We start from the raw sequence: 57671 nt of genomic DNA on the forward strand, positions 1-57671 counted from the left end.
CACACGCCGGTCATCACTTCTACAACTTGAATACCTGATGGCAGCGGGTGAACATCTGCCGCGCCCGTTCCACCCAATCACTGGCCAAAGCATCGAAATCCGTTTGGGTCATCCGGCAGGTCAGCGGCAGGTCGCAGACTCCGGCGAGGCAGGGGCGCGGTCCTCGTACGTCCCACACGGACAACATGGGATTCAGTTGTTCGGTATTCCATGCGTTCGATGCCGCGGCGGCGACCGCGAGTTGGTCCTGGCGCAGATAATGACCGTCCGTCGCGAAGGCGACCAGAAGTCTTTTGGTGGTCATGAAACGCACCGTTATCATCCGTCCCGTTTCCTTGAGATCGAATTGCAGGGACACGGAAACGGTGTCGGTCTCGGTGTGGTAATTGCGTCGGGCGACCCAGTTCTGCACCAACCGGCGCCAGTGCGCGCCGACTTCGAGAATGTCGTGGTCCCTGGCGGGAACAGACTCCCGGCCGGGAAAGGGATCAGACGCCGCCACGGCCCACCGCCTCGGCGACCATCGCGTCGGTCAGCCCGGCGTCCAGCAGCGCCTGGGCGTGCAGCAGCAGACACGAGGGCACGGACACGCTCGTACCGGCCCCGCGGCGGACCGCCAGCTCACGGGTGCGCGCCTTGATACTGCGGGCCACGGTGGGCGGCGGCCAGGAGGCCGACCTGGCCGGAAGCTCCAGCAACTCGGTGAGGAGGTCCGCAAGTCGAGGCCGGCCCTCGGGCCGCTTGGCCAGGCAGTGTCCGATGAGTTCCCGCATTCCCGCCGGTACGCCGTCGAGTTCGGGCTCGGCGAGCACGACCCGGTAGCGCACCGCCTCCCCGCTGCCGTGCGGCGGGCGGCCCGTGAGCGCGTACACCAGCACTCCGCCGAGGGAGAAGACGTCGCTCGGCGGCCCCACCCGCTCCCCCTTGATCTGCTCGGGCGACATGAACGGCGGAGTGCCGACCACGACGCCGACCTGGGTGAGCCCGGGGGCGCCGTCGACCCGGGAGATCCCGAAGTCGATGACGCGGGGCCCGTCGGAGGCGAGGAGCACGTTCGCCGGTTTCAGGTCCCGGTGCACCACGCGGGCCGCGTGGATGGCCTGCAGTGCCTCGACCAGGCCCGCGCCGAGCCGTCGTACCTGCGGCTCGGGCAGCGGGCCGTCGGTGCGGACCGCCTCGGCGAGCGAGGGTCCGGGGACGTACATCGTGGCGAGCCAGGGGAGTTCGGCCTCGGTGTCGGCGTCGACCACGGCGGCGGTGTACGCGCCGCTCACGACCCGGGCGGCGGCGACCTCGCGGGCGAAGCGTTCCCTGAACTCGCCCTCCGCCGCGAGTTCGGGGCGGACCACCTTCACCGCGACCTCGCGCCCGGCGGGCGAGCGGCCGAGGTACACCCACCCCATACCGCCGGAGCCCAGCCGCCCCACGATGCGGTACGGGCCGATCTTCATGGGGTCACTGACGGGTGTGCGCACCCCGCTCACCTCGTTTCGGGGTTCCTTGCAGGATGTCCCGAGTGTCCCGCGAAACGCCCGTCCGGGCGGAGGTGATACGAGAAATGACACCGAGAGGTTTTCGCCCCCTCCGGCGTTCGCATACGGCGAGAGACCCCCCGGCCTCGCCTCGGTCACCGCGGCCGGTCTTGACGACGTCGCAGGTCAGGGCAAGTCGGACCGGCCGCGGAGTTCAGGGGTGGACGGCGGCCGCGAGGCCGCCGTCCACTCGGAACTCAGCCCAGGCGCCGCACCAGCGCGCGGTACTCGTCCCACAGTTCCTTCGGGGTGTGCTCGCCGAAGGTGTTGAGGTGCTCGGGCACGAGCGCCGCCTCCTCGCGCCACACGTCCTTGTCGACGGTGAGCAGGAAGTCGAGGTCGGCCTCGGAGAGGTCGAGCCCCTTGGTGTCCAGGGCGCCCTTGGCCGGCAGGATGCCGATGGGGGTCTCGACACCCTCGGCGCGGCCGTCGAGGCGGTCCACGATCCACTTCAGGACACGGCTGTTCTCGCCGAAGCCCGGCCACACGAACTTGCCCGCGTCGTTCTTGCGGAACCAGTTCACGTAGTAGATCTTCGGGAGCTTCGCCTGGTCCTTGTCCTTGGCGACGTCGACCCAGTGCCCCATGTAGTCGCCCATGTTGTAGCCGCAGAACGGCAGCATGGCGAAGGGGTCGCGGCGCAGCTCGCCGACCTTGCCCTCGGCGGCGGCGGTCTTCTCGGAGGCCACGTTGGCGCCGAGGAAGACGCCGTGGTTCCAGTCGAAGGACTCCGTCACCAGCGGTACGGCGGTGGCGCGGCGGCCGCCGAAGAGGATCGCCGAGATCGGCACGCCCTTGGGGTCCTCCCACTCGGGCGCGATGATCGGGCACTGCGAGGCGGGGACGGTGAAGCGGGCGTTGGGGTGGGCGGCGGGCGTACCGGACTCCGGCGTCCAGTCGTTGCCCTTCCAGTCGGTCAGGTGGGCCGGAGTCTCCTCCGTCATGCCCTCCCACCAGATGTCGTTGTCGTCGGTGAGCGCGACGTTGGTGAAGACGGAGTTGCCCCACAGCGTCTTCATCGCGTTGGCGTTGGTGTGCTCACCGGTGCCGGGCGCGACGCCGAAGAAACCGGCCTCGGGGTTGATCGCGTACAGCCGGCCGTCCTCGCCGAACCGCATCCACGCGATGTCGTCGCCGATCGTCTCGACCGTCCAGCCGGAGACGGTGGGCTCCAGCATGGCGAGGTTGGTCTTGCCGCAGGCGCTCGGGAAGGCGGCGGCGACGTACTTGGACTCGCCCTGCGGCGGGGTCAGCTTCAGGATGAGCATGTGCTCGGCGAGCCAGCCCTCGTCCCGCGCCATGACGGACGCGATACGCAGGGCGTAGCACTTCTTGCCGAGCAGCGCGTTGCCGCCGTAGCCGGAGCCGTACGACCAGATCTCTCGGGTCTCGGGGAAGTGCGAGATGTACTTGGTGGAGTTGCACGGCCACGGCACGTCCGCCTCGCCCTCGGCCAGCGGCGCTCCGAGCGTGTGCACAGCACGCACGAAGAAGCCGTCGGTGCCGAGCTCGTCGAGGACGGGCTGTCCCATGCGGGTCATGGTGCGCATGGACACGGCGACGTAGGCGGAGTCGGTTATCTCGACGCCGATCGCGGAGAGGTCGGAGCCGAGCGGGCCCATGCAGAACGGGACGACGTACATCGTCCGGCCCTTCATCGAGCCACGGAAGACGCCCTTCTCCCCCGCGGCGCCTTCTCCTTCTCCGGTAAAGATGGCCCGCATCTCGGCGGGCGCCTTCCAGTGGTTGGTCGGGCCCGCGTCCTCCTCCTTCTCGGAGCAGATGAACGTCCGGTCCTCGACCCGCGCGACATCGGTCGGGTCGGAAGCGGCGTAGTAGGAATGCGGGCGCTTGATCGGATCAAGCTTCTTGAAGGTGCCCTTGTGAACGAGCTCCTCGCACAGGCGCTCGTACTCGGCCTCGGATCCGTCACACCAGACCACGTTGTCCGGCTGGGTCAGTGCTGCGATCTCGTTGACCCACGAGATCAGTTCCTTGTGCTGGGTGGGGACGGTGGAGGGAGCCGCGATGTCGCGCGCCACGATTGCTCCTAGATGAGGGGTTTTTTGTTGAGGCCCCGTGGGGGCTGCGACCCGGACGCTTCGGGGGTGTGGATACCCATGGCGCTCATCCGGTGCCGACTGCACTCATTTGATCATCCGACGGGTTCGCCCATATGTCCAGAGGGCCGCACACGTGAGCGGAGTGACCATCGCCACGTGTATCCGTGATTCTTTGCGTACACGTTGGGTTCAGCTGAAGGTTCTTTTGCGTGGACGCCGCCTCGCGCCGCACTCGTGAGAACATGGCCACTCTTGGCTGTTCAGTGCGCCGTACTGACACGTAACTTACGGTTCCGTAGGTAGGATTCCGCCTATGACTGCGCCCGTCCCCGACGCGCCCACGGACTCGCCGGCCGCAGGCCGCAGTCCCGCAGCGCTCTCCCCGTCGCATCCGGTCAAACCCAAGCTCCGCGGCTGGCTGCACCTCGGCATGTTCCCGGCCGTGCTGATCTCCGGTCTGGTCCTCACCGCTCTGGCCAGTTCCACGCGGGCCCGCATCGCCTGCGGGATCTTCGTGCTGACGGCCTGCCTCCTGTTCGGAGTGAGCGCGCTCTACCACCGCGGCAACTGGAGCCCGCGGATGGACGGCGTGCTGCGCAGACTCGACCACGCCAACATCTTCCTGATCATCGCCGGCACGTACACACCGCTCACGATGCTGCTGCTCCCCGGCGCCAAGGGACAGTGGCTCCTGTGGAGCATCTGGGCCGCCGCGGCGGCGGGGATCATCTTCCGGGTGTTCTGGGTCGGCGCGCCGCGCTGGCTCTACACCCCCTGCTACATAGCGATGGGCTGGGCGGCCGTCTTCTTCCTCCCGGACTTCATGCGCACGGGCGGCATCGCCGTGCTGGTCCTGGTGATCGTCGGCGGACTGCTCTACAGCGCGGGCGGTGTGATCTACGGAATCAAGCGCCCCAACCCCTCACCCCGCTGGTTCGGCTTCCACGAGGTCTTCCACTCGCTCACCCTCGCGGCGTTCGTCGTGCACTACGTGGGCATCTCACTGGTGGCTTATCAGCACGGGTGACACACCCCCTCCCCCTCTTCATGGCCACGGCTTTCGAGCCGTGGCCATTTTCGTATGCCCTGACAGCGCATCCCCATTGACACCCACCATCTTTTGACAGTTACTCTCATTTCATGGTTACTGTCACTCAAGACGACGGTGTGCGGCGCGACCCGCGCCGCTGGTGGGCCCTCGGGGCCCTGGTCGCGAGCATGCTCACGCTCGGTTTCGACACGACGATCCTCAACGTGGCCCTGCCGACGATGGCGGGCGAACTCGGCGCCACCACCGGCCAGCAGCAGTGGATGGCGGACGCGTACGTGATCGTCTTCGCCGCGCTGATGCTCCCGGCGGGACTGCTCGGCGACCGCTTCGGACGGCGCCGGATGCTGGTCGTGGGGCTCGGGATCTTCCTCGCCGGTTCCCTGGCCGGCTCCCTGGCGGACGACGTGAACTGGGTCGTCGCGGCCCGCACGGTGATGGGCGTCGGCGCGGCCCTGATCACCCCGCTCGCCCTGTCCGTACTGCCCTCGCTCTTCGGCCCCGACGAGCGCACCAAGGCCGTCGGCATCATCTCGGCCGCCTCGTCACTCGGCCTGCCGCTGGGCCCGATCATCGGCGGCTGGCTGCTCAACCACTTCTGGTGGGGCTCGGTCTTCCTGGTCAACATCCCGATGGCCGCGATCGGCATCGCCGCCTGCGTCTTCCTGCTCCCCGAGACCAGCGACCCCGCCTCCCCCAAGGTCGACGCCCTCTCCACCGCGTTCACGGCGGCCGGCCTCGGCTCACTCATCTACGCGATCATCGAGGCACCCAGCCGCGGCTGGGGCGACCCGCTGATCGTGGGCATGCTCGCCGGAGCCGCGGTCCTGATCGCCGCCCTCGTGCTGCGCGAGCGGCGCATGGAGCGCCCCATGCTCGACATGTCACTGCTCAGCCACCGCGGGTTCCTGTTCAACACGCTCGCGGCGACCCTGGTGATGTTCGTCCTGTCCGGCCTCCTGTTCGTGCTGCCGCAGTACCTCCAGGCGGTGCTCGGCAACGACGCCCTCGCCACCGGCGTCAGGCTGCTGCCCATGATGGGCGGCCTGATCGTCGCGGCCCGCGCCGCCCAGCCGGTCGTCGCCCGGTTCGGCTCCCGGTCGGTGGTCTGCGCGGGCCTGGTGGTGCTGGCCTTCGCCGCGCTCCTCGGCAGCCGTACGACCGTCGACTCGGGCTACGGCTTCACCGCGCTGTGGCTGTCCATCACCGGCTTCGGCTTCGGTTTCTCGGTCGTCCCCGCGATGGACGGCGCCCTCGGTGCCCTGCCCCGCGACCGGGCCGGCAGCGGCGCCGGGCTCCTCATGACGACGCGCCAGGTCGGCGCCGCGATCGGCATCGCCCTCCTCGGCAGCCTGCTGGCGAGCACCTTCCGGGACCGCCTCGACGTCACCGGTCTGCCCGCGAAGGCCGCCGACACCGCCGGGGAGTCCGTGGTCGCCGCCCATATCGTCGCCCAGAAGGCAGGCTCGGCCGACCTCGCGGCCTCCGCGAACAGCGCGTACGTCCACGGCATGGGCCTGGTCCTGCTGGTGTGCGGCATCGCGGCCCTCGTCACCGCCCTGCTGGCCGCGGCGCTCCTGCCGAACACCCCGGTCACGCATGCCACGAAGGAGGACGAGGGCCCGGCCATGGCCACCGTTCCGGCGGATGCCGGACAATGAACAGCATGACGGCCGCACCCTCCCCCTTCAGCCCCGCCGACCGCCCTCAGCTGGGCCTGCGCGAGCGGAAGAAGATCAAGACCCGCGAGGCGATCCGCACCGCGACGTACGCACTCGTCAGGGAACAGGGGTACGACGCGACGACGATCGAGCAGATCGCCGAGAGCGCCGAGGTGTCGCCGTCGACCGTCTTCCGCTACTTCCCCACCAAGGAGGACATCGTCCTCACGGACGAGTTCGACCCGCTCATCCTGGAGGAGCTGCGGGCCCGGCCCAAGGACGAGCCGTGGATGGACACCCTCCGGTACGTGATGCAGAAGGCCATCCGGCTCGGCCTCAAGGACGACCCCGAGATGTCCCGGCTGCGGACCCACCTGATGGTCCAGGTCCCGGCGGTGCGCTCGCGGATGATGGAGAGCATGTCGGTCACCGGCACCATGCTCTGCCAGGCCATCGGCGAGCGCACCGGCCGGGACCCGAACAGCCTGGAGGTGCGGGTCTACGCGATGGCGATCATCGGCGGCCTGATGGAGACGTCCCTGTACTGGGCGGAGAACGACCACCGGGACGACTTCAAGGACCTGGTGGACCGCACGATGGACGTCCTGGAACACGGCCTCTCCGCCGAAAACCCCTGAGGCCAGGGCTCTTGGGCGTGACATCCTGACCGGGTGAACGGACCGGAGATCCATGTCGCCTTCGCCCCCGAGCTGGGGATGTTCGTACCGCACGGGCGTCGTTCGGGAGCCACGGCGGTCGCCACCGACGGCTCCTCCACCCTCGGGCATGTCGTGGAGTCGCTCGGCGTCCCGCTGACCGAGGTCGGCGCCCTCGTCGTGGACGGCCGCGAGGTGCCCGTCTCGCACCTCCCGAGGGCCGGCGAGCGCGTCGACGTACGGGCGGTCGAGCGCCCGCAGCGCGTTCCCGGCGCCCCGCTCCGCTTCCTCCTCGACGTCCACCTCGGCACCCTCGCGCGCCGGCTGCGCCTCCTCGGGGTCGACGCGGCGTACGAGTCGACGGACATCGGCGACCCGGCCCTCGCCGCGCGCTCCGCCGCCGAGCGGCGCGTGATGCTCAGCCGCGACCGGGGGCTGCTGCGCCGCCGCGAGCTGTGGGCGGGCGCGTTCATCTACAGCACCCGGCCCGACGACCAACTCCGTGACGTGCTGGGCCGGTTCGCGCCCGAGCTGAGGCCCTGGACGCGCTGCACCGCCTGCAACGGCCTGCTCGAGGAGGCCACCAAGGAGCAGGTCGTGGACCAGCTGGAGGGCGGCACCGAGCGGTCCTACGACGTGTTCGCGCAGTGCCAGGAGTGCGGGCGCGCCTACTGGAAGGGCGCGCACCACGACAGCCTGGAGACCATCGTGGAGCGCGCCCTCACCGAGTTCGGAAGCCAGGACCTGCCCGGCGGACAGGCCCTGGACGCCTAGGGCCGCCTCAGATCCTTGGCTCCGCAGGCCAGCCCGTCCTTGTTCGGGTCGAGACCCAGCGGGTCGTCCTTGCCGTTGACCTTCAGACGGCCGTAGCCGTTCGTCTTCAGCCACCCGCAGCGCGAGGCCGTCGTCTTCTTGACGCCGTCCGGGAAGACGGTCGGCACACAGACGTTGATCGTGCCGTAGTGCCGGTCGCAGCCGGAGATCGTCGTGCTGACCTTCTGCGAGGTCCGCTTCTTGCCGCCCTTGGTGACCGTGCCCTCAAGGGAGTCGGCGAAGGAGTGGACGTGCGCCGAGGCGGTGTCCGTGGCCAGGGCGGCGGGGCCCTGGAGGTGCACCCACTTGGCGACCGAGGGCACCCCGTTGGCGTCGACCGCGAAGAGCATGTACCAACCGGGCGGGGCCATATTGGGGTTGCTCGTCACGTTCAGGTCGACGTTGTTGCCGTCCACCGACAGGGGCAGGTCCACGAAACGCTGGTTCGGGTCCGAGGAGTGCGTCACCGCGGCCGGGCGGATCAGCTCGGCCTTCACGATGGGCCGGTCGACCGTGATGCGCTGCGTGTCCCCGTACACCCACTCGTTGTCGATCACCGAGGTGATCGTCGGACGGGTGCCCTTGAGGAGGTAGGGCGGGGTGTAGATGGACACGTTGTGGTTCCAGGTGCCGTTGCCCGGGTTGTCACCGGTGGCCATCACCCGGCCGTCGGGCAGCAGGAACGCGGAGGAGTGGTAGCCACGCGCCTCGGGGTCGGCGGCCACCGGATCGAAGGTGGAGGTCGCCGGGTCGAACATCGACGCCTCGAACACCGGGTTGGCGCGGTTGTGCAGGCCACCGCCCGTCTCCAGCACCTTGCCGTCGGGCAGCAGCACCGCGGAGACGTACATCTTGCCCTGGTTGCCGGTCTCGGCGACCTTGCCGTTGCCGAGGTCGACCGTGCCCTGCGGGATCTGCGGGCCGACCGTGTACGCCGGGTTCGCGGCCTTCAGGTCGATGATGTCGGTGAGCCGGTTCGCCTCCGGGTTGGAGTCGATGTTGCCGCCGCCGACCGTCAGCACCTTCTGGTCCTGGGCCGGGGGCAGCAGCACGCTCGCGGACTGGTCGCGCTCGTCCTTGCTCCGGAGCCCGGGGACCGCCGTGACGGTGTTCGCGTCGTAGTCGTAGATCGCCGAACCCGTGCCGGGCGTGCCGTTGCCGAAGACGTGACTGCCCGAGTAGAAGAGCCGCCCGTCCTGCATCAGGATCATCGACGGGTACAGACCCCAGTACGACCAGGTCTGGTTGACCTGCGTGAACGGCAGCCACTGCTGCTGTGCCGCCGACCAGCGCTCGGCCGTCACCGACCCGGTGGAGTCCTCGCGCAGCCCGCCGAACGAGATCACGTCACCGTTGCCGAGCTCGGTGGCCGACGGGTACCAGTGGCCGTCGTTCAGGTCGTTCGTCTTGCTGTACGTCTCGGTGACCGGGTCGAAGATGTACGAGTCCTTGTACCCCTCGTAGCCGTGCCCGCCCGCGACCGGGAACGCCTTGTTGCCGCTCATCACCAGCACCCGCCCGTCGGCGAGCTGGACGTGACCCGAGCAGAACATGTCCTTCGGCGTGGGGATCACCTTGTACGTGCCCTTCACCGGGTCGTAGACCGCGCTGGTGAACGTGCCCGCGTCGAAGTTCTCCTCGCTGTTGCCGGACCCGGCGATCAGCAGCACCTTGCCGTTGTTGAGGACGACGGAGTGCATGGAGCGCACCGGGTTCTGCGTGGGCAGCACGTCCCAGCGGCCGTTCGCGCACTCGTCGGCGCCGGCGGTGCAGGTGGCCGGCGGGATCGGGTCGGAGACCTGTTCCATCGTGTAGTCGTCGGTGGTCGCCGAGCCGGTGCCGTATACCGAGACGCCCCAGGTGATGCGGTCGGTACCGGCCGGGACGGCGGGCGTACGGACGCTCGCCTGCGTCCAGCCCGCCGCCATGTCCAGCGTCTTCAGGTCGGTCCAGTACTGCCAGCCCGCCGTGGTGTCGTGCCTGAAGAGCGTGATCGCGGCGTCGGGCGTCGTCGTCCTGTACCAGAGGCCGAGGTCGTACTGCTTGCCCGCGGTGACCACCGGCGCGCAGCTCGCGGACTCCGTGATGAGGGCCTTGCGATCCCCGTCGACGCGCCGGGTCAGTGTGACCTTCATGGCCTTGGAGCCGGAGTGGGAATCGGCGACGGTGGAGAAGGTGAAGTCGTTGTCGCCCCAGCCGGACTTCTCCCAGCAGTACGGCATGCCGTCCGTGCCGTCGGTCTCGAAACCAGGGTTGGTGACGAGGTTGGCGGCGGAGGCGGGCTGGGGCGAGACGAGCAGCAGCCCGGCGGCCAGGCCCGCCACCGCCAGCAGTGAGGTTCTCCGTCTGGGTCGTGCGAGATGTTTCACGCGGCTCTCCTGGTTGTGTGACTCCCGCCCGCGGCCCCACTGCTGCGGCGCGGCAGATAGACGAGCGCCTCGGTGCCCACGAAGCGCAGGACGAAGGTCATCACCAGAGCCAGCGCGGTGGCGGACAGGGCACCCATCCCGAAGTGGCCGACGAACAGGGCGATCAGCGGAATGCGCAGCACCAGGTCGGCGTTGGCGAGCAGCGCGAACCGGCCCACCCGGTCCCACCAGCTGCGGTGCTTTCGGCGCGCGCGGAACAGCAGATGCTCGATGAGCAGGAAGTTCCAGGCGACGCCGAACTGGTTGGCGAGGATCTCGGCCGGTACGTAGTGCATGCCGGCGGCGGTGAGCGCGTACAGGCCGATCAGGTTCGGCAGGAAGCCGGTGGCGCCGATCAGACCGAAGACGACCATCCGGGCGACCGGCGAGGCGGTGCGCAGCCCGGCGAGGTGACGCAGGAACCGGAAGCCCTCCTGCGCGGTCGACTTGGACTCGCCCGCGAACCGGTCCTGGAAGACGAAGGGCACCTCGGTGACCTCGCGGGGGCGGCAGCGGACGGCGAGTTCGAGGAGGATCTTGTAGCCGAGCGGCTGCAGGACCTCGGCGGTGACCGCGCTGCGGCGGATCGCGAAGAAGCCGCTCATCGGATCGCTGATACCGCGCAGCCGGCGCGGGAAGAGCGTCTTGGCCAGCCAGGTCGCGCCGCGCGAGACGGCGATGCGGTAACCGCCCGCGAGGCCCTCACGGCTGCCGCCCTTGATGTACCGGCTGGCGACGACGAGCCCGGCGTTCGCCCGCTCACCGGTGGCGACCAACTCCGGTACCAGCGAGGGGGGATGCTGGCAGTCGCCGTCCATGACGACGATCCAGTCGGACCCGGCCGCCTTCATCCCCTCGACGACCGCGCCGCCGAGTCCGCCGACCGGCTCCTCCCGGTGCAGGACGGTCACCGGGAACGGGCAGTCCTTCGCCGCTTCGCGGATGACCTCGGGCGTGTCGTCCGTGGAGTCGTCGACGAAGACGACCTCGCAGGGCAGTCGCGCGGGCACCGACTCGGTGATCTGCTGGAGCAACTCCCGTACGTTCGCGGACTCGTTGAACGTCGGTACGACGATGGTGACGGCGCCCGGCTCGGGAACTTCGGCGGCGCGTACGGCGGGATCGCCGAGCTCCTCGGGGACGGTGCTCTCGAAGCTGCTCATCGACTGCCCCCGGACGTCGTCGTGGTCATGGTGTTTCCCGTGCTCTCGTCGATCTGCCGGATCTCGATCCGGTCGGCGCCCTCGCCGAAGGTGGCGACCGGCGTCGAATGCTCGATGGCCGCCTTGACGTTGGGCAGGTCGACCGCGTCACGCCGCACCGTCGGGGAGGCGACGACGTAGTCGATGTCCTTCCAGCCGCGCGGCATCGTCCTGGTCACCGCGGGGTCGAGGTCCGCCTTGTAGAACCAGATGACGCCGAGCCCGGGCCGGTAGCCGTCGTGGACCAGGTCGAGCCAGAGCGCGTCGTCGACCAGGACCCGGGTGTCCGCCGGGTCCTGGACCTCGGTCTTCAGCCAGGTGGCCGCCGCCCGGTAGGGGGCGTTGGCGTCGGCGGTCACGGCGGTGCGGTCGCCGTCGTACCAGTGCGGCAGCACATAGAGCGCGGCGACCGCCACGAGCGCGGCCGCCAACGCCCGCCGTCCCCAGGTGACGTACGGCTTCTCCTCGTCGCTCCGCCACCTGCGCAGCACCAGATGGGCGAGGCTGGCGGCGCCTCCGGCGAGGACCAGCGCGAGGAACGGCAGCGCCTGGATGATGTACATCGCGGGCAGATAGCCGCTCGGGCGCAGCGCCACCCCGGCGAGGATCGCCACCGTGAGGGCGGGTCCCGCGAGGGCGCGGGCGGTGACGGACCAGCGCCAGGTGGCCAGGAGCAGCAGCGCTCCGGCGAGGCCTCCGATGATCAGCACCCGGTCGTAGTAGAGCCAGGAGTGCAGCACGCCGTACGAGCCGGAGCCGGGGTCGAGGATGAAGCCGGAGCCGGGGCGGCTCATCTGGTACGTGATGCCGTCCCAGAGCGAGACATGGCCCGCGCCCGGGAACAGCTCGCCCTTGAGCAGGGCGAACAGCGGGTACGCGAGGCCGATCAGGACGCAGGCGGTGATGCCGCCGGTGAGCGCGAACTTGCGGGTGTCGCGGTGGCCGTGGCGCCACATGGTGACCAGGAGCGCGGGCAGGACGACGAGCATCGTCTCCTTGGTGAGCACGGCGGCCGCGGCCGCGATGCCCGCCCCGAAGTGGTGCCAGAGGTGCCGGCTCGGGGACGCGGCGAGGCAGAACGCGAGCAGCGTCCACATCACCGCGATGTTGTCGAGGAAGATCTCGCGCTGGAGCACCACCGACAGCGGGGAGAGCCCGAAGAGCACCATCGCGAGGCCCGCGGCCCAGCGCGGCAGCGAGAGACGGCGCGCGAGGACGTACAGCAGGACCGCGCTGGCGGCACTGACCACGAGCATCGCGACGCGCATCGAGCCGACCGTCATCAGCGAGGGGCTGATGTGGGCGGGGATCCAGGTCAGGGCGGCTATCTGGATCCAGCCCAGGGGCGGGTGGTCGTACCAGTACGTGTAGTGCGCGAGGCCCTTGCCCTGCTGCACGGCCCAGGCCTGGGCGAGATAGGTGCCCTCGTCGTCGCTGAGGGTCGGGTAGTCGGTGATGTTCCAGCCCTGCACGACGATGATCGCCAGCAGCAGGGCGCCGCACAGCAGCAGGTCGGCGCGCGAGGTGCGCAGCCGCCGGAGCGGCGGGTGGTCGTGGGCGATGTCGGGCGCGGCGGGTCGCGTCGCGGGGACCGTGGACGTGGTCACCGCGGGAAGTGTCGAGGTCACGCGGGAAGGTCCTCTCGGGACTTTCGGTGGTTCGGGATGTTCGGGCCCAGGGACTGCGGCACCACGGACTGCGGCACCAGGGCCTGTGTCACCACGGCCTGTGTCACCGGGGCATGCGGAACCAAGGCGTACGGAACTGGGGCCTGCCCGCCGGCAGGGGTGCCCGGCGGGTGGCTTCAGGTCCTATCGGGTTGCTTCGGCCTCGGTGAGGTGCGCGCCGACATGACTGGTCAACTCCCAGTCGTTGCGGCCCCTTTGCTCACGCCATACGGCACGGGCGGCCGCACCGGCGAGGAGCACCTGATAGAAGGGGCCACCGACCACGAGCTTCAGGTAGTGGACGAACCGGACGCGCAGCCCGTACTGCTTGCCGAAGTCGTGCAGTCCGACGAGCTCGAAGACGAAGGTGACCAGGGCGGTCACGGCCGGCAGGAAGGTGATGAAGGCGATCCCGACGGGCACGTCGAGGAAGAGCGCGATGGCCACGTTGAGCGGGATGACCACCCCGGAGACGGCCTGCAGATACGGCGTCATCAGCGTGTAGCGGGCGAGCAACCGCTGTCCGAAGCCGGGCAGTTGCTTCCAGTCCTTCTTGCGGTAGACCTGTAGGAAGCCCTGGTTCCACCGGGTGCGCTGTTTCATCAGCGACACCAGGCTGCCCGGGGTCTCCTCCCGGGTCACCATGTCGGAGTCGTAGGCGACGACGACCTTCTTGCCGACGCTGGAGAGCCGTACCCCCAGGTCGCAGTCCTCGGCAAGGCACTCGGGGTCCCAGCCGTCCGCTTCCCGCAGTACGTCCGTCCGTACGAAGACGGTGTTGCCGCCGAGCGGGATGAAACCTTTCTGCGCATGCAGGTGCAGCCGCGAGCGGAACCAGAAGAAGTACTCCAGGCAGTTGCGCAGGCTGTACCAGTTGGAGTGGAAGTTGATGAGCTGGACCCCGCCCTGGACGACGTCCGCACCCGTCGTGCGGAACGCGTGGTCGACATGGGCGAGCAGCTCCGGATGGACCTGGTCCTCGGCGTCGAAGACCCCGACGACGTCGCCGCGGCAGTGCGGCAGCGCCGTGTTCATGGCCTTCGGCTTGTTCTTCTTCTCGTGGTGGTCGACGACGACCCGCACCCGCCCGTCGCGGGCCGCGGCCTGCCGGGCGACCTCGGTGGTCTCCGGATCGTCGTGTCCGACGATGACGATGATCTCGAAGTCGGTGTGGCTCGATTCCAGCAGTCGCTGGATGGTGTGGTCGAGCACGGCCTGTTCGTGGCGGGCCGGCAGCAGCAGCGAGAACGCCAGCCGGTCATCGCCGTCCGGTCTGCTGAACCGGGTGGACGCCAGCACCTCGGGCGTGCGCCACGCGTGCATCTGCCACCAGAGCGTGAACGCCGCCATCCAGAACAGGGCCAGTGAAACGGCAGCAATAAAGACAGACGTGAGCAACAGATCCCCCCAGATCCCCAAACCCCCAGTCGCGACGATGTGTCACATCCGCCGCGTCACGATCCAGAGGCTATGGGCGATCTGTGAAGCGCACGGGCTGTTCTGGTGAAGAGCGTGTTTCATCACAGTCGGATCATTTGCTGAACGATTCGGACACCGGTCGCGTTTCAGCCAGTTGACGAGCAGTCCGATGATGCGTGTTTCAGCTGTTCAGAGCCGTTCGGAGCCGGTCGGGATCGGTCGTCGGAGCGTCACAAGTGAAGTTGCGGCAGACATACGCGGCGGGTTCGCCCCGCACGAGGGGGCGGTCGGCGAGGAGCGGCAGCTCGTCACTCTCCGGAGTCCCCACGGCGACCACGGCGCCCGGCGCGGTACCGAGCAGGGCCGTCCGGTGCAGGGCTTTTGTCTGGGGATGCCCCTCCGGTCCCACGACCGCGACCTCACGCGGACCGTCGAGCAGCGCCTCCGCCACCGCGAGCCCCCAGCCGATGAAACGGGGAGCGCGCGGCCCGAGCGCCTTCACCACGCCCAACGCCCTCTCGGCGGCGGTCCGATGGGGCTCGGCGCCGGTCTGGGCGGCATAGCTGAGCAGGGCACCGGCCGCCGCGCTCCAGCCGGAGGGCGTGGCGTTGTCGGTGGGGTCCTGGGGCCGGCGGATGAGCCGCTCGGCGTCGGCCGCGGTGTCGTACAGCGCACCGGACTCGGGATCGGTGAACTGCGTGATCACCTGGTCCAGCAGGAACCCGGCGAATTCCAGCCACACCCCTTCCCCGGTGACGGAGGCCAGCGCGAGGAACCCCTCGGCGACGTCCGCGTAGTCCTCCAGCACACCCGCGTTGGCCCCGGCCTGCCCGTCCTTGCTGGTACGGGACAGTCGCGCCCGGTCGTCCAGGTGCACCCGTACGAGGAGATCCGCGGCGGCGATCGCGGCGTCCACGAGGTCGGGGCGGTCGAAGTAGGCGCCGGTCTCCGCGAGGGCGGCGACGGCGAGCCCGTTCCAGGCGGCGACGATCTTGTCGTCGCGCCCGGGAGCGGGCCGCTCGGCGCGCGCGGCGAGCAGCCGGCGGCGCATGCCGGCCACCTTCTCCGCGTCGGACAACTCGTCCCGCTGCGGCAGTTGCAGCACGGAGGAACCCTCCTCGAAGGTCCCCTCCTCCGTCACCCCGAAGTACCGTGCCGCGAGTTCGCCGTCCTCCGCGCCGAGAACCTCACGGAGCTGCCGCGGGGTCCACACGTAGTACGCACCCTCGACGTGCTTCCCCGTGCCGTCGTCACTGTCGGCGTCGAGCGCGGAGGCGAACCCGCCTTCGTTCGTGCGGAGTTCGCCCACCATGAAGTCGGCGGTCTCCAGGGCGACGCGACGGGCGAGCTCCGAGCCGGTGGTGCGCCAGAGATGCGCATAGACCCTGCACAAAAGCGCATTGTCGTACAACATCTTCTCGAAGTGGGGCACAACCCACTCGCGATCCACGGAGTACCGCGCGAACCCCCCACCCAACTGGTCGTAGATCCCGCCCCGCGCCATCCGCTCACAGGTGTCCTGCGCCATCTGGAGAGCACCCTCGGATCCGGTCCGCGCGTGGTGCCGCAGCAGGAACTCGATCACCATGGACGGCGGGAACTTGGGCGCGCCACCGAAGCCGCCGCGCGAGGCGTCGTACTCCCGGGTGAGCCCGAGCAGCGCCCCGGCCAGATCCTCCTCGCCGGGCACCTCGCCGCCCCCGAAGCTCATCTCCCGCTCACCGAGATCCCGCACGATCTTCCCCGCGACCTCGGCGACCTCGCCCCGGCGATCGGCCCAGGCCCCGCGCACCCCCTCCAGCACCTGCCGGAACGACGGCATCCCGTGCCGGGGCGCGGGCGGAAAATACGTCCCGAAATAGAAGGGCTCCGCATCCTGCGTGAGGAACACGGTCATGGGCCACCCACCCTGCCCCGTGGCCGCCTGCACCGCCTCCATGTAGACGGCGTCGACGTCGGGCCGCTCCTCGCGGTCGACCTTGACGCTGACGAAGTGCTCGTTGAGGTAGTCGGCGGTCGCCTCGTCCTCGAATGACTCGTTTGCCATGACATGACACCAGTGACAGCTGCTGTACCCGACGCTGAGCAGCACGGGCACACCCCGCTTGCGCGCCTCCTCGAAGGCCTCGGCCGACCAGGGCCACCAGTCGACGGGGTTGTCGGCGTGCTGGAGCAGATACGGGGACGTCTCATGGGCCAGTCGGTTCGGCATGGGTCCATCCTGCCGCAGTCCCCGGCCGCTGACGCGTCGGGCGCAGCCGCCCATTGATCGCGTCGCCCCCTCGCGCTCACGCCCCCCACCAAGGACACTTGAACGCAAGCGAGTTGCCGCCGGAGGGGGACGTGACATGCGGGAAGGCCATCGGGCGGAGGCCGAGCGGCTGTTGACCCGGGCCGTGGAGGAAGAGGTACGGCGCTCGGGCGGGCGCGGCGACGGGGCCGTGCTGCTGTCGCGGGCCCGGCCCGCGCTCGACACCATGGCGCAGGCCGCCGCCGAGGAGTACGGGGCGTACACCCGGGCGCTGGACGAGGCGGAGGCCGGCCGGCTGACGTTCGGACAGCGGTACGCCCGGGAGGGCGCCGGAACTCCCCTGCTGGTGGCGGCGGTTGCCGCCGTCGCGGCCTGCGCGGCGGACCTGGCGCTGGGCACGGGCGCCGGAACGGCCGTCGGCGCGGGGGCGACCGTCGCCGTGGTGGGCGCGGCGGCCACCGTGCTCAAGGTGACCGCCTCGCACGTACCGGCCGCGAGCCGCCGGGCGGGAGCCCTGGGCCAGCCGGGCGGCCCCGAGCAGTTGCGGCTCCAGTGGCTGACCGCGCTGGAGGTACGGGGCATCCGGCCGTTCCTCGATCAGCAGCGGGTGCTCAGCGCCTCCGCGGGAGCCAAGCAGGGTGCGCCCCAGCTGCGGCGCACCGACAAGAGTGCCGCCGCGCGCAGACGCAACGTACTGGAGCAGTCGTTCGGGCAGCTTCCCGAGCCGGCCGGCCCGTTCACGGGGCGCCGGACCGAGCTGTCCCGGGTCGCGCAGTGGGTGCAGGCGGCCCGCGCCAGCACCGAGACGAAGCCGACCGTCGTCGTCCTGCACGGCGCCCCGGGCTCAGGCCGCAGCACCCTCGCCATCCGGGCGGCGCACAGCCTGAAGGACCAGTTCCGCGGCGCGTGCGTGGTGGACCTGCGCGGCGACAGCACCGAGGAGCCGCCCCTCACCACCCGCGACGCCATGCTCCACCTCCTCAACCGGCTCGGCGCACCCCGCGAGCAGCTCCTCTTCCGTGAGCGTTCCTCGCAGGACCAGCAGGTCAGGCGCCTCGGCGAGCTGTACCACCAGCACCTGACGGGCCTGCCGGTCACGATCGTCCTCGACGACGCGAGCGACGCCGAGCAGGTCCGCGCCCTGGTCCCCGAGCGCTCGGACAGCCTGGTCCTGGTCACGGCCCGCAAACCGCTCGACCTGCCCGCCGACCTTCCCGCCTGGGTGCACCAGCTCCCGGTCGACGCCCTGGACGCGGCGGGCGCCGAGGAACTGCTGAGCGCGGCGGCACAGGAGAAGCCGGACCCGTACGACGCCGAAGCCTCCGACCAGGTACGGGAGCTGTGCGGCAGCCTCCCCCTCGCCCTGCGCATCGCGGGTTCCTCCCTCGGCCCGCGCACCCCGCGCCAACTGGCCTCCGACCTCGGCGCGTACGGCCCCGTGGAGCCGGTCGAGCGGGTCCTGTGGCTGCGCTACACCGACCAGACCGACACGGCCAGACGCCTGCTGCGCCGGCTGGCGCTGGCCGGGCGGGCCTCGCTCGGCGCCGCCGCCGCTGCCTCCCTGCTGGCGACGGACGAACAGGAGGCCACCCGCCACCTGACCGCGCTCGCACAGGCGGGCCTCATCGACCACGTCCGCGGCAGCCGCTACCGGCTGCACGACCTCGTCCGGGGCTTCGCCCAGGCACGGCTGCTCGACGAGGAGGAGCCGTCCGAGCGGACGGCGGCCCAGGAGCGCCTGATCGTGAACTACGCGGAGCTGGCCGACTCGGTGATCCGCCTGGTCGACGGCAAGACCTCGACGCGAGCTGATCAGTTCGGGCCGCACGGCTTCACGTCCCTCGACGCGGCCCTGCGCTGGCTCGACGACGAGTCGAGCTTCATCACGGCCGCCCTGCGCCACGCGGAAGGCGTGAACCAAGCGGCCGTGCTGAACCTCCTCGGCGCCCTGTGCGACTACTGCCTGCTGCGCGGCGACCTCTACCGCCTGGGCGAGATCAGCGAGTTGACGCAGGCCGTCGACCAGGGCCTGCTGGTGCGCTCGGTGCAGTGGCGCACCGGTATCGCGGCCCGCCAGCTCGGCGAGCTGGACAAGGCCCACACCACCCTGTCGTCCGTGGTGAACCTCTACTTCGAGGCGCACCACGACGCGGGCGCGGCCCGGGCCCTGGGCTCCCTCGGCATCACCCTCCACCACCAGGGCAACCTCACCGAGGCGGCCGCCAAGCTCCAGGAGGCCATGGACCTACAGGCCTCCCCCGAGCTGGCGACGGACCGCGCGTGGACGATGCACGCGCTGGCCGCCGTGGAGCGCGACCGGGGCCATCCCGCCCTCGCCCTGAACCTGCTCACCGAGGCCCTGGTCCTGCACCGCGCGGGCGAGTCCGTGCACGGCGAGGCGTGGGCCCACTTCCAGCTCGGCCAGCTGGGTCTGCGGATGGGCGACGTTCCGCGCGCCGAACGGGAGTTGCGTGACGCCCTCGACCTGTACGGCCGTACGCGCGACGCCCGCGGCGAGGCCTGGGCCCTGACCCAGCTGGCCCGCGCCCGCCTCGTCGACGGCGACCCGTCCACCGCGGCCGAGGGCCTGCGCCAGGCGGCCTCCCGGCACCGGGAGAACGAGGACGCGCGCGGCGAGGCATGGACGATCTACTACCTGGGCCAGTCCCTGGAGGAGACCGGCAACCTGGACCAGGCGGTCCGTGAACTGGAACGCTCCCGCACGATGTTCTCGCGGATCCGGGACGTGTACGGGCTCGCCTGCGCCCGCCACCACTCGGCGCGCGTCACCCGCGACCAACGGGCCGCCCAGACCGGCTCCCTGCGCAACTCGGGCTTCGCCCGCCAGCTCCTGGTGGACGCGCGCGCCGACTTCCAGCGCATCGGCGTGGCCCACGGCGAGGCGTGGACCTGCCTGGAGCTGGCGGTGGTCGACGCCGGGAACGCCCGTACGCCGGGGGCCCTCGCCCTGTGCGACGAGGCGGCCGGCCTGTTCGCCTCGTACGGGGACCGGCGCGGGGAGGACTGGGCCAGGTTCCTGAGGTGCACCCTTCTGCCGTACGGCTCCCCGGGCGGCCTCGAAGTGGGCAGCGCCGTCGCCCAGGAGGAACTGGCGCAGCTCTCCCGCACCGGTCACCCGCTCCGCGACGGAAAGCTCGACGACTACGTGGAGGCCTACCAACTCTTGCTGGAACGGGGGGTCGACCTGGACGCGGGATGGCAGGCTTGGCGCCTGGGAATGGTGCCGAGCCGGCACGCCCGGGAGGTCATGGGGGTGGCGGTGACCACGGCGCGCTAGCTCGGTGGGGATGTTCGGGTACGAGGGGGACTTCCGTGTCGTTCGTCGGGCACACACGCGACCTCGCCGCGGCACGGCGGGAGTTGAAGAGCAGACGGCTCCTGGTGGTGAGCGGCGCACCCGGCCCGGACCGGTCCGCGTTCCTCGACGCGGTGGCACGGGAGGTCGCGGACGAGGCGGGACTTCCGGTGTACTGCTTACGGGGGGCGGACGCCGGGGAGCGGTCGGGGGAGGCCGGGCGGACGCCGGGCGAGGCGGCGGACGCGGTCGTCGAGGCCTGCCGGGGCGGGTTCGTCGTACATCCCTGCGTCGTGGTGGTGGACGGAGTCCCCGCGGGAGCGGCGGACGGGTCCCTTCTCGCCGATCTGGTCAGTTCCTTCGCCGGGTCGGGGTCCTTCCTCCTGGTGGGCTCGACCCTTCCGGTGGGCTCGACGGACGCCCGGGAGGACGCCGCTCCACCGTCGCCCCGCGCCCCCGACGACCACACGGTCCTCCTCGAACGGGCTGTCATCGCTCGCCGTAGGGGCCGCCTCGGCGAGGCCGAGCGGCACCTCTCCGGCCTCCCCTCAGACCGGTGCGCCGACGGCTGGGCGCTGCTCACCCGGGCGGCCGTCCACTGCGACCGGGGTGATCCGCGCGCGGCCGGACCGCTGCTGAGGCGGGCCGTGGAGGCCCACCAGGTCGCGGGCGACCGGCGCGGCGAGGGGTGGGCGGTCTTCCTGTACGGGCGGATGTGCCGATTACGCGGCCGGAACGAGGACGCGCGGAGGCTGCTGCGCGCCGCGCGGGAGACGTTCCGGGCGGTCGGTGAGGCGCCGGGCGAGGCGTGGGCGGGCGGCGAACTCGCGCGGCTGGCCACTCGGTCGGGCGCCCCGGACCCGGACGCCCTCGCCGAGGCGCGTCGGCTGCACGAGCGCGCGGGCGACCGGCGCGGCGCCGCGTGGGCGCACCTGTGGTGGACCGTGGCACGGGCGGACGAGCCCGGCTTTCCCTGGCAGAAGGAGTTCACGGACGTCCAGGACAGCTTCCATGAGGTCTCCGACCGGCTCGGGACGGCATGGACACTGCACCACCACGCGCTGACCCTGGCCCGCACGGACGGGACGGACGGCGTGGACGGGACTGGCGGGACTGGCGGGACCGGCGGGACGGACGAGCGTCGGCGCGAGGCCGACCGGTTGTTCGAGGGAGCCTTGGCGCTCTTCGAGGAGGCGGACTGCCCGCACGGGCGGGCCTGGACCATGCTCGAGTACGCGCTCCGCTCCCCCGCCCACCGCTTCCTGAACGGCGAGTGGGCGGCCGAGATCCGCCATGTGTTCCATGGGATCGGTGACGAGGCGGGCGAGGCCTGGGTGGACCTCGCCGAAGCCGGACCGCCCCCGGGCGGCGAGCCGCCGTACGAACTGGCCTGCCGCTACCCCGCCGCCCTGCTGGGCACGCTCGGATGGACCGAGGCCGGCGAACCGCTGATCCCGCGCGCCGCCCGCGACACCCAGCCCGAACCGCGACCCGGCTTCCCACGCCCGGGTGACCGCGACCGCCCCGGCGAGTCCACGGCCCACGTCCGGCTGACCCTTCTCGACGACGTACCCGTCCCGGACGTGCCCGCCCGTATCGCCCTCGAAGTCGTACCCGGACCCGGGCACCCGTGGTCCACCGCCCCGCTCCCTCCGCTCACGGCCCGCGCGACCTCCCTCGGCCACGCGGAGATCGACCCCGCGCACGGCGTCCCCGCCGACGGGGCGGAGTTCCGCTTCACCCCGCACCGCCCCGGCTCGCACCGGCTGCGTTTCACCGTCGAGGACCCCGCCACCGGGACCGTCCTCCAGCAGGTCGAGGCCGAGATCGACGTCGTCCCGTCCGATCCGGGGCCGCACCGGCCCACCGCGCCCGCGCCCCGCCCGTCCGCGCGGAGGGCCTGAGCCCGATGGCCCGCGAACTTCTCAGCCAGGTCGTCCAGGACCCGAGCCGCGGCTTCACCCGCCGCCCGGCCCCCACCGTCCGTCACCCGGACCTGGTCCTCGCCCTCGACGCCCACGCCGACGACCACATCCGGGCCCGGATGTACGGCCCGTGCGCGCCCCCGTCCGCGACCGAGCACGCGCTGCGGCTGAATGTGAAGCCGGCCGCCGTCACCGCCGCCGCGGCGCATCTGCGGGCGCTGTGGAAACGGGAGCTGGTCGACTTCCAGCCCGTCGACGAGCGCGGGATCCCGGTCGGGGGCCGCCCCCACTTCCCGTACGCCACCTGCCCGGATCTCACCGCCGAGCCCCGCCAGGAACTGCGCGGGATCCTCGACGAGCTCGCCCGCCAGGGCTCCCATCTGCTGTACGGGGAGCTGCTCGGCGACGGCGGCCTGGGCACCCGGCGCTTCGGCGAGATCCTGACCGACGCGCTGAGCCGCGAGGAGCCGTTGCGCATCCGCGTCGACTCCGACCTGTTCCTGCCCTGGCCGATGCTCGCGCTGCCCGAGGACACCGCGAACGGGCCCGGCGGCCCCGGCGGCGACGCCTTCCTGCGTTTCCTCGGCTACCGGCACCAGATCGAGCAGACCGGCGGCCACCACCCGCGCTTCCCGGTCCCTGCCGGTGACGAGCACGAGGCCCCGCTGCCGCCCTTGTCACCGGTGGTGAGCCTGAATCACGACAAGGGCATCGACCCGCAGGGCGTCACCCGGGCCGCCGAGGTCGACCGCGCCCTCGCCACCGGCACCGTCCGCGTCGAACGCGCCCTGCGCGACGAACTGCTGTGCGCCCTGCGCTCCGGCGGGCTCGACGAGCAGCTGATGTACTTCTGGTGCCACGGGCACTTCAGACCCGTCGCCGACGACAGCGCCCCCCTGTTCGTCCTTCGGCTGAGCGACGGCAAGGACATCGATGTCCGTACGGTCCTCGCCGAGCGCGGCCCCTCCGGCCCCCTGCTCACACAGCGCCCCTTGGTGTTCCTCAACGCCGGTTACGCCGGGCTGCCCGCCACCGCCGAGCCGGCACGCCTGGGCGGCGCGCTCATCGAGGCGGGCGCGGGCGGGGTGCTGGGGCCGCAGATCGAGATGCCGCAGCTGTTCGCCGCCGAGTACGCCCATGCGTACGTCACCCGCTATCTCGGCGGCCGGGAGACCGCGGGCGAGATCGCCCACGGGCTCGCCCGGCACTTCGCCGACGCGTGGAGCAACCCGCTCGGCTTCGCGTACGCGCTGCAGTGCGGCATGGACAACAGGCTGGAGCGGGCGACGGTGTGACCGCGGCGAGCCACGGTACGACCACACCAAGGGCCGCCCCCGCGCGCACAGGGCCCCTTCGTACGGAGGGACCCCTTCGCACGAGAGGACGGTGCCGAGGGTGAGGATGCGCACTCCGGCCACCCGTGGCCGGAGTGCGCACATCAGGCTCAGCCCTTCGCGGGCGAGGCCTTCCCGCCGGGACCGGCACCGGAGCCGCCGCCCTTGCCGGAGGCCACGGCGCCCTTCTCGGACTTCTCCGGGTCCTCCTCGAAGGTGACCTTCCCCATGTGCCGGTTCATGGACTTCATCAGGCCCCACACCGCCAGGGCCAGCGCCGCGAAGACGATGAAACCGAGGACTCCGGGGGTGACCTTGTTCTCGTCGACCTCCTTGGCGAGGGGAACGAGGTGCGTCAGTGCCAGGCTTGCGCTCATATCAGGCATTGTGGCGGATGCCCGCGAAGAGGTCGTCCTCGGGGAGGGAAGTGTCGACCAGAGAGGTGGCGAGCTCGTACTCCTCGGTCGGCCAGACCTCCTTCTGGATCTCCATCGGGACCTTGAACCAGCCGCCGTCGGGGTCGATCTGCGTGGCGTGCGCGATCAGCGCCTTGTCACGGATCTCGAAGAAGTCCGCGCACGGAACGTGCGTGGTCAGCGTGCGCTCGGCGCGCTCGAACTCGCTCCACCGCTTCAGCCAGTCCCCGTACGGCGACTCCAGACCGCGCTCGAGCAGCGCACTGTGCAGCGCCTCGGTGCGCGGGCGGTTGAAGCCCTGGTTGTAGTAGAGCTTCTGCGGCTGGAACGCCGGGCCGTACTCGGACTCCGGGTACTTCTCGGTGTCCGTCGCCCCCTCGAACGCCACCATCGAGATCTTGTGGGTCATGATGTGGTCGGGGTGCGGATAACCACCGTTCTCGTCGTACGTGGTGATCACCTGCGGGCGGAACGAGCGGATCTGCCGGACCAGCTCTCCGGCCGCCTTGTCCACGTCCTCGAGCGCGAAGCAGCCCTCGGGGAGCGGCGGCAGCGGGTCGCCCTCCGGCAGGCCGGAGTCCACGAATCCGAGCCACTCCTGCTTGATGCCGAGGATCTCGCGAGCCTCGTCCATCTCCTTCTTGCGCACCTCGTGGATGTGCTCCTCGATGTACTGGTCGCCCTGGAGCTTCGGGTTGAGGATGGAGCCGCGCTCCCCGCCCGTGCAGGTCACGACCAGCACGTCCACCCCCTCGGACACGTACTTCGCCATGGTGGCCGCGCCCTTGCTCGACTCGTCGTCGGGGTGGGCGTGCACGGCCATCAGTCGCAGCTGGTCAGTCAAGACTCGATCCTCAGTAAGTCGGCCGGTGAGGCCAGTCGGCAAGTCGGCGCCCGGCGTGTTTCGGCGTCCTGGGCGGCTTCTATAGTGACGGAATCGGGGGACGAATAATTCCGGGACCCCGTCCCCGAGAGGACGATCATGAGCACGGCGAGCACCCAGCTGCCCGAGGGCCGGTACGGCCGCTCCGAGGACGAGCGCGCGGACCGGAAACTCAAGGTCATCGGCAGTGTGCTGGGCGTGGCGCTGCTCGCCCTGATGGGCTGGTTCGCGTACTACTACGTCTTCTCGAGCAAGATCAGCGCCGAGGTGATCACCTTCAAGGCCGTCTCGGACAACGCGGTCGAGGTGCACCTGGAGGTGCGCAAGGACGCGGCCGCCCACGGCTACTGCACGCTGCGCTCGCAGGCCGACGACGGCAGCGAGGTGGGCCGCGCGGACTTCCGCTTCGACCAGGACTCCTCCCGTATCGACAAGGTCATCACGCTCCGTACCACCTCCCGCGGCGGCACGGCGGAGCTGCTCGGCTGCCACGCCGACTGACACCACCCGCTGTCGCCCCCCTTACACCGCCCGCCACCTCCGGCAGCACCCGTGGCACCTACGCGCTGACCTGCGTTGACGTAATTCTGATGTCTTATGTCCTCCCCCTTCTGCCCGGGAATTGTTAGGCTCGTGGTTTCGCCCACCCGTGAAAGCACATTCTTCTGGGTAGGGCGATGCTTTGTATTCCCAGTACCTACGAGGAGCACCTGTGACCCAGACCAGCGAGAACGTCACCTGGCTGACCCAGGAGGCGTACAACCAGCTCAGGGCCGAGCTGGACTACCTGTCTGGTCCTGCGCGCACGGAGATCGCCGCCAAGATCGCGGCCGCGCGCGAGGAGGGCGACCTGCGCGAGAACGGCGGGTACCACGCGGCCAAGGAAGAGCAGGGCAAGCAGGAGCTCCGTGTGCGCCAGCTGACCCAGCTCCTGGAGAACGCCAAGGTGGGCGAGGCCCCCGCCGCGGACGGCATGGTCGCCCCCGGCATGGTCGTCACCATCGCCTTCGACGGCGACGAGGACGACACGCTGGACTTCCTGCTCGCCTCGCGCGAGTACGCCAGCGCCGACATCGAGACCTACTCGCCCCAGTCCCCCCTGGGCTCCGGCGTGAACGGCAAGAAGATCGGCGAGGACGCCCAGTACGAGCTGCCCAACGGCAAGCTCGCCTCGGTGAAGATCCTCAAGGCCGAGCCCTACAAGGGCTGAGCCGGGACCGACCCCTACGACGATGCCCCCGGCCACGCCGGGGGCATCGCTGTGTCTCGCCGGAGGAGACCTCACCTCCCGAGGACAGATCCCGAAAGCCGCAGGAAGATGGAACGGGAACTCGCCCAGTCGGTCGTCGTCCCGTTCTCGGGCAGCCGCTTCCCCGGGGCCGTGCCGAGGCGTTCGGCGTTCACGACAGTCCCCCGGCCGGCCGCACAGGCAGTCGGGTCACCCACTCTCACCAAGCCTTGCTCAACTCGATCGCCGACCTGCCCCACCCACCAGGAGGTCATCATGGGCAAAGTTCTCGGTGACGTGCTGGGGCTTGCGGCCGGCGTCGCGATCAGCCCGCTCCCGATCATCGCCATCATCCTCATACTCGCCACGCCTCGGGGACGCCTGAACGGCCCCCTCTTCACCATCGGCTGGATCCTGGGCCTCTCGGCACTGGGCGCGGTGATGCTGGCCATCGCTTCCCCCGCAGGTGCCTCCGCCCACAATCAACCGGCCACCTGGGTGGGAGCCCTCAAGCTCGCTCTGGGCGTACTCCTCGTCCTCTTCGGCGCCCGGCAATGGCACCGGCGCCCGAAGGATCCCTCGCAGGCCCAGCTGCCGAAGTGGATGGGCGCGATCGACCGCCTCACGCCGGTCAAGGTCTTCGGACTCGGACTGGCCTTGGCCGCGCTCAACGCCAAGAACGCCCCGCTGACGATCGCCGCGGCCGCCGCGATCGGCTCGGCCGGACTGCCGGTCGGGCAGCAGATCGCATCGCTGGCCATCTTCGTCCTGATCGCCACCCTCGGCCTGCTGGCCCCACTGGGAGTCTTCCTGCTCGGGGGAGAGCGAGCGAGAACGACGCTCGGCGGTTGGAAGGACTGGGCGGCCCAGCACAATGTCGCCGTGATGGCGGCCCTGTTCTTCGTTATCGGGCTGAAGCTGCTCGGAGACGGCATCTCCGTCCTCACCTCCTGACAGGCAACGCCAGAGGCCCCGGCGTCTGCCGGGGCCTCTGGTCGATCCTTGCCTGAAGCGTGATCAAGCATCTGCCCGGCGGTACTTGCGCACCGCGAGCGTTCGGAACACCACGACGATCACCACGGACCACAGCAGCGATGCCAACGCCGGGTGCTGCATGGGCCAGGCGTCCGGCACCGGATAGCCCGCCGGGAGGTTGCCGAAGAGCTGGCGGCAGGCCTGCACGGTGGCGCTGAAGGGGTTCCAGTTCGCGATGGTCCGCAAGAACGCGGGCATGTTCTCCGACGGCACGAACGCGTTCGAGATGAACGTCAGCGGGAACAGCCAGATCAGTCCGCCGGAGGTGGCCGCCTCGGGGGTGCGTACGGACAGGCCGATCAGCGCGCCGATCCACGAGAACGCGTAGCCGAGCAGGAGCAGCAGGCCGAATCCGGCCAGCACCTTGCCGAAGTTCTCGTGCGTGCGCCAGCCGACCAGGACGGCGACGATCGCGAGGACCACCAGGGTGAGGGCCGTCTGCACCAGGTCGGCGAGGGTCCGGCCGGTCAGGACCGCGCCGCGCGCCATGGGCAGCGAGCGGAACCGGTCGATGAGGCCCTTGTGCATGTCGTCGGCGATGCCCGCTCCGGCGCCCGCGGTGGCGAACGTGACGGTCTGCGCGAAGATGCCGGCCATCAGGAACTCGCGGTATCCGGAGGGGCTGAGGCCCGCACCCGGGACGTTGATCGAGCCGCCGAACACATAGCTGAACAGCACGACGAACATAATGGGCTGGATCAGCCCAAAAATGACCATCTCGGGAATCCTGGTCATGCGGATCACGTTCCGCCGGGCGATGACCAGGGAGTCGCGCACGGACTGCACGATGGCGCCCTGGGGGGCCGCCGCGGGGACGGCGTCTGTCACGGCACTCACTTCGTGGCCTCCGTCTGCGCGGTTTCCGCCTGCGCGGTTTCCGTCTGCGCGGTCTCGTTCTTCGCCGGGTCCTTCGCGGGGTCCTTCTTCGCCGGGTCCTTCTTCGGCTTGCGGCCCCTCGCGTCCCCCGCCACCCCGTTCTCCTCGTCCTTCATCTCGGCGACGTGGCCGGTCAGGGAGAGGAAGACGTCGTCGAGCGTGGGCCTGCGCAGCCCGATGTCGTCGATCTCGATGCCGCGGCTGTCCAGCTCGCGGATGACCTCCGCGAGGAGCTTCGCGCCGCCGGTGACGGGCACGGTGAGCTTGCGGGTGTGCTCCTCGACGGTCGTCTCGCCCTTGCCGAAGCCGCGGAGCACCTCCGAGGCCGTCGCTATGTGCTCACGCTCGTGCACGACGACCTCGACGCGCTCGCCGCCGGTCTGCGCCTTGAGCTGGTCGGCGGTACCGCGGGCGATCACACGGCCGTGGTCGACCACACAGATGTCGTGCGCGAGGTGGTCGGCCTCTTCCAGGTACTGCGTGGTCAGCAGCAGGGTCGTACCGCCGGAGACCAGCTGCTTGATGACCTCCCACAGCTGCTGCCGATTGCGCGGGTCGAGGCCGGTCGTCGGCTCATCCATGAACATCACCGGCGGTGAGACGACCAGCGCGGCGGCCAGGTCGAGCCGGCGGCGCATACCGCCCGAGTACGTCTTCGCGGGGCGGTCGGCGGCCTCCGTCAGGTTGAACTGCTCGAGGAGCTCGGTCGCGCGGACCTTCGCGGCCTTCGCCCTCATCTGGTAGAGCTGGCCGACCATCTGGAGGTTCTCGCGGCCGGTCAGGTACTCGTCGACGGCCGCGAACTGTCCGGAGAGGCCGACCCTGCGCCGTACCGCGTCGGGGTGCTTGAGCACGTCGACGCCCGCGACGACGGCCTTGCCGCTGTCGGGGCGCAGGAGGGTCGTCAGACAGCGGACGGCAGTCGTCTTGCCCGCGCCGTTCGGTCCCAGCAGGCCCAGGACGGTACCTTCCGGGACATCGAGATCGACGCCGTCCAGAGCCCTTACGTCACCGAAGGTCTTCACCAGGCCTTCGGCATAGATGGCGCCTGGCATGTGAGTTCTCCACGTCGTTGGGGAATTTTCACGGTAACTTCTTACCTTTGCCCGTCTCGTCCCGCCTCACAGACTGCGGCGAGCGCAGTGAGAGGCCGGGCGAGGACCGGGCACGCCACACCGTAACGCGATGTATCGCGTTACTCAACACATTTTTCCGAGGTTCGAGGACAGGGGCCCTGACCTCGGACGATGGATGTCAGTCGATCAGTCGATGACCGTGTAGCCCGCCTCGCGCAGGGCGCGGCCGACCTCGGCGCAGTGCTCCGGACCCTTCGTCTCCAGGTGCAGCTCGACCTCCACCTCCGTGAGCCCGAGCCGGGGATCGGTCCGTACGTGGCTCACATCGAGGACGTTAGCGTCCGCCACTGACAACACCCCCAGAAGTGTGGCCAGAGCACCGGGACGGTCCGTCAGCCGCAGCGTGACCGCGAGGTAGCGGCCGCTCGCGGCCATGCCGTGGCGCAGGATGCGCTGCATCAGCAGCGGGTCCACATTGCCGCCCGACAGCAGCGCGACGACCGGGCCCTCGAAGGTCCCGGGCTCGCTCAGCAACGCCGCGACCGGGCTCGCGCCCGCCGGTTCGACGACCAGCTTGGCCCGCTCCAGACAGAGCAGCAGCGCGCTCGACAGATGGCTCTCCGACACCGTGCGGACCTCGTCCACCAGCTCCTCGACGATCCGGAACGGCACGTCGCCGGGCCGTCCGACCTTGATGCCGTCGGCCATCGTCGCCGGGTTGTCGATCGACACCGGGCGCCCCGCCGCCAGCGAGAGCGGATACGCCGCCGCGCCCGCCGCCTGCACTCCGATGATCCGCACATCGGGGCGCATCGCCTTCACCGCGACCGCGACGCCCGCGGCCAGCCCCCCGCCGCCGATCCCGACGACGATCGTGCGCACCTCCGGGCACTGCTCCAGGATCTCCAGGCCGACCGTTCCCTGACCCGCGATGATGTCGGGGTGGTCGAAGGGGTGGATGAACACCGCGCCCGTCTCGGCCGCGTACTCCTGCGCCGCGGCCAGCGTCTCGTCGACCACTTGACCGTGCAGCCTCACCTCGGCGCCGTAGTCGCGGGTGGCCGCGACCTTCGGCAGCGGGGCGCCGGTCGGCATGAAGACCGTGGAGCGCACGCCGAGCAGCGAGGAGGCGAGGGCGACGCCCTGCGCGTGGTTGCCCGCGCTGGCCGCGACCACACCCGCGGCGCGCTCCTCCGGAAGCAGCCCGGCGATGCGCACATACGCGCCACGCAGCTTGAACGAGCCGGTGCGCTGGAGGTTCTCGCACTTGAAGTGCACCGGGGCGCCCACCAGCTGGGACAGGTACCTGCTGCCCTCCATCGCGGTCATCCGCGCCACGCCCGTGAGCATCTTCTGGGCGCCTCGTACGTCGTCCAGAGTCACCCTGGGCAAGGAGTCGGCCGTGCTGTAGCTCATGACCACCAGTCTCCCAGTTCACACCCGCGGACTCCTGGTGTGACCACGGGCCGAGACCGGTTTTACTCAGCGTCGGTACGACCCGCGCCCGGGCCGCGTACCCTTTCCCCCAACCCAGCTCCCCACGCATGAATTGAGCCCCCGGCCATGCCCACAACACCAGAAATGTCGATGGACATGACGACCGTCGGTGACACCGGTCTCCTCGACACGCTTCAGCACGAGGTCGCCTTGTTCGCGCGCCGTGCCGAACAGACCCGGCTCGGCGGAGTGGGGCAGGTCCGCAACTCCATGGACCGCGCCGCATACCTGCTGCTCAACCGCCTCGACAAGGAGGGCCCGATGGGCGTCAAAGCGCTCGCCGCGAGCATGGGCATCGACTCCTCGACGGTCACCCGGCAGGTGGCCCCGCTGGTCGACACCGGTCTCGTCAAGCGGACCTCGCACCCCGAGGACGGACGCGCCGTGGTGCTCCAGCTGTCGCCGCGCGGGCAGTCCCGCCTCGATGAAGTGCGCTCCTCCAGGCGTCAGTTGATGGCCGAGCTGACCCACGACTGGGCGCCGGAGGAGCGCGAGGCCTTCTGCTCGCTCCTCACGCGCTTCAACAGCGCGCTCTCGTCCCGGATGGCCCCGACGGGGGGCGCGGCGGGGGAGCAGCCGGCTTCCTGACCGTCGCGCCCGTTCCTGAGCCTTCGCACGTGTGTGCCCGCCGGACTCTTGACCGCGGGGCCGCGTCTGGCCTCATATGAGACCGGGTCCTTGTCGCACACGGTGCGGCCCGTCGTACACGGCCGGACCCTTGGTTCCGTCAGGGTCGTCCTCGGGCGGGAGGCGTGGTGCGAGAACGGCGCGCGTTCCAAAACGCCCGCCGGGCCCGGGAGTTCGAGGCGTTCGTCGCGGGCGCGGCAGGGCGGCTGCTGCATGCCGCCACACTGCTCACCGCGGAGCCGCCGAACGCCAACCCGCGCGCGCGTCGCCTGCTGACGCTGGCACTGGCCCACACGTACGCCTCCTGGGACCGTCTGCGCGGTGAGGACCCGTACGACCGGGCCCGCCAGCAGCTGGCCGTCCGCTTCGCGCGTGGGGCGTGGCACCAGTACGGGGCCCTGGGACGCTTGCGCCCATCCCCCTCCGGTTCCGTGGCCGTGCTGTCCCGGCTGACACCCCAGGAGCGGCTGGTCCTGGTCCTGAGGATGTACGAGGGGGTCGCCGAGGAACAGACGGCGGCCCTGCTCGGGCTCCCCGTGGAACGGGTGCGGGCGATCTGCGCCCGGGCGATGACGACGCTGCTGCACCCACCGCGCGGACCGGCACCGACCATCGCGAAGGTGGTGCCGTCATGAAGCACGATGGTGCGGTCGTGAGGTCGGTGGTGCGGTCGTGAACCTGCCCGAGCGCGAGGCGAACGTACGGCGACTGCTGGAGCAGAAGCAGCCCACCGTGCCGCCCGACCTGTACGCGGACGTCGTGCGCCGCGGGAGCCGGATGCTGCGCCGCAGGACGCTGGCCCGGCGGGTGCTGTGGCTGCTGCTGTTCGCCGCGGCCGTCGCCTTCGTGGTGTGGGCGTCCATGGCCCGCCCCTGGGTGGAGCCGCCTTCGCAGACGACCCCACCCCTGACGGGCTGGTGACCCCGAGGGGCCGAGGCCGGGTTCAGCCGAGGGCCTGCTGCAGGTCCTGGAGCAGGTCGTCGACGTTCTCGATGCCCACGGAGATGCGGACCAGGTCGGCGGGGACCTCCAGGGCCGAACCGGCGGCGGACGCGTGCGTCATCCGCCCGGGGTGCTCGATCAGGGACTCCACGCCGCCCAGGGACTCACCGAGGGTGAAGACCTTGGCGCGGTTGCAGACCTCGACGGCCGCTTCCTCGCCGCCCTCGACCTGGAAGGAGACCATGCCGCCGAACGCCTTCATCTGCTTGGCGGCGATCTCGTGACCGGGGTGCTCCGGGAGGCCCGGGTAGAGAACGCGGGTCACGCGCGCGTGCCGGGTGAGCATGTCGGCGATCTTGGTGGCGTTCTCGCTGTGCCGGTCCATGCGCACCGAGAGCGTCTTGGTGCCGCGCAGCACCAGCCAGGAGTCGAAGGGCCCGGCGACCGCGCCCATCGCGTTCTGGTGGTACGCCAGCTCCTCGCCGAGCGCCTGGTCGCCGACGATCAGCGCGCCGCCGACGACGTCCGAGTGCCCGCCCATGTACTTGGTCAGCGAGTGCACGACGACGTCCGCGCCGAGCGCGAGCGGCTGCTGCAGGTAGGGGGTGGCGAAGGTGTTGTCGACGACGAGCCGGGCGCCCGCCTCACGCGCGATCTGCGCGACGGCGGCGATGTCGGTGATGCCGAGAAGCGGGTTGGAGGGGGTCTCCACCCACACGACCTTGGTCTTCGGCGTGAGGGCGGCGCGTACGGAGGCCGGGTCGCTGGTGTCGGCCACGGACCACTCGACGCCCCACCGCGAGACGACCTTCGCGAAGAGGCGGAACGTTCCGCCGTACGCGTCGTTCGGGATGACCACGTGGTCGCCGGGGCTGAGCAGCGTACGCAACAGGCAGTCCTCGGCCGCCAGTCCGGACGCGAACGCGAGGCCGCGACGACCGCCCTCCAGGGCGGCGAGGTTCTCTTCGAGGGCGGTCCTGGTGGGGTTGGCGCTGCGGCTGTACTCGTAGCCGCCGCGCAGCCCTCCGACGCCGTCCTGCTTGTAGGTCGAGACCTGGTAGATCGGCGGGACGACCGCGCCGGTGAGGGGATCGGCGGTGTTGCCCGCGTGGATCGCGAGGGTCTCGAAGTGCTGACTGATGTGCCTGTCGCTCATGGGTCCCGAGCGTAGTGCGCCCGCGGGCCTGATGGCGGCTCACGGCTTGTGCGGGGCGCCTGATGGTGCGCGGTCCGGACCGGAACCGGACCGGGTTGGCCAATTGTCGGACCCGTCTGGTTCGCTTGAGGCATGGAGATTCTCTGGGTCCTGATGGCGCTGGCCATGTTCAGCCTGGTCCTGCTGCCGGTCCTCAGGCGCAGGCGCACCGGCATTCAGCTGGTCTCGCCCGGCGACCCGGACGCGGCGGACCCGGCGAACTACGGATTCCTGCGTCAGGAAGAGCTGGACATCCGTATGCCCGGACCGGACGGGGACCTCCTGGACGTCCTGGACCTGGTGCAGCGCACGCAGGAGTACCAAGCGGCCTCGCAGCTCCTGGCGGGCACGGAGATCTCGGGCGAGACACGCTGGCAGCGGGTGCAGGCCTTCGCCGGCGCCGCGTCCCTGGAGCTGCAGCAGCGTCCGGGCGGGGTCAGCGAGACGCCGGGCGGGCAGTGGCTGCGGGTGTGGCGGGCCGAGAAGCCCAAGGACGCGGGCGGCGCGGCGGTGCACGCGGAATTCCTGGTCCAGCAGGCGTGGCGGACTTCGACGCCGGGGACGGACGAGTTCCGGATCATCATGGAGGAGGCGAGGACGGCATGCGGCGCGGCGGCCCTGCTCTCCCCCGGTGACCCGATCCCGTACATCATCGAGCTGTCGGTGGCCCGCGGACTCGCCTACTCCCGGCCGGAGTTCGAGGCGCTCTGGCTGAAGATCCTGGACCGCGCGCCGGCCCACATGGGCGCGCATCTGGCGGCCCTGCACTACTGGTGCGAGAAGTGGCACGGCTCGCGCGAGGTGGCGTACTCCTTCGCGGAGGCCGCGGCGGCCCGCGCCCCTCAGGGCTCCCTGCTGGCCGCCATGCCCCTCTTCGCGGTCTTCGAGCACCTCCCCGAGGTGAACCTGGTCCGCGGCTTCTACCAGAGCGAGGTCGTCACCAAGGCGGTCCACGGCGCGCTCTACGCGGTGCACGCGGCCCGCCCCGACGACCCGATGCTGGCTCACGTGCGCCACCTCCTGGTGCTCTTCCTGGTCCGCGGCGAGCGCTGGGCCGAGGCCATGAACCAGCTGGTGCACGTGGACGGCCACGTGGGCGCTCTCCCCTGGACGCTCACATCCGACCCGGCGGCGGACTACGCGCTCTACCGCGCCCTGGCGGTGGCGGGCTACGAGGCGAACGGCGGAACGCCGGCGTCACTGCCCCGCTGAGGGCTCACGAGCCCCGGAATCCCGACCGGGGCTCACCCGTTGAACACCACGGCCCCGTTGAACACCACGGCGCCCCGGCCCCGTGCCCCCTGTGACCCCGTGGAGACCGCATGTTCCTGCACAGCCGTACCCCTCAGCTCCCGACAGCCGAACAGGCACTGCTCGGCCGCCCGGAGCCGATCTTCACGGTCCCCGACCGGCACACCGTCCTCGGCAACCCCCTCCTCGGCCCCTACCCCGAGGGCCTGGAGATCGCCGACTTCGGCATGGGCTGTTTCTGGGGCGCCGAGCGCAAGTTCTGGCAGCTCCCTGCGGGCGTGTACACGACCCTGGTCGGCTACCAGGGCGGCTTCACCGAGCACCCCACGTACGAAGAGGTCTGCTCGGGCCTGACCGGCCACACGGAGGTCGTCCGCGTGGTCCACGACCCCGGCCTGATCTCCTACGAGCGCCTCCTCCAGGTCTTCTGGGAGTCCCACAACCCGACCCAGGGTTTCCGCCAGGGCAACGACGTCGGCACCCAGTACCGCTCCGCCCTCCACACCCACACCCCCGCCCAGGCAGCCACCGCGGCCGCCTCCCGCGCCGCCTACCAGAAGGTCCTGACCTCCTCCGGCTACGGCACCATCACCACCGAACTCCTCCCCGCGAAGGGCCGCACCTTCTACCCGGCCGAGGGCTATCACCAGCAGTACCTTTCAGGCAGCAAAAACCCGGACGGGTACTGCGGGCTGGGCGGGACCGGCGTCTCCTGCCCGACCGGCGTGGCTCGGGCCGCAGGCTGACGTCGCCGGATGGGCTTCAGAACCTACGCGCGCAAGGTGCGCGACGAGCAGTTGCCACTCGCCCGACGGCACACCTCCCTCAGATGTGCCGTCGGGCAGTACTGTCCACTGGGCTTCAACGCGACCTGGGCCTACCTCGCCGCGACGGCACGCCCTTCCCCTGATCTCCGCAGAGACCCGGCCGCCCTGCTGCGCGCGCTGGAGACCTTGGAAGCCAGCCGAGCGGTCCGGCTCAACGAGGTCGATGCCTTCGCCGTCCGGCGTCACGCGGAGAAAGCGGCCGGCCGACGCACCCCACGCCGCATCTACACACCGCAGATGACGGGACCCCGCTGGCCCAGCGAAACGGAACCCTCTCGCTTGGGACTCATCGCTGCCGTAGCGAACCGCCACACGACGTTCCAGCGTTTTCCCTTCCCGGACGAGAGTCTGCACCGCGACAACCAGGCCCAGCAGCTGGCCGACCTGCACGCCCGCCTCGACAGCTGTGCCACCTCGTACCTCACGAACCTCGGCCATGTGGACGCCCCGACGCGAGACGCTCTGGCCGAGACGATCCTCCGAATCGAGAGCCTCATCCGTCCGGGCTACGCGCCCCTGAACGGTCATCTGCTCGTGTGGCTGCGCTTCGCGAACCTCATCGCATACGCCGCAGCGGCCCCTCTTGGCCATTGAGCACTGCTCTTGGCCATTGAGCACTGCCACCAGCAGTACCTCGACAAGAACCCGGCGGGTTACTGCGGCACAGGAGGGACGGGGGTCAAGCTGAATACCGTGTCCGAAGGCGACTGGGGGGCGTCTTGCCCGACGGGTATCGGGTCGGCTCCGGAGGTGTCGGAGAAGTAGGCGGAGGTATCGGAGGCGTGGCCGGGGCGGTCTGAGTCAACGGGAAGGTCGCGAACGGGGAGCGCGGGGAGGAACATCGGAGGCACGTAGGCAAGGTGGTGGCCATGGGGATGCCGTCGATGCATTTCAGCGAGAGTCCTGAGGATCCGTTCGCTCTCGGGCGCGGCGCCTCGGCCGTGCTCGACGATCGAGGCGCCGTGGTCGGCTGGAGCACACGTGCGCAGGAACTGCTGGGCTATCCGGCCAAGGAAGTGATCGGACGGGCGTGGCAGGACCTCCTGGTGGACGCCCGTGACCTGCCTGTCGTGCGGTCCGTCGTCGTGGACGCCATGCGGACGGGGGGCTGGTTCGGGGTCCTGCCCGTCCGGCACCGCGACGGACGGCGTATGGAAATGGGTTTCCGGGCCCGTGCGATCACTCGGGACGGAGACGGTCAGGAGTGGGTCCTGGTCGGAGCCCCCGCCGCGGAGGTCATTGCCTGGCAGCGGGACCGTGCGCTGCTGGACGGCCTGTACCGCCGGTCCCCGATCGGTCTGGTCACTTACGGCCCGGACAGCAGGGTGATCCGGGTCAACCGTGCGGTCGAAAAGGCAAGCGGCGTCCCGGCCGAGGCGCCGGTGGGCCGTCGCCCTCGCGAATTCATGGTCGACGAGGACGCGGGTCCGACCGAAGAGCGGGTACGGCACGTCCTGGAGACCGGCGAGCCGTTGATCTTCACGGAGCAGTCGGCCCGGGCACGCCATGATCCGGGCCGGGACCGGATCGTGTCCGTCTCGGCGTTCCGGATGGAAGACCCCGCGGGCCGGGTCCTGGGCGTGGCCGAGACGATCGAGGACGTGACCGACCGTCATCGGGCCCAACGCAGACTGGCCCTGCTGAACGAGGCAAGCGCCCGGATCGGAACCTCACTGGACGTGGCACAGACGGCCCGGGAACTGGCCGACGTGGCGGCACACGGCCTCGCCGACTACTGCTCGGTGGATCTTCTGAAGCCGGTGACACTTGGTGACGAACCACCCCCCAGTGTGAGCGGTGTGCTGCTCCGAGTAGCCCTCTCGCCCCCGGAGCGCCGGGTCCCTTACCAGGAGGGCGAGGTGGTCCCGCTCCTTCCGGATTCCGCGCAGGCGCGGTGCCTGGCCGAGCGCCGCCCGATTCTCGACCGGCTGCTGTCCCTGCGCCCCGAGTGGTACGCGATGGACCGGCGGCGGATCGAGATAGCCATGGGTCTCGGCGTTCATTCGCTGATCGTGGTGCCCTTGGTGGCGCGCGGCCTGGTACTGGGCGTAGTGAGCCTGTGGCGAGTGCGCCACTCGGAGCCTTTCGAGGACGACGACGCCGCGGTGGCCCATGAGTTTTCCTCGCGTGCGGCCGTCTGCATCGACAACGCGCGCCGCTTCACCCAGCAGCAGAGCGCCGCCCTGACTCTGCAGCGCAGCCTGCTGCCGCGCGCGGTGTCCGAGCTGCCGGCGGTCGAGGTGGCCTGCCGCTACCTCCCGGCGAGCGGTGAACCGGGCATCGGCGGTGACTGGTTCGACGTGATCCCGTTGTCAGGGGCCCGGGTCGCACTCGTCGTGGGAGACGTGGTCGGCCACGGGCTCCACGCCGCGGCCTCCATGGGCCGCCTGCGCGCGGCCGTGCGCACGCTGGCCAGCCTCGACCTGGAACCGGACGAGGTGGTGGCACGGCTGGACGATCTGGTCAGCCTGCTGGCCGCCGAGCTGGAGGCGAACGCCGACGGCAGCGGGGGGTCCACAGTGGACCAGATGCTCGGGGCCACCTGTGTGTACGCGGTCTACGATCCGGTCTCCCGGCACTGCTCCCTGGCACGCGCCGGTCACCCGGCGCCGATGCTGTCCACCCCGGACGGCGAGGTGACCCTGCTCGACCTGCCCGCGGGTCCACCGCTGGGTCTGGGCGGACTGCCCTTCGAAACGTACGACCTCGACCTCCCCGAGGGCAGCCTGCTCACGCTCTACACCAACGGTCTTCTGGAGGCGCGCAACGGCGACATCGACGCCGCGCTGGAGCACCTGCACGAATGCCTCACCCACGTTGCCGATCCGCTGGAGAGCACCTGCCACGCCGTGGTCGAAGCGCTGCTGCCGAAGGAGCACCTGCCCACCGACGACGTCGCACTGCTCATCGCCCGTACCCAGGTGCTACCGCCACAGGATGTCGCCGCCTGGCAGCTGCCCCTGGAAGCGGCCGCCGCTGCCCGTGCCAGGGAGCTGGCCACGGCGAAACTGGACGAATGGGGCCTGACGGAACTGGCCTTCACCACCGAGCTGGTCGCCAGCGAGCTCGTCACCAACGCCTACCGGTACGCGGCGGGCCCCGTCACCCTGCGCCTCATCCGTACGCACAGCCTGATCTGTGAGGTGTCGGACGCCAGCCACACGTCCCCTCACCTCCGACGGGCTCTCAGCACGGACGAGGGCGGACGCGGGCTCTTCCTGGTCGCACAGCTCACGGAGCGGTGGGGCACCCGCTACAGCCACGACGGCAAGACCGTCTGGACAGAGCAGCCTCTGCCGCACGCGTGACCCGCGTGACCAACTGCCCGCTCAGCGGGTCGGCATGCCTCCGTGCGGGCTGTCGACCACCAGGGGCAGTGACCCTTCGGCCAGGTAGAAGTGCCCGGGGAAGTAGTCGATGTGGAGGTGACCGCCGTCCTCGTCCGTGGCCAAGGCCCGCAGATTCTCCGCGAGCACCGCCCGGCCGGCGGAGTCACCGCTGATCACGAGGATCTGCCGCTCGGCGTCCCGGCGGATGAGAACGCCGGGCCCGGAACTCTTCAGGACCTCGACCCCGGCCAGGGCGTCGCCGCCGGGCGACGAGGTGGAGCTGAGCACCCCCTCGCCCCGGACTCTCATGGGCGTCACTCCTCCAACGTCGGGCTCCCGAAGGGGTTGGTGAGCACAGCTTGGCACGGGCCGTCGAGCCGCACTCACACCCGCTTGGACGCCCAGCGCGGCGGCTGACGAAGAGCGGTGTCCAGCGGTCACCTGGTTCTCCACGGACCGTCATAGGCGGGTGAGAGCCTGGTCCGGTGCTGATCGAGGGATTCGAGAAGGCCCCCGTTGTCGCGGGGGAAGAACTGCTGGCACTGCCCGGGTTCTGGGCGGCCTACCTGATGTGGCTGAGCCAGACAGAGGAGTACGACCCCGTCCCGGAGTGGTTCGGTGTCGACGGGGCCGATGCCGACGCGGCCTTCGACGCACTGCACGACGAGGACCACTGGCCTGTCTTCCGGATCCCGTTCGCGGGCGGCCACACCGCCATGGTCCTCGGTTGCAACATTCCCGAGGATCCGGGAACGGAGTACTTCATCACCCACCCCGAGTGGGGACGGCACGGGCACCTGGCCACCGTCGGCGGCCACCACGCAGGCCCGGGACTCTCCTGGCGAGAGCTCCACCACATCGCCCGCACGCCCGACCTCAACGCCCCGGGAGTCCACGCCGAGCACGCGCGCCTGCTCCTCCTGCTGCCGACGCTCGGCGACCAGGACATGCCCGAGAACGCCCCAGACGTACTCGGCGACGCGCTGGCGCGAGTCGGCCTCCCCGCAACGCAGGCGCGGTCCCTCGCCGAAGCGCTCCTCGCGGACCACCCCTTGTGGGAGCCGGCTGAATGGACGCTTCCTGCCGCCTCCCCGCTCTCGGGCAGCCAGGAGCCCTTCCACGGAATCCTGCACTGCGACGAGTCCATGAGTCCGCGGTGTGGTACTCACCTGGCCCGGGGCATCACCCGAGGGCAGAGCGACCGACTGGCCCACGCACTCGGCACCTGGCCCGCCGCATGAACGGCCCACCGACTGCGGCGGTCCGAGTTCGACGCGAGGTCGGGACTGCCGCCGTTCGGATCGCCCAAGGCGGCCCTTCAGGTGATTGCCGGACACCTCATGAGCCGGGCGGCCGTCGCAGGGGTACGACGTCTCAGCAGAGGAAGAACCCGGCACGCCGTGAGGAGCTTGGCAATGTACGCAGCGATCCGGCGGTACGAAGGAGTGACCGATTCGGCCGAGGCCGCACGTCTCGTGAACGAGGGGTTCGTGCCGCTCATGCGTCAGGTCCCCGGCTTCGTGGCCTACTACTGGATCGATACCGGCGACGGAGCGATGGTCTCGACGAGCGTCTTCGAGAACCGGGCCGGTGCCGACGAATCGATCGCGAGGGCCGCGGACTTCGTGCGGGACAACCTCGCGTCACTGCTCCCCAACCCTCCCCAGGTCATGGCCGGCGAGGTGGTGGCTTCCGCCTGACAGCGTCGCTCGCGGCACGATCCCGATCCGGCGACGCGCCCGGCCACGGAGGCGTACGACCCGCGCAGGATGACGCTGATCAGTCCCGGGCGATGGATAGGCTCACGGCATGGACGTCCGTGTGGAGATCGCCCGGAAGGCGAGTCAGGAACTCGTGGTTGCCTTCGGCCGGCTGCTACCGCAATTGTCCTCGACGGCGGACCCGCTCGGTTACGAAGCGATCGACCGGATGGTGACGTGTGATGCCAACACGGTGCTCGTCGCCCGGACGTCCGATGGGATCGTCGGCACCCTGACTCTGGTGCTCCTGCCCTTGCCGTCCGGCTTGCGAGCCCGTGTCGAAGACGTGGTCGTGGACAGCGTTGCGCGGGGCCGGGGAGTCGCAGGCCTCCTCACCCAGGAGGCCTTGCGGATTGCCCGGGAGGCGGGCGCCCGGACGGTTGATCTCACCTCCCGGCCGGATCGCGCGGCAGCGAACCGGCTTTACGAGCGTCTGGGCTTCCAGGCCCGGCAGTCGACGGTCTACCGCTTCCCGATCGAGCGGGACGACTCCGGACCGGACGGACGTAACTGAGGACACCGGCTCCGGCGCGCGAAAACCGATGGCCGACGCGAAACGCTCGGGCCCACCCTGTACGCCATGGAAGAACCGCAACGCACTGTCCGCGCCCTCCACACGGCATCCACGATCACCGTCTACCAGGCGTACTCCCCGGAGATCGGCCTGCCCGCGGCGCGCCAAGGTCGTTTCCCCACCGGGTGGAAGCGGGACCGCATGACATGGATCAAGCCGTCCTTTCTGTGGATGATGTACCGCTGTGGCTGGGCGACGAAGGCCGGGCAGGAGACTGTCCTGGCCATTGAGATCACTCGCGACGGCTTCGAGTGGGCGCTGCGCCACGCATGCCTGTCGAGCCACGTGCGCGGGCTGCACCCCGATCGCGGCACCTGGCAACGGCGGCTCAAGCGTGCACCGGCCCGTGTGCAGTGGGACCCCGAGCGTGACCTGCACCTGCGCCCCCTGACGTACCGTTCACTCCAACTCGGCCTCTCCGGCGAGGCCGTACGGCGTTACGCGGACGAGTGGACGGTGGCCATCAGCGACGTGACTCCGCTCGCCCGAGAGGTCCACGGGCTCGTGAGTCGCGGTGAGCTGGACGTCGCGGCCGGACTGCTGCCGCAGGAACGCGCCTACCCCGCCGCGGACGAACTGCTGGCCTCGCTGCGCTCGTGACGGACGTTTCTTGAGAGTGTGTGCGGGCGCAGGAGGGCGGCCGCGCGGATGTGGGGATGGGCCGCGCAGCGGCACAGGTTGCCGCTCATCCACTCGGTGATCTCGGTATCCGACCCGGCGCGCCCTTTGCGCTCCGCGCCCGTCGGCCCACACCGTGCAGGCACCACAGGTGCGCTGGTCGCAGCCCTTCTTCGGGCCCGTGAGGTCGAGATGCTCGCGCAGCGCGTCCAGCAGGCTCACGCGCGGCTCCAGCGCCCACCGGATGCCGTGCGGGTGAACCTCTCGGTGAACGGAAAGGGCCCGCCCACTCAGTGGTTCGGGTTCTTGTTCTGGTGGTGGGAAACCTGTTCTCGTGCCGTCCGCCAGCGTGACCTGGTCTGCTCGACCACGCTGTCCCACTGCCGGTGGACCTCGTGGTCGGAAGGGCGGTGGCCCTGGCGGATCCGGCTGAGTTCGTCTCGTACTTCTCGTCCCAGTGCCACCGACGCGACCAGGACGAGCATGGCTGCGAAGAGGGCGGAGAGCATCGCGAAGACGGCGCCGACCACGCCGTAGCGTGCGGCGGAGGAGTTGAAGAGGCGCGGCATGTAGAGGGTCGCGCCCACCGAGTAGGCCACCGTCAGAACGGCGGCGGTGACGCCGAAGGGGAGCAGGTCCGGCCGGCTGATCCGCTTCGCCGACAGGATCCGGCCGCTCCAGACGAGGAACGCGGCGGTCACCGGTACCTGGCACAGGGAGGCGGCCAGGCCCAGCGCGCCGCCGCCGAGGAGCGCGGAGAGTGTCGCGGTGACCACCCCGTAGCCGCCGAGGGTGAGGATCCACCACAGGCCGTTGCGTGTGTTGCGCACGCTGAGAGGCTTGAGTTCCCATGCCTGTTCGAAGAGCCGTTGCACGGCTCGCGCGAAACTCAGCACCGAGATCGTCAGAAACACGATCCCGAAGATGCCCACGCTCGCACTGGTGCCTTCGGCGGGAGAGAAGAGGGAGTTGACTGCCGTGGCGCCCGCTCCGGTGAGGTGGTAGCGCTTGATGATCCGCTCGGCGGCGTCGTAGTGCACGAGGTTGCCGAGGACGGCGCCGAGGAGGATGGAGAGCGGGATCAATGCCGTCAGGGCGCTGGACGCCAGGGCCATCGAGCGGTCGAAACCCACGATCTTCTGAAACCGGTTGATGACCCGCAAGGCGAAGGCGGGACGCAGCCAGAAGGTCAGCGTTCTGACGAGGCGCTCTCGATTGATCCCCGCCGTGCTGCCCTCCGTGAAGATCGGGACCTGTGGGACGACGCGAGCCTAACGGACGGTCGCTGGACCGATGAGGGGCGACACGAGCGGCCACCTGCCGGGCTCGGGCGCGGTGCCGGTACTCGAACGCGGTGTCAGTTCTGGTCGACGAGCAGGTGGATGGGGCCTCGTAGGACGGGGCTGGGGCGGTATGGAGGTGGGTCGGTCACCAGGGTGGGGCCGGCCAGGCGGCGTACCAGTGCGGTCAGGGCGATCTGGGTTTCCAGTCGGGCCATCGGGCCGCCGAAGCACAGGTGGATGCCGCTGCCGAATCCCAGGTGCTGGTTGTCCTGGCGATCGGGGTCGAAGCGGTCGGGATCGTGGAAGCGGTCGGGGTCGCGGCTGCCCGAGGCGAGCATGAGCATGACCTTCGAGCCCTTGGGGATGACGGTGTCGCCGACGGAGATGTCGCTGTACGCCGCCCGCCACGGAATGATGTGCACGGGGGGCTCGTAGCGCAGCAGTTCCTCGACCAGCGGTACGACCAGGTCCGGTTCGGCGCGCAGGCGTTGCAGCATGTCAGGGTGGCGCAGCAGCGTCAGCATGCCGTTGGTGATGAGGTTGACGGTGGTCTCGTGGCCCGCGATGAGCAGCAGGTTGGCGGTGCTGACGATCTCGCCGTCGGTCATCCGCCCGTCGGGCCCGTCGTCGTTGGCCAGCCGTGTCAGGAGGTCGTCGCCGGGGTGACCGTGGCGCTGTTCCAGTAGTCCGCCGAGGTAGTGGCGCAGGTCTTTGGTGGCCTGTATGCCGTTGTCCAGTTTCTCCTGTGGGTCGGTCTTGGGGTTGTAGTCGATCGAGTCGATGATGGCGTTCACCCACACGTGGAACCGCGGTTCGTCCTCGCGCGGCACACCGAGCAGGTGGCAGATCACGGTGACGGGGAACGGGTAGGCGAAGTCGTCGACGATGTCGATCCGCTGCTTGCCCTCGAAGTCGTCGATCAGCCCGGTGACGATCGCGGTCAGGTCCGGTTCCATGCCGGTCACGAGGCCCGGGGTGTGCGGGGGCCCGAAGTGACGCATCGCCAGGCGCCGCAGACGGTCGTGCTCGGGCGGGTCGAGGTTGATGAACGCCGGCGTGGCACGTTCCTGCATCGCGGGCATCGGATGCGCCAGGTTGCGGACGTCGGAGCTCAGGTGCGGGTCGTGCAGGATGCCGCTGAGTTCGCGGTAGGTGCTGATGACGTAACTGCCGTCCTCCTGCAGCGCCACCGGCGTCCTGCGCAGCTCGGCGTAGAGCGGGTACGGGTCCGCCCGGTTCGCGTAGTCGAGGATCCGGGGCAGGATGTCGGGCGTCTGGGTCGTGGTCATGTCGCTTTCCCTCCTGGTCCCTCCCCGCGGTGCTGTCGCTTCCCTCCTAGCAGTGCTGCCGCATGGCAGTGACGCGCCGCTCGCCCGGGTCATGGCCGGTGACGACCACGGTGGCGCCCTGACCGAGCAGAGTGGGGCCCGGGAAGTCGACGGGCACCGGCTTGGCGTCGACGGGCTGGTCGGGCGTGGGGCAGGGGGGCGGGAAGGGCGCGGCCGTCTCGATCAGCCGCCGGTAGTGGTCCAGCCACTTCGCGTTGTTGAAGCTGACGGCCGCCGTGACGCGGCCCTGGTACCCGTAGGTGGCGACGAAGCGGTGGTCGGGCACGGACCCCTGGGTGACGACGACCTCGTCGGCGTAGGTCGGCACACCGACGGACTTGATGTTGACGCCGAACTGGATCGACCAGAACGTCGGGATGGTCAGGTGCGGCCAGCGGTCCGCCTGGGCGCTGACCATGTTGTGCGCGGCGATCTCCGCCTGCTCCACGGCGTTGGCCCAGTGTTCGAGCGAGATGAACCGGTACTCGTAGACCGGGTTCGGGCTGCGTGCCACGTCTCCGGCGACGAAGATGTCGTCGGTGACCAGGCCGTTGAGGTCGAAGGCCCGGCAGCCCGCGTCACAGGCGACTCCCCATATGCCCACCGCCAGTCCCGAGTCCCGCAGCCACTCGGTGTTGCGGATGCCCCCGAGCGCCACCACCGCCACGTCGGCGTCGACCGTGCTGCCGTCGTCGAAGTGGGCGCGGCGCAACCGCCCCTGCGCGTCGCCCTCCAGCTGGGTGACTCGGACACCGCAGCGCAGGTCGACACCGTGCGCGCGCTGCATCTCCGCGGCGACCTCGCCGATCATCGCGCCGAGTCCCCCGACCAGCGGGGCCGGCGCGAGCTCGGCGACGGTCACCGGGATGTCGCGCTCACGGCAGACGGAGGCGATCTCGGAGCCGGTGAAGCCCGCGCCGATGATCAGTACGCGGGAGGGCCCGGCGGCGACCGCCCGCTGCAGGCCTGCGGCGTCCTCGCGCGTGCGGACCACGAAGACACCGTCCAGGGCCGCCTCGGCCTCGACGGGCCAGGGCCGCGCCCGTACACCGGTGGAGATCAGCATGCGGTCGAAGGGGACCGTGCGGCCGTCGGCGAGCCGCACGTGGTTGTTCGCCAGGTCCAGTCCGTCGGCGGGGACGCCCAGGAGCCACTCCGCGTCGATGTCACGGCGCCGTGGCAGGGTGGTGCCGTCGGCCGGCACCCATCCGGTCAGTACCTGCTTGGACAGCGGGGGGCGGTCGTAGGGCTCCCCCAACTCGTCACCGATCATGGTCAGCTTCCCGGTGAACCCCTCGTCGCGCAGGGCCTCCGCGGCGCGCAGTCCCGCCAGTGACGCCCCGACGATCACGACGCGGCCGTCGCGCTTGAACCCCTGCAGGGTGTCGGCGGTGCTCATGACGGCGACGTCCCCACCGGCGCTTCCCGGCCCTCCAGCCGGTCGACCAGAATGGCCTGGACGGGGCAGGCCGCCGCGGCGCGCAACACCTGTTGGCGCTGGGCGTCGTCGGGGTTCGAGGCGTACATCAGCGCTTCCTCGCCGTGCATCCGGAACGCGTCCGGAGCCAGGAACGCGCACTGCGCGTACCCCTGGCACCGGGAAAGATCAACGACAACTCTCATCCCGACCTCCATTGCGGGAACCGCGAAGCCGCGGGTCCTGAGGCAGCGCTCCCAGGCGCCCGAAGCGCGAGGCACGCCTTCTTCGAAGAAAGGAGTCGGCAGGTCTCCGCAGGAAGAGTCGATCATCGCGAATGAGGCCTCGGCGTCTGCAAAACCGCCCGGAGAACCTGACCTTGCGGTCAAAAGCCTATCCCCGGCGCACGTCGTCCGCACGCCCGCCGCAGGAGGTGGGCGGGCCTCAGAACACCCCGGTCATCCCCGCCACTCCGCCGATGAACGCGCTGAGCAGCATCAAGGCGCCCAGCGCACCGAGCAGCACCAGCAGCCCGCGCGGTACTCGACGCGCGCCGGTCCTGCCGAAGACGACCAGGATCCCCAGCAGCAGCACCATCAGGCCGAGCAGGGAGATCGCCAGCCACCCGAACGAGGACGCGGTGCCCGTCTGCTCGTATCCGCCGGAGGCCACCCGCTGCAACGCGACCGTGTCGCCGACGGGCAGGTTCTTGCCGATCGAGGCGTTCGGGTCGACGACGGTGCCGTCGGAGGAGCGGAAGATGCCGCTGCAGTGCGGATACCGGTGGCCCCCGGCGTGTTCCCAGGCGCATGCTTCGATCCTGAGATGCCCGGGGGTGCCGGCCAGGCCCGTGGCGTAGGCGAAATGCGTTCCCGCGAACCAGGTCAGTCCGATGCCCGCGGCCACGAGAACGACGACCATGACCGCCGGCCGGCCCGCCCGGACTCTTTCCCTGCGCCGGCCCCAGCCGTTCATACGCTCTCCCCCGGGGTGTCAGCCCGGAACAACGCCCCGGTCGTCCCGGCCGTCCCAAGCTACGCTCTCGAGCGCGGTGTCCTCATCCCCGGCGGCGGCCCCTGGCCGTCGGGCCGACGCTGCCCGGCGACGGTCACCACATGGTCGCGGCCTTCGACCGAACGGCTTCCTCCGGCACCCGGCCCGAAGCGCCGCTGGTGGCAGCGCCGCGGCTGAGGCACGGAGGACGCGGTGGCCGGGCCCGCTCGGCCACCGCGTCTCCCTCCACGAGCGGGGTTTCGCATGATCGGGTGACGACGCGTCGGTGGCTGGTGCCTCACTTCCGATAGCCGAGGATCGTCATCATGCCGGACTCCGAGTGGTACTGGTTGTGGCAGTGGAGCATCCACAGGCCCGGGTTGTCGGCGTAGAAGTCGACGACGAGTTTGTGGTGTGGCACCACGTGGGCGGTGTCCTTGCGGGCGCCGACCACGCCGAAGCCGGTGAGGGCGAAGGTGTGGCCGTGCAGGTGCATGGGGTGCCACATGTCGGTGGCGTTGATGAGGGTCAGGCGGATCCGTTCGCCGTAGCTGACCGGGTGGCGTTGCTCGACGGAGTACGGCCGGTGGTCGAAGGCCCAGTCGAACTTCTTCATCCCGCCGGTCAGCCTGATGCGCAGCTCGCGGTCCGGTTCGTCGTCGGTGAGGGCCACGGAGTCGTCCGGCACCAGGCGTCTGGCCGGGACGAGCTTGCCGTCGAGTTCGTCCGGGTGCACGGAGGGGCGGGGATTGTCCCCACTGCCGGTGCGCAGGACGGCCAGGGCTCTGGCGTTCTTGCCCTCGGCGAGCGCGACCAGCGGGAACACTCCGTCCTTGGCGGTGATCAGCACGTCGTAGCGTTCGGCCATGCCGAGCAGCAGCGCGTCCGTCCTCGTGTGCTCGACGGGGTAGCCGTCCGTGTGCGTGATCGTCATCTCGTGGCCGCCCAGCGCCACCCGGAAGGCCGTTTCGGCGCCGGCGTTGATGATCCTCAGCCGGATGCGGTCCCCCTTGCGGGCCCGGAAGACCGAAGGAGCCTTCGCGAGACGGCCGTTGACCAGGTAGAACGGGTAGTCGACGCTGCCTCCCTCGCTGTGCAGGATGCGGCTGTGGGAGTTCCTCAGGACGCGGGAGGGGCCGTGGGGCTTCTCGTGGGCGGCCTTGTCATGGGCCTTGCCCCCGGGTTCGTCGTCCTCGCCCATGCCCATGCCCGTCGCCATGCCCTTGCCGTCGAGCAGCTGTGCGAGCACACCGTCGGGGGTGGAGCCGGCCACACCGTCCACCCAGTCGTCCAGGATGACGACCCACTCCTTGTCGTAGGACAACGGCTCCCTGGGGTCCTCGACGATCAGCGGGGCGTACAGGCCGCGGTCGAGCTGCAGCCCCGAGTGCGAGTGCAGCCAGTACGTGCCCGGGTGCGTCACGGCGAAGCGGTAGTTGAAGTCGTCGCCGGGCTTGATGGGGTGCTGGGTCAGGCCGGGCACTCCGTCCATGTCGCAGCGCATACGCACCCCGTGCGAGTGCAGCGTCGTGGACACGGGCAGATGGTTGGCCAGGTTGAGATCGAGGATGTCGCCCGACTTGATCCGCACCTCCCTGCCGGGCAGCGAGTCGCCGTACGCCCATGACCTGACGGTCCGTCCACCCAGGTCGAGGGTGGTCTCGGCGGCCGTGAGGTGGAACGAGCGGACGGGGCCGGAACCACGTTTCCTCTCGACGGCGAGGACCTCGGGATCGGACGGATTCACGTACCCCTTGGGTCCCCTGGGAATGAAAGGCCTGCCGCCGTGACCGACTCCGCTCCCCTGGTGCTCGCCCGGCCCGGGGTGCGAGCCGGGTCCGGAGGAGGAGTCGGACCCGGAGCAGCCGGCCAGGAGTCCCGAGCCGGCGGCCGCGATCGAGGCACCGAGCACGGTGCGCCGCGTAGGTGTGTGCATGAATGAATAACACACGTTTTACGCTGATATGTCCTCGAACCCGGCACGGTGTGTCCCCCATCGGAGCAGACCTCGTCACCCCGAAGGCACCCCGAAGGCGCCCCGGAACGGATGGTAAGGTTAGGCTTGCCTTATCCATTGATCGGAGTACTTGTGCGCACCTTGGGGTCGAAGGCCGTCCTGGCCGTTGCCGTCGTCGGCGGTCTGCTGGCCGGATGTTCGTCCGGGAACGGGGACGGGGACAACGGCTCCTCGCAGAGCAAGAACACCTCCAGCGGCGACCGCAATCTCGTGAGCGGGGCCTCCGAGGGCCCCTCCGCCGCCCCCAGCGCAGTCGCCGCCGGAATGGGCGCGGGCGGCGCCAAGGACGGCGAATTCCCACGGACCGTCGGGCACTTCGAGGGCAAGACGGAGATCAGGAGCGCGCCCGGGAAGATCGCCGCGCTCAGCACCGGACAGCTGGACGACCTGCTGACCCTGGGCATCGTGCCGACCGTGACGACCCGCGCGGACAACGCCGGGCCGGCGCCGGATTATCTGAAGGACGCCTTCCCCGCGTACAAGAAGCAGTTGTCGGCCATGACCGACGCGGGCACCCGCACCGCGCCCAACCTGGAGACGCTCGCCGCCGCCAAGCCCGATCTGATCCTGATCAACGACTCGCTCGGCGACCTCTACCCGAAGCTGTCGAAGATCGCGCCCACCGTCGTGACGGCCGGCAACGGCATCAACTGGAAGCGGGATCTGCTTCTCGTCGGTGACGCGGTCGGCAAGGGCGACAAGGCGCAGGAACTGCTCGACGGCATCGTGGGCGACGCCGCCACACGGGGCAGGCAGCTCGGCGATCCCGCCGTCTCCATGGTGCGGTTCACGCCGGACCGGACGCGGATGTTCGGCGTGTCGTCGTTCACCGGCTCCCTCGCCGTCGACATGGGGCTCTCCCGGCCCAAGTCGCAGCAGTTCAAGGCGATTTCACAGGACATCGGGGCGGAGAGCATCGATGTCGCGGACGGGGACTGGATCTTCTACTCCGTGCAGGGCGACGCCTCCAGGACCGACGCGGGCAGCGTGCTCGCCGGGCCCCTGTGGAAGTCGATGAAGGCGGTCGAGGCCGGGCACGCGGTGAAGGTCGACGACGACCCCTGGTACCTCAACGCCGGCCCCACCGCCGCCCGGCTCGTCGTACGACAGCTCGCGGACACCCTCGGCAAGTGACCGGTCCCACGTGCGTCGCACGCCGCACGTCCGCCCCAGCGGGCGTGCGGCGTGCGACCTGGCTGGGTGTGGCCCTCCTCCTCGCCGTCACCGCAGCCGCCCTCAGCCTCGCCGTCGGCACCCGCCCCGTCCCGCTGTCCGCCGTCCTCGACGCGCTGGTGCACGGCGGGGGTTCACCGGACGCGCTGGTCGTACGGTCGCTGCGGGTGCCGCGGACCGCGATCGGACTGACCGCCGGCGCCGCCCTCGGACTCTCGGGAGCGGCGCTCCAGGCGGTCACCCGCAATCCGCTGGCCGACCCCGGCATCCTCGGGCTCAGCCAGGGCGCGGCGGCCGGTGTCGTGTTCGCCATCGCGCTCGGCTGGGCGAACGGCTTCGACGGGTACGTCTGGTACGCCTTCACCGGCGCGGTCCTCGCCGCCTGCGTCGTGTACGCCATCGCCTCGCGCGGACGCGGCGGCGCCTCCCCGGTGAAACTGGCGCTCGCCGGCACCGCCCTGTCGGCGATGACGGCGGGAGCCACGACCGTGGTCCTCACATCGAGTTCGGCCACGCTGGACCAGTTCAGGTTCTGGCAGGTGGGCGCGCTCAGCGGACGCGACGCGGCGACGGTGGGGCGCATGCTGCCCTTCCTCGCCGCCGGTGCGCTGCTCGTGCTGGCCTGCGCCCGCGGCCTGGACGCGCTCGCGCTCGGCGACGACACCGCACGGGCACTCGGCCACCGGGTCACGCTCGTACGGGGCTGTGCGGCGCTCGGCGCGACCGTGCTCACCGCGGCCGCGGTCGCCGCCGCGGGCCCCATCGCCTTCATCGGCCTCGCCGTCCCCCACCTCGCCCGCCGGCTGGTCAAGGGCGGCCACCGCTGGACCCTTCCCCTCTCCGCGCTGCTCGGCGCCGCCCTGCTGCTCGCCGCGGACGTGGCGGGCCGGGTGGTACGCGCCCCGGCGGAAGTGCCGGCCGGGGTGATGACCGCGCTGGTCGGCGTGCCGGTCCTGGTCGTCCTCGTACGGCGGAAGGGCATGGCCTCGTGACCAGGGCCCCCGCGGCGCCCACCGCGAGCCGCACCACGTACCCGCAGTCGGCCGGGCTCCTCGTGCTCCGCCACCGGCGCCTCTCCCTCCTCCTGCACCGGCGCGCCGCCGCCGTCGTCACCGTCCTTCTCCTGCTCCTCGCGGGCGTGATGCTGCTCGCGGCGTGCGTCGGGCAGACGTACGTCCCGCCGGGCGAGGTCTGGCGGGTGCTGCGCGGTCACGGCGGCCCCTACGACCTGGTCGTCGGCGAACTGCGGGGCCCGCGGATCGTGCTCGGCGCGCTGGTCGGGGCGGCGCTCGGGCTCTCCGGGGCGCTTGTGCAGACCGTCACGCGCAACCCGCTGGCCAGCCCGGACGTCATCGGTGTCGGGCACGGGGCCGCCGCCGCGACCGTACTGGCGCTGGCCACCGGAACCGCCGCCTCCCCCGGCGCGCTGCCCGCCGTCGCTGTCACCGGCGGTCTCGCGGCCGCCGCCCTGGTGTACGTACTGGCCTGGCGGCACGGAATGCAGCCGAGCCGGTTCGTCCTGACGGGGGTGGGCCTCGGCGTCGCCCTCTCCGCCGTCGTCCAGCTCTACCTCACCGACAGCGAACTGGCCGCCGCCGAGCAGGTCAAGCTGTGGCTGACGGGCAGTCTGAACGGGCGCGGCCTGGAGCAGGCGGGCCCCCTCGCCTGGGTCCTCCTCCTCTCGCTGCCCGCCCTGGTGGGGGCGAGCCGCGCGCTGCGCCCGCTCGGCCTAGACGCCGACACGGCCGCCGCGCTCGGTGTCCGCGTGCAGCGCACCCAGCTCGGCCTGACCGTGCTCGGGGTGGTGCTCGCCGCGGTCGCGACCGGCGCGGCGGGCCCGGTCGGCTTCGTCGCCCTCACCGGCCCCCAGCTGGCCCGCCGCCTCACGCGCACCCCGCAACTCCCCCTCGCCGCCTCCGCCCTGACGGGCGCGCTGATCGTGGTCGGCGCCGACCTGGTGGCCCGCACGCTGGTGCCGCCGCTGGAGATCCCGGTCGGGGCGCTCACGTCCCTGGTGGGCGGCCCCTACCTGCTGTGGCTGCTGGGCAGGTCGGGCCGCCGCTGACGGGATTGCCGTTCGTACGGTGGAAACACCGAGGGCGTCTACCGGTCGTACGACCGGTAGACGCCCTGCGAACTCCGTCCACGACTAGATGGTGGCGGTGTCGATCACGAAGCGGTAGCGGACGTCGCTCGTCAGCACCCGCTCGTAGGCGTCGTTGATCTCGGACGCGCTGATCAGCTCGATCTCGGCGCCGAAGCCGTGCTCAGCACAGAAGTCCAGCATCTCCTGGGTCTCCCGGATGCCGCCGATACCGGAACCGGCGAGGGTCTTGCGGCCGCCGATCACGGAGAAGAGGTTGAGCTTGACGGGCTCCTCCGGGGCGCCCACGTTCACGAAGGCGCCGTCCGTCCTCAGCAGGGACAGGTAGGCGTCCAGGTCCAGCGGGGCGGACACGGTCGACAGGATCAGGTCGAAGGTGCCGCGCAGTTCCTCGAAGGTCTTCGGGTCACTGGTGGCGTAGTAGTGGTCGGCGCCCAGCTTCAGCCCGTCGTCCTTCTTGCGCAGGGACTGCGACAGGACGGTCACCTCGGCACCGAGCGCGTCCGCGATCTTGACGCCCATGTGGCCGAGGCCGCCCATGCCGAGGATCGCGACCTTCTTGCCGGGGCCGGCGTTCCAGTGCTTGAGCGGGGAGTACGTGGTGATGCCGGCGCAGAGCAGCGGCGCGGCCACGTCGAGGGAGATGCCGTCGGGGATACGGACGGTGTAGTTCTCGTCGACGACGATCTTCTCGGAGTAGCCGCCGTAGGTCGGCTCGCCGTTCTTGTCGAGGGCGTTGTACGTGCCGACGCCGCCTCCGGTGCAGTACTGCTCCAGGCCGGCCTTGCAGTTGTCGCACTCGCGGCAGGAGTCGACGAGACAGCCGACGCCCACGCGGTCGCCGACCTTGAACTTGGTGACGCCGGAGCCGACCTCGGAGACGATGCCGGCGATCTCGTGACCCGGCACCATCGGGAAGATCGCCTCGCCCCAGCCCTCCCGGGCCTGGTGGATGTCCGAGTGGCAGATACCGGCGAACTTGATGTCGATCAGGACGTCGAACTCACCGACCGGGCGGCGCTCGATGGTGGTGCGCTCCAGCGGAGCCTTGGCGGCGGGGGCCGCGTACGCAGCAACAGTGGTCATGCCGGGGGTTCTCCTAAGGAGTGGTGTGTCCTGTGCCCGGCTGCCTTCGGTCGGGCACGCTGTACAGCCTGCCTGAGCGGAGGGCCTTCACCCAGGTCACGGCTTTGCGTACGTTCGCTGGTCCTACTACTGGCGGGGTCAGGTTCACCGGCGTACGACCGTGAATACTGGACGTATGGACGAACAGCCCTCCCCGCCCCTGGACCGGCGTGCCGAGCTCAGCGAGTTTCTGCGCACCCGCCGGGCCCGGCTGAAGCCGGAGGACGTGGGGCTTCCCGACTTCGGCCGGCACCGCCGGGTACCCGGGCTGCGGCGCGAGGAGCTGGCGCAGCTGGCCGGGGTGTCCGTGGCGTACTACACGCGCCTGGAACAGGGCAACGGACGGAACGTGTCGGCGGAGGTGCTCGACGCGATCGCCCGCGCCCTGCGGCTCACGGACGCCGAGCACGCGCATCTCACACACCTCGCGAAGCCCAAGGCGCACAAGAAGAAGCAGCCGGCGCGGCCGCAGCAGGTACGGGGGGCGCTGCGGCAGCTGCTGGACTCGATGGACGGCATCCCCGCGTACGTCGGGGGGAGGCGCACGGACATCCTGGTGTGGAACCGGATGGCGGCGGCCGTGTTCGGTGACTGGTCGGAGCTGGCGCCGCATGAGCGGAACTGGGCGCGGCTGGTGTTCCTGAGGCCGGAGTACCGCGACCTGTACGTGGACTGGGAGCAGAAGGCGATCGACATCGTCTGCATGCTGCGCATGGACGCGGGCTGTCACCCCGACGATCCGCGGCTTTCCGCCCTGGTCGGGGAGCTGTCCGTGAAGAGCGAGGACTTCCGGCGGCTGTGGGCCACGCACGACGTCAAGGAGAAGAGCCACGGGGTGAAGCGGATGCGGCATCCGCTGGTGGGTGATCTCTCCCTTCAGTACGAGTCGTTCCGGCTGCCCGACGACAGCGAGCAGTCACTGGTCACCTACCACGCGGAGCCGGGGTCCGCCTCGGCGGAGGCACTGCGCCTGCTGGCCAGCTGGGGCACGGACGCGACCCGCGCGGGCGCGGGCACGCCCACGTAGCGCCGGCCCGCTTCCCGGGGCTGCGCCCCGGACCCCGGGTGCGTTCTTCAACTGCGGGCCGTGGGGGTTGCTCGCGCAGTTCCCCGCGCCCCTGAAAGCCTTCGCCCCGGGCGTCAAGGCTGGTACGGCGGGGCCGCTCCCCACGTCCACTTCGGTACCGGCTGGTCGGTTGGAGGCGTCGCGTCGAGGGCGGAGAAGTGGACGGCAAGCCGCGTCCCCCATTCCGCGTACGCGAGGAACGCGGAACGGAACTCGGCGTCCGTGGGCAGGTCCGCGTCGTCCGCCGCGTCCTGGAGCAGGTTGACCCACCGGCGGCGCTGCGCCTCGGTGATGTTCTTGCCGAAGTGTTTGGCGACCATGTGGTCATGGCCGCCCTGGGTCTCGGAGTAGGCGGGCGGCCCGCCGAAGACCTCGCCGAGCCACAGGGCGACGTGGGCGGCGTGCTCGGGGGCGAGGCCGGAGAAGACCGGTGCGAGGACGTCGTCCTTGAGGACCCTGTCGTAGAAGGCCTCGGTGAGGCGGGCGAAGGCCTCGGCGCCCCCGGCCCAGACGTAGAGGGTGGGGACCGCCGCGCCCGGGCCCCGTACCGTCGTCGGCGCGTAGTGGCGCATCTCCTCGATGTAGGGGATGTAGGGCCGGATCTCGGCGAAGAAGGAGGGGAACAGCTCCGACTTCCGGAATCCCTCGACGTGGTCCTCCGTCGAGGTCCAGGTGATCCGCAGGACGAAGTGCTCGAAGTCCTCCTCGCAGCGCGTCAGCTCGTAGTCCACGCAGTGCGAAGACGCGGCGAGCTGGGCCGCGGCCCGCGTGTAGGCGGCCAGGAACTCCGCGGACTTCTCCTCGGGAATGCGATACCGGATGTACTCCACGGTCTGGGTGGTCATGGGCCCACGGAAGCACGGACGGCCCGCCGGAAGCTGCTCTTCCGACGGGCCGTTCGCTCTCGGCACACTTCACGTGGCCGCGCTACGGGATCACTTTCCGTAGTACGCGTTGTAGATGGAGACCGTCGACTTGTTGCCCTGCTTGTCGGTGATCTTCGCGTGGAAGGAGATGCCCTTCCCCTTCGCCGGGTTCTTGACGGTGATCTTGCCGTTCTTGACCTTGAGCATCTTCCAGGTCTGGCCGTAGTCGTACGAGACGTAGACGTACAGCGACTTGAGGTTCTTGCCCGCGGCCGAGCCCTGTACGGAGACCGGGATCGTGACCGTCCTGCCGGCCGCGACACGGCTGTCGAGGCCGGTGGTGGCGTTGAAGCGGACCGTGGAGGTGGGCAGCTTCGCGAAGTCGGCCTTCTTGGACTTGAAGGTCCAGCTGGCGTCGATCCGCGTGGAGGCCGCGGCGACCTTCACCGTGCGCTTGACCGAGGTCGTGAGCTTGTAGGTGGCCTCGGCGGACGGGACCTTGAACTCCTTCATCCCGACGAGCGGGTCGTCGTTCGAGGCGACCTTCGCGCCGTTGCGGTACAGCGTCGTCGTCACGGAGGTGTACAGCGAGGAGCCGGGGTGACCGCTCCCGTCGGCGAACAGCGGCAGGTAGCCCGAGATGCTGTTGCCGTCCCGGAAGACGCCGTAGTCCGCGTTGATCTTCGGACCGAAGACGGCCGTGTTGTACGTCCTCGTGTAGCTCTTGCCCGCCTTGAGGGTCTGCGGGTAGTCGTCCGTGTAGTAGGCGTCGATGACCGGGGTCCCGGTGGCGTCGACGCCCGCGCGCTGCTCCAGGTCGAACGCCCACTGGACCTTCTCACCGGTCGACACGTACAGCGTGCGCGAGGCCGGCAGCGTCTGGGGGACGCCGACGCTCATGCTGTCGTCGTCGGGCAGGAAGCCGTACGCGGTGACCGCGCCCGTCTTGCCGGTGGCCGCGGCCCCGAGGTTGGCCTTCACCTTGGCCAGCTCGCTCGCCTTGTAGTGCTTGACGTGCGCGCCCTGGAGCTTGGTGGTCCTGGTGCCGGTGAAGGTGTCGTACTCGGTGCCCGCACCCTTGGTCCACTGTCCGGACCAGCTCTGGAAGAGACCGGAGGAGACCGCCGGGCCGACGTGCGCCACGCGCACGTCCTGGAAGGAGGCAAGGCCGATGCCGATGCCGAGGCCGGTGGCGTCGTCGAAGTAGTTGACGAGTGCCGACAGCGGCTTCGCCCCCGCGTCCGGCACGGTGATGTCGGCGCCCTTGGCGGTACGGGCGTCGAGGGTCACCGTGGTGTTCCTGGTGACGCTCAGCCGGGGCTGGATCAGCCAGTCGACCCCGCCCTTCGCCTCGACCAGGTCCTTCACGAAGAGGGAGTTGAGCACGTACTTGCCCTTGGGCACCCGCAGGGTCGCGGTGTCGGCCGTGCTCTGCGACGTGTAGTCCCGGGCCTCGCCGACGCCGGAGTAGCCGTCCAGGTCGGTGAGGTGAGTGGGCGTCTCACCGGCACGGTTGACGTACTTGAGGGTGACGTCGTACGACTCCACCTCGCGCTCGACCGCGACGGCCGTACGCACGGCCTGGCCGCCGCCGCTCGCCGTCACGTACGCCGAGTACGCGCCGTCGAGGGTGCCCCCGAGCTTCGTGTTCGCGGTGACGTCGACGGCGGCCTTGCCGCCCGCCGGGACGGTGAGCGTCTTGGCGCCGAGTGCGAAGAAGCCCGCCGGAGCCGCCTGGCCCTTGGGGTCGGTCGCGGAGATCGCCAGGGTCAGGGTGACGTCCTTCGTACCGAGGTTGCGGTACGTCAGCTGCTTGGTCGTCGCCGCGTCGTCGGTGTGCGGCCACTGCGCGACACCGAAGCTCACCGAGGACGGGTCGGCGAGCACGGTCTGCTTGATCGCCTTGTCGACGGCGATCCGGCCCGAACCCTGCTGGAACGGCGTGTACTTGCCGCCCTTCGCGGAGCCCGTCAGCGCGCTCTTGAGCTCGGTGTACGTCCAGTCCGGGTGTTCCTGCTTGAGGATGGCCGCGGCGCCCGCGACATGCGGGGTCGCCATCGACGTACCGGAAATGGTCAGGTAGCCCGCGGGCTTCTCGCCGACCTCCTGGTCGATGACACTGCCCGGGGCCGCCGCCGCCGTGATGTCCACGCCGGGCGCGGTGACGTCCGGCTTGATGGCGCTGTCGCCGACGCGCGGGCCGGTGCTGGAGAAGTCCGCCAGCTTGTCGTTGTCGTCGACGGCGCCGACGGTGAGCGCGGCGTCCGCGCTGCCGGGGGAGCCGATCGACTCGGGGCCCTCGTTGCCCGCCGCGATCGCGAAGAGGATGCCCTTCTCGGCCGACAGCTTGTTGACCTCGGCCTCCAACGGGTCGATGTCGGGGGTGTCCTGGCCGCCCAGGCTCAGGTTCACGATGTCGGCGCCCTGCTCGGCCGCCCACTCCATGCCCGCGAGGATGCCCGAGTCGTCGCCGCTGCCGGTGTCGTCGAGGACCTTGCCGTTGAGGATCTTCGCGCCGGGCGCGACACCCTTGTACCTGCCGCCGGACTTGGCGCCGGTGCCCGCCGCGATGGACGCGACGTGGGTGCCGTGGCCGAAGTGGTCGGTGGCGTCGGCGGCGGTGGAGAAGTTCTTGGACTCGATCACCTGGGTCTTGAGGTCCGGGTGGCTCGCGTCGACGCCGGTGTCCAGGACGGCGATCTTGACGCCCTTGCCGTCGTATCCGGCCGCCCATGCCGTGGGGGCGCCGATCTGCGGCACGGACTTGTCGAGGCTCGCCTTGCGGACGCCGTCCAGCCAGACGTGCGCGATGCCGGAGGCCGTCTTCCCGTCGTCGGTGACCGCGGACCACAGCTCGGCCGCGTCCCGCT

The 57671-nt window shown here is 70.4% G+C and carries 49 protein-coding genes and 1 pseudogene (1 of these 50 only partly in view); 26 read left to right on the plus strand and 24 right to left on the minus strand.

Going from position 1 to position 57671, the window contains the following annotated elements:
* Positions 1-19 precede the first annotated feature (19 nt).
* The 3 genes from ACZ69M_RS22980 to ACZ69M_RS22990 all read right to left on the minus strand — a co-directional run bounded on the left by ACZ69M_RS22980 (position 20) and on the right by ACZ69M_RS22990 (position 3574).
* Positions 20-445 (minus strand): hypothetical protein, encoded by a 426-nt coding sequence (locus ACZ69M_RS22980; protein ID WP_470052459.1) that lies wholly within the window; start codon positions 443-445, stop codon positions 20-22.
* Positions 446-488: 43 nt separating this feature from the next.
* Complete coding sequence (locus tag ACZ69M_RS22985; protein WP_470052313.1) at positions 489-1475, minus strand: protein kinase domain-containing protein; 987 nt, start codon at positions 1473-1475, stop codon at positions 489-491.
* Between the two features lie 254 nt (positions 1476-1729).
* Positions 1730-3574, minus strand: a complete 1845-nt coding sequence (locus ACZ69M_RS22990; RefSeq protein WP_470052315.1) for a phosphoenolpyruvate carboxykinase (GTP) — start codon at positions 3572-3574, stop codon at positions 1730-1732.
* 334 nt (positions 3575-3908) lie between these two features.
* Here ACZ69M_RS22990 and trhA point away from each other — a divergent pair, with 334 nt between their 5' ends.
* The 4 genes from trhA to ACZ69M_RS23010 all read left to right on the plus strand — a co-directional run bounded on the left by trhA (position 3909) and on the right by ACZ69M_RS23010 (position 7734).
* Positions 3909-4622, plus strand: coding sequence for a PAQR family membrane homeostasis protein TrhA (gene trhA / locus ACZ69M_RS22995; RefSeq protein ID WP_054234786.1), 714 nt, complete (start codon positions 3909-3911; stop codon positions 4620-4622).
* Between the two features lie 113 nt (positions 4623-4735).
* Positions 4736-6304 (plus strand): DHA2 family efflux MFS transporter permease subunit, encoded by a 1569-nt coding sequence (locus tag ACZ69M_RS23000; protein WP_470052317.1) that lies wholly within the window; start codon positions 4736-4738, stop codon positions 6302-6304.
* Positions 6305-6309: 5 nt separating this feature from the next.
* Complete coding sequence (locus tag ACZ69M_RS23005; protein ID WP_470052319.1) at positions 6310-6942, plus strand: TetR/AcrR family transcriptional regulator; 633 nt, start codon at positions 6310-6312, stop codon at positions 6940-6942.
* 33 nt (positions 6943-6975) lie between these two features.
* Positions 6976-7734, plus strand: coding sequence for a Mut7-C RNAse domain-containing protein (locus ACZ69M_RS23010; protein WP_470052321.1), 759 nt, complete (start codon positions 6976-6978; stop codon positions 7732-7734).
* Here the strand turns inward: ACZ69M_RS23010 and ACZ69M_RS23015 are convergent.
* From ACZ69M_RS23015 to ACZ69M_RS23035, 5 genes are all read right to left on the minus strand, one after another.
* Entirely contained in the window at positions 7731-9995 is a 2265-nt protein-coding gene (locus ACZ69M_RS23015; protein ID WP_470052461.1) for a galactose oxidase-like domain-containing protein, read from the minus strand. The two genes, ACZ69M_RS23010 and ACZ69M_RS23015, sit on opposite strands and share 4 nt — an antisense overlap.
* 143 nt (positions 9996-10138) lie before the next feature.
* Entirely contained in the window at positions 10139-11344 is a 1206-nt protein-coding gene (locus tag ACZ69M_RS23020) for a glycosyltransferase (protein ID WP_470052323.1), read from the minus strand.
* Positions 11341-13011: an ArnT family glycosyltransferase gene (locus ACZ69M_RS23025; protein WP_470052325.1), complete on the minus strand. Its 1671-nt coding sequence runs from the start codon at positions 13009-13011 to the stop codon at positions 11341-11343. The genes ACZ69M_RS23020 and ACZ69M_RS23025 overlap by 4 nt, the downstream gene beginning before the upstream one ends.
* A gap of 183 nt (positions 13012-13194) precedes the next feature.
* Complete coding sequence (locus ACZ69M_RS23030; RefSeq protein WP_470052327.1) at positions 13195-14448, minus strand: glycosyltransferase; 1254 nt, start codon at positions 14446-14448, stop codon at positions 13195-13197.
* 202 nt (positions 14449-14650) lie between these two features.
* Positions 14651-16681: a thioredoxin domain-containing protein gene (locus tag ACZ69M_RS23035; protein WP_470052329.1), complete on the minus strand. Its 2031-nt coding sequence runs from the start codon at positions 16679-16681 to the stop codon at positions 14651-14653.
* A 136-nt stretch (positions 16682-16817) separates the two neighbouring features.
* On the opposite strand from ACZ69M_RS23035, the gene ACZ69M_RS23040 reads away from it, so the two are divergent.
* Genes ACZ69M_RS23040 through ACZ69M_RS23050 form a run of 3 tightly spaced genes read left to right on the plus strand, consistent with a single transcriptional unit; the run spans position 16818 to position 23256 of the window.
* The gene (locus tag ACZ69M_RS23040; RefSeq protein WP_470052331.1) at positions 16818-20018 is read left to right on the plus strand and encodes a tetratricopeptide repeat protein; all 3201 of its coding nucleotides are present in this window, start codon (positions 16818-16820) and stop codon (positions 20016-20018) included.
* Between the two features lie 35 nt (positions 20019-20053).
* Positions 20054-21940, plus strand: a complete 1887-nt coding sequence (locus tag ACZ69M_RS23045) for a tetratricopeptide repeat protein (protein ID WP_470052333.1) — start codon at positions 20054-20056, stop codon at positions 21938-21940.
* Positions 21941-21945: 5 nt separating this feature from the next.
* Positions 21946-23256, plus strand: a complete 1311-nt coding sequence (locus tag ACZ69M_RS23050; RefSeq protein WP_470052335.1) for a hypothetical protein — start codon at positions 21946-21948, stop codon at positions 23254-23256.
* Positions 23257-23405: 149 nt separating this feature from the next.
* Here the strand turns inward: ACZ69M_RS23050 and ACZ69M_RS23055 are convergent, their stop codons facing one another.
* Both ACZ69M_RS23055 and mca read right to left on the minus strand, forming a co-directional pair.
* Entirely contained in the window at positions 23406-23681 is a 276-nt protein-coding gene (locus tag ACZ69M_RS23055) for a hypothetical protein (RefSeq protein ID WP_470052337.1), read from the minus strand.
* Positions 23674-24555, minus strand: a complete 882-nt coding sequence (mca, locus tag ACZ69M_RS23060; protein ID WP_470052339.1) for a mycothiol conjugate amidase Mca — start codon at positions 24553-24555, stop codon at positions 23674-23676. The genes ACZ69M_RS23055 and mca overlap by 8 nt, the downstream gene beginning before the upstream one ends.
* A gap of 138 nt (positions 24556-24693) precedes the next feature.
* Between mca and ACZ69M_RS23065 the strand changes: the two genes are divergently transcribed.
* The 3 genes from ACZ69M_RS23065 to ACZ69M_RS23075 all read left to right on the plus strand — a co-directional run bounded on the left by ACZ69M_RS23065 (position 24694) and on the right by ACZ69M_RS23075 (position 26776).
* Positions 24694-25095, plus strand: a complete 402-nt coding sequence (locus tag ACZ69M_RS23065; RefSeq protein ID WP_470052341.1) for a DUF4307 domain-containing protein — start codon at positions 24694-24696, stop codon at positions 25093-25095.
* A gap of 211 nt (positions 25096-25306) precedes the next feature.
* Positions 25307-25804, plus strand: coding sequence for a transcription elongation factor GreA (gene greA, locus ACZ69M_RS23070; protein WP_054234773.1), 498 nt, complete (start codon positions 25307-25309; stop codon positions 25802-25804).
* A gap of 294 nt (positions 25805-26098) precedes the next feature.
* Complete coding sequence (locus ACZ69M_RS23075; RefSeq protein WP_470052343.1) at positions 26099-26776, plus strand: GAP family protein; 678 nt, start codon at positions 26099-26101, stop codon at positions 26774-26776.
* 63 nt (positions 26777-26839) lie between these two features.
* Here ACZ69M_RS23075 and ACZ69M_RS23080 read toward each other — a convergent pair whose 3' ends face one another.
* The 3 genes from ACZ69M_RS23080 to ilvA all read right to left on the minus strand — a co-directional run bounded on the left by ACZ69M_RS23080 (position 26840) and on the right by ilvA (position 30225).
* Positions 26840-27694 carry an ABC transporter permease gene (locus tag ACZ69M_RS23080; protein ID WP_352049817.1) on the minus strand — a complete coding sequence of 285 codons (855 nt, stop codon included), beginning with the start codon at positions 27692-27694 and terminating at the stop codon, positions 26840-26842.
* Positions 27691-28788 (minus strand): ATP-binding cassette domain-containing protein, encoded by a 1098-nt coding sequence (locus ACZ69M_RS23085; RefSeq protein ID WP_470052346.1) that lies wholly within the window; start codon positions 28786-28788, stop codon positions 27691-27693. Before ACZ69M_RS23085 ends, ACZ69M_RS23080 begins: the two co-directional genes overlap by 4 nt.
* Before the next feature lie 207 nt (positions 28789-28995).
* A complete protein-coding gene (ilvA, locus tag ACZ69M_RS23090; RefSeq protein WP_470052348.1) occupies positions 28996-30225 on the minus strand; it encodes a threonine ammonia-lyase in 1230 nt (409 codons plus the stop codon).
* Positions 30226-30390: 165 nt separating this feature from the next.
* Between ilvA and ACZ69M_RS23095 the strand changes: the two genes are divergently transcribed.
* The 3 genes from ACZ69M_RS23095 to ACZ69M_RS23105 all read left to right on the plus strand — a co-directional run bounded on the left by ACZ69M_RS23095 (position 30391) and on the right by ACZ69M_RS23105 (position 31854).
* Positions 30391-30894 (plus strand): MarR family winged helix-turn-helix transcriptional regulator, encoded by a 504-nt coding sequence (locus tag ACZ69M_RS23095; RefSeq protein ID WP_403697215.1) that lies wholly within the window; start codon positions 30391-30393, stop codon positions 30892-30894.
* 167 nt (positions 30895-31061) lie between these two features.
* Positions 31062-31568: a sigma factor-like helix-turn-helix DNA-binding protein gene (locus tag ACZ69M_RS23100; protein ID WP_470052350.1), complete on the plus strand. Its 507-nt coding sequence runs from the start codon at positions 31062-31064 to the stop codon at positions 31566-31568.
* 37 nt (positions 31569-31605) lie between these two features.
* A complete protein-coding gene (locus ACZ69M_RS23105) occupies positions 31606-31854 on the plus strand; it encodes a hypothetical protein (protein ID WP_470052352.1) in 249 nt (82 codons plus the stop codon).
* A 22-nt stretch (positions 31855-31876) separates the two neighbouring features.
* On the opposite strand, the gene ACZ69M_RS23110 is transcribed toward ACZ69M_RS23105, so the two are convergent.
* On the minus strand, positions 31877-33031 hold the full coding sequence (locus ACZ69M_RS23110) for a cystathionine gamma-synthase (protein WP_470052354.1): 1155 nt from the start codon (positions 33029-33031) through the stop codon (positions 31877-31879).
* A gap of 132 nt (positions 33032-33163) precedes the next feature.
* On the opposite strand from ACZ69M_RS23110, the gene ACZ69M_RS23115 reads away from it, so the two are divergent.
* The 5 genes and pseudogenes from ACZ69M_RS23115 to ACZ69M_RS23135 all read left to right on the plus strand — a co-directional run bounded on the left by ACZ69M_RS23115 (position 33164) and on the right by ACZ69M_RS23135 (position 38456).
* Positions 33164-34282, plus strand: coding sequence for a hypothetical protein (locus tag ACZ69M_RS23115; protein ID WP_470052356.1), 1119 nt, complete (start codon positions 33164-33166; stop codon positions 34280-34282).
* 110 nt (positions 34283-34392) lie between these two features.
* Positions 34393-35067, plus strand: a complete 675-nt coding sequence (gene msrA, locus ACZ69M_RS23120; protein WP_470052358.1) for a peptide-methionine (S)-S-oxide reductase MsrA — start codon at positions 34393-34395, stop codon at positions 35065-35067.
* A 9-nt stretch (positions 35068-35076) separates the two neighbouring features.
* Positions 35077-35742 carry a hypothetical protein gene (locus ACZ69M_RS23125; RefSeq protein ID WP_470052360.1) on the plus strand — a complete coding sequence of 222 codons (666 nt, stop codon included), beginning with the start codon at positions 35077-35079 and terminating at the stop codon, positions 35740-35742.
* Between the two features lie 18 nt (positions 35743-35760).
* Positions 35761-35913: pseudogene (locus tag ACZ69M_RS23130) on the plus strand (peptide-methionine (S)-S-oxide reductase MsrA); the annotation flags it as partial.
* A gap of 104 nt (positions 35914-36017) precedes the next feature.
* Positions 36018-38456, plus strand: coding sequence for a SpoIIE family protein phosphatase (locus ACZ69M_RS23135; protein ID WP_470052362.1), 2439 nt, complete (start codon positions 36018-36020; stop codon positions 38454-38456).
* Positions 38457-38477: 21 nt separating this feature from the next.
* Here the strand turns inward: ACZ69M_RS23135 and ACZ69M_RS23140 are convergent, their stop codons facing one another.
* Positions 38478-38786, minus strand: coding sequence for an Imm32 family immunity protein (locus tag ACZ69M_RS23140; RefSeq protein WP_470052364.1), 309 nt, complete (start codon positions 38784-38786; stop codon positions 38478-38480).
* 176 nt (positions 38787-38962) lie between these two features.
* On the opposite strand from ACZ69M_RS23140, the gene ACZ69M_RS23145 reads away from it, so the two are divergent.
* The 4 genes from ACZ69M_RS23145 to ACZ69M_RS23160 all read left to right on the plus strand — a co-directional run bounded on the left by ACZ69M_RS23145 (position 38963) and on the right by ACZ69M_RS23160 (position 41411).
* Complete coding sequence (locus tag ACZ69M_RS23145) at positions 38963-39718, plus strand: hypothetical protein (RefSeq protein ID WP_470052366.1); 756 nt, start codon at positions 38963-38965, stop codon at positions 39716-39718.
* Between the two features lie 174 nt (positions 39719-39892).
* Positions 39893-40177 carry a hypothetical protein gene (locus tag ACZ69M_RS23150; RefSeq protein WP_470052368.1) on the plus strand — a complete coding sequence of 95 codons (285 nt, stop codon included), beginning with the start codon at positions 39893-39895 and terminating at the stop codon, positions 40175-40177.
* Positions 40178-40286: 109 nt separating this feature from the next.
* Positions 40287-40751: a GNAT family N-acetyltransferase gene (locus tag ACZ69M_RS23155; RefSeq protein WP_470052370.1), complete on the plus strand. Its 465-nt coding sequence runs from the start codon at positions 40287-40289 to the stop codon at positions 40749-40751.
* A gap of 66 nt (positions 40752-40817) precedes the next feature.
* Positions 40818-41411 (plus strand): DUF4291 domain-containing protein, encoded by a 594-nt coding sequence (locus ACZ69M_RS23160; protein WP_470052372.1) that lies wholly within the window; start codon positions 40818-40820, stop codon positions 41409-41411.
* Positions 41412-41719: 308 nt separating this feature from the next.
* On the opposite strand, the gene ACZ69M_RS23165 is transcribed toward ACZ69M_RS23160, so the two are convergent.
* The 6 genes from ACZ69M_RS23165 to ACZ69M_RS23190 all read right to left on the minus strand — a co-directional run bounded on the left by ACZ69M_RS23165 (position 41720) and on the right by ACZ69M_RS23190 (position 48386).
* Positions 41720-42562 (minus strand): YhjD/YihY/BrkB family envelope integrity protein, encoded by an 843-nt coding sequence (locus ACZ69M_RS23165; RefSeq protein WP_470052374.1) that lies wholly within the window; start codon positions 42560-42562, stop codon positions 41720-41722.
* Positions 42563-42786: 224 nt separating this feature from the next.
* Complete coding sequence (locus tag ACZ69M_RS23170; RefSeq protein WP_470052376.1) at positions 42787-44001, minus strand: cytochrome P450; 1215 nt, start codon at positions 43999-44001, stop codon at positions 42787-42789.
* A 46-nt stretch (positions 44002-44047) separates the two neighbouring features.
* A complete protein-coding gene (locus tag ACZ69M_RS23175; RefSeq protein ID WP_470052378.1) occupies positions 44048-45439 on the minus strand; it encodes an NAD(P)/FAD-dependent oxidoreductase in 1392 nt (463 codons plus the stop codon).
* Positions 45436-45663 (minus strand): ferredoxin, encoded by a 228-nt coding sequence (locus ACZ69M_RS23180; RefSeq protein WP_470052380.1) that lies wholly within the window; start codon positions 45661-45663, stop codon positions 45436-45438. Before ACZ69M_RS23180 ends, ACZ69M_RS23175 begins: the two co-directional genes overlap by 4 nt.
* Before the next feature lie 238 nt (positions 45664-45901).
* Positions 45902-46432 carry a hypothetical protein gene (locus ACZ69M_RS23185; protein ID WP_470052382.1) on the minus strand — a complete coding sequence of 177 codons (531 nt, stop codon included), beginning with the start codon at positions 46430-46432 and terminating at the stop codon, positions 45902-45904.
* A gap of 316 nt (positions 46433-46748) precedes the next feature.
* Positions 46749-48386, minus strand: coding sequence for a multicopper oxidase family protein (locus ACZ69M_RS23190; RefSeq protein WP_470052384.1), 1638 nt, complete (start codon positions 48384-48386; stop codon positions 46749-46751).
* Between the two features lie 138 nt (positions 48387-48524).
* Here ACZ69M_RS23190 and ACZ69M_RS23195 point away from each other — a divergent pair, with 138 nt between their 5' ends.
* Genes ACZ69M_RS23195 through ACZ69M_RS23205 form a run of 3 tightly spaced genes read left to right on the plus strand, consistent with a single transcriptional unit; the run spans position 48525 to position 51705 of the window.
* Positions 48525-49601: an iron-siderophore ABC transporter substrate-binding protein gene (locus tag ACZ69M_RS23195; RefSeq protein WP_470052385.1), complete on the plus strand. Its 1077-nt coding sequence runs from the start codon at positions 48525-48527 to the stop codon at positions 49599-49601.
* Between the two features lie 44 nt (positions 49602-49645).
* Positions 49646-50632, plus strand: a complete 987-nt coding sequence (locus tag ACZ69M_RS23200; RefSeq protein ID WP_470052463.1) for a FecCD family ABC transporter permease — start codon at positions 49646-49648, stop codon at positions 50630-50632.
* Positions 50629-51705 carry a FecCD family ABC transporter permease gene (locus ACZ69M_RS23205; RefSeq protein ID WP_470052387.1) on the plus strand — a complete coding sequence of 359 codons (1077 nt, stop codon included), beginning with the start codon at positions 50629-50631 and terminating at the stop codon, positions 51703-51705. Before ACZ69M_RS23200 ends, ACZ69M_RS23205 begins: the two co-directional genes overlap by 4 nt.
* 84 nt (positions 51706-51789) lie before the next feature.
* Here the strand turns inward: ACZ69M_RS23205 and ACZ69M_RS23210 are convergent, their stop codons facing one another.
* Positions 51790-52830, minus strand: coding sequence for an NAD(P)-dependent alcohol dehydrogenase (locus tag ACZ69M_RS23210; RefSeq protein ID WP_470052389.1), 1041 nt, complete (start codon positions 52828-52830; stop codon positions 51790-51792).
* A 175-nt stretch (positions 52831-53005) separates the two neighbouring features.
* Between ACZ69M_RS23210 and ACZ69M_RS23215 the strand changes: the two genes are divergently transcribed.
* A complete protein-coding gene (locus ACZ69M_RS23215; protein WP_470052391.1) occupies positions 53006-53896 on the plus strand; it encodes a helix-turn-helix domain-containing protein in 891 nt (296 codons plus the stop codon).
* 113 nt (positions 53897-54009) lie between these two features.
* Here the strand turns inward: ACZ69M_RS23215 and ACZ69M_RS23220 are convergent, their stop codons facing one another.
* Together ACZ69M_RS23220 and ACZ69M_RS23225 are read right to left on the minus strand one after the other, a co-directional pair.
* Positions 54010-54780, minus strand: a complete 771-nt coding sequence (locus ACZ69M_RS23220; protein WP_470052393.1) for a globin domain-containing protein — start codon at positions 54778-54780, stop codon at positions 54010-54012.
* Positions 54781-54870: 90 nt separating this feature from the next.
* On the minus strand, positions 54871-57671 hold the 3' portion of the coding sequence (locus ACZ69M_RS23225) for a S8 family peptidase (RefSeq protein ID WP_470052395.1). The gene runs 502 nt beyond the window's last position; only the last 2801 of its 3303 coding nucleotides appear in the window; its start codon lies beyond the right edge, outside the window; the stop codon is at positions 54871-54873.

The sequence above is a fragment of the Streptomyces sp. NPDC107454 genome (assembly GCF_055582885.1).

Bases quoted from the DNA above. Each gene is read 5' to 3' on its own strand.
- trhA (WP_054234786.1), top strand. From the start codon at position 3,909: ATGACTGCGCCCGTCCCCGACGCGCCCACGGACTCGCCGGCCGCAGGC.
- ilvA (WP_470052348.1), bottom strand. From the start codon at position 30,225: ATGAGCTACAGCACGGCCGACTCCTTGCCCAGGGTGACTCTGGACGAC.
- ACZ69M_RS23055 (WP_470052337.1), bottom strand. From the start codon at position 23,681: ATGCCTGATATGAGCGCAAGCCTGGCACTGACGCACCTCGTTCCCCTC.
- ACZ69M_RS23185 (WP_470052382.1), bottom strand. From the start codon at position 46,432: ATGAACGGCTGGGGCCGGCGCAGGGAAAGAGTCCGGGCGGGCCGGCCG.
- ACZ69M_RS23005 (WP_470052319.1), top strand. From the start codon at position 6,310: ATGACGGCCGCACCCTCCCCCTTCAGCCCCGCCGACCGCCCTCAGCTG.
- ACZ69M_RS23110 (WP_470052354.1), bottom strand. From the start codon at position 33,031: ATGAGCGACAGGCACATCAGTCAGCACTTCGAGACCCTCGCGATCCAC.
- ACZ69M_RS23180 (WP_470052380.1), bottom strand. From the start codon at position 45,663: ATGAGAGTTGTCGTTGATCTTTCCCGGTGCCAGGGGTACGCGCAGTGC.
- ACZ69M_RS23020 (WP_470052323.1), bottom strand. From the start codon at position 11,344: ATGAGCAGCTTCGAGAGCACCGTCCCCGAGGAGCTCGGCGATCCCGCC.
- ACZ69M_RS23115 (WP_470052356.1), top strand. From the start codon at position 33,164: ATGGAGATTCTCTGGGTCCTGATGGCGCTGGCCATGTTCAGCCTGGTC.
- ACZ69M_RS23160 (WP_470052372.1), top strand. From the start codon at position 40,818: ATGGAAGAACCGCAACGCACTGTCCGCGCCCTCCACACGGCATCCACG.
- ACZ69M_RS23215 (WP_470052391.1), top strand. From the start codon at position 53,006: ATGGACGAACAGCCCTCCCCGCCCCTGGACCGGCGTGCCGAGCTCAGC.
- ACZ69M_RS23125 (WP_470052360.1), top strand. From the start codon at position 35,077: ATGGGCTTCAGAACCTACGCGCGCAAGGTGCGCGACGAGCAGTTGCCA.
- ACZ69M_RS23220 (WP_470052393.1), bottom strand. From the start codon at position 54,780: ATGACCACCCAGACCGTGGAGTACATCCGGTATCGCATTCCCGAGGAG.
- ACZ69M_RS23140 (WP_470052364.1), bottom strand. From the start codon at position 38,786: ATGAGAGTCCGGGGCGAGGGGGTGCTCAGCTCCACCTCGTCGCCCGGC.
- ACZ69M_RS23170 (WP_470052376.1), bottom strand. From the start codon at position 44,001: ATGACCACGACCCAGACGCCCGACATCCTGCCCCGGATCCTCGACTAC.
- ACZ69M_RS23000 (WP_470052317.1), top strand. From the start codon at position 4,736: ATGGTTACTGTCACTCAAGACGACGGTGTGCGGCGCGACCCGCGCCGC.
- ACZ69M_RS23155 (WP_470052370.1), top strand. From the start codon at position 40,287: ATGGACGTCCGTGTGGAGATCGCCCGGAAGGCGAGTCAGGAACTCGTG.
- ACZ69M_RS23075 (WP_470052343.1), top strand. From the start codon at position 26,099: ATGGGCAAAGTTCTCGGTGACGTGCTGGGGCTTGCGGCCGGCGTCGCG.
- ACZ69M_RS23135 (WP_470052362.1), top strand. From the start codon at position 36,018: ATGGGGATGCCGTCGATGCATTTCAGCGAGAGTCCTGAGGATCCGTTC.
- ACZ69M_RS23035 (WP_470052329.1), bottom strand. From the start codon at position 16,681: ATGCCGAACCGACTGGCCCATGAGACGTCCCCGTATCTGCTCCAGCAC.
- ACZ69M_RS23050 (WP_470052335.1), top strand. From the start codon at position 21,946: ATGGCCCGCGAACTTCTCAGCCAGGTCGTCCAGGACCCGAGCCGCGGC.
- ACZ69M_RS23015 (WP_470052461.1), bottom strand. From the start codon at position 9,995: ATGCCGTACTGCTGGGAGAAGTCCGGCTGGGGCGACAACGACTTCACC.
- ACZ69M_RS23190 (WP_470052384.1), bottom strand. From the start codon at position 48,386: ATGCACACACCTACGCGGCGCACCGTGCTCGGTGCCTCGATCGCGGCC.
- ACZ69M_RS23040 (WP_470052331.1), top strand. From the start codon at position 16,818: ATGCGGGAAGGCCATCGGGCGGAGGCCGAGCGGCTGTTGACCCGGGCC.
- ACZ69M_RS23210 (WP_470052389.1), bottom strand. From the start codon at position 52,830: ATGACCACTGTTGCTGCGTACGCGGCCCCCGCCGCCAAGGCTCCGCTG.
- ACZ69M_RS23095 (WP_403697215.1), top strand. From the start codon at position 30,391: ATGTCGATGGACATGACGACCGTCGGTGACACCGGTCTCCTCGACACG.
- ACZ69M_RS23175 (WP_470052378.1), bottom strand. From the start codon at position 45,439: ATGAGCACCGCCGACACCCTGCAGGGGTTCAAGCGCGACGGCCGCGTC.
- msrA (WP_470052358.1), top strand. From the start codon at position 34,393: ATGTTCCTGCACAGCCGTACCCCTCAGCTCCCGACAGCCGAACAGGCA.
- ACZ69M_RS23150 (WP_470052368.1), top strand. From the start codon at position 39,893: ATGTACGCAGCGATCCGGCGGTACGAAGGAGTGACCGATTCGGCCGAG.
- ACZ69M_RS23065 (WP_470052341.1), top strand. From the start codon at position 24,694: ATGAGCACGGCGAGCACCCAGCTGCCCGAGGGCCGGTACGGCCGCTCC.
- ACZ69M_RS23085 (WP_470052346.1), bottom strand. From the start codon at position 28,788: ATGCCAGGCGCCATCTATGCCGAAGGCCTGGTGAAGACCTTCGGTGAC.